53 protein-coding genes, 3 tRNA genes and 1 pseudogene (2 of these 57 cut by a window edge) are annotated in these 55,580 nt (G+C 71.2%); 23 read left to right on the top strand and 34 right to left on the bottom strand.

Translation table 11 applies throughout. The features are described from left to right. The 3 genes in view from GJ743_RS17825 to tilS are tightly spaced (at most 57 nt apart) and all read right to left on the bottom strand, a layout consistent with a single transcriptional unit that may run on beyond the window. On the bottom strand, nt 1-1,568 hold the 5' portion of the coding sequence (locus GJ743_RS17825) for an MFS transporter (RefSeq protein ID WP_155053231.1). 115 nt of this gene lie to the left of the window's left edge; only the first 1,568 of its 1,683 coding nucleotides appear in the window; its start codon is at nt 1,566-1,568; its stop codon lies off the left edge, out of view. 31 nt (nt 1,569-1,599) lie between these two features. Continuing rightward, the gene (gene hpt, locus GJ743_RS17820; protein ID WP_155053230.1) at nt 1,600-2,151 is read right to left on the bottom strand and encodes a hypoxanthine phosphoribosyltransferase; all 552 of its coding nucleotides are present in this window, start codon (nt 2,149-2,151) and stop codon (nt 1,600-1,602) included. A 57-nt stretch (nt 2,152-2,208) separates the two neighbouring features. Beyond that, on the bottom strand, nt 2,209-3,264 hold the full coding sequence (tilS, locus tag GJ743_RS17815) for a tRNA lysidine(34) synthetase TilS (RefSeq protein ID WP_155053229.1): 1,056 nt from the start codon (nt 3,262-3,264) through the stop codon (nt 2,209-2,211). Between the two features lie 110 nt (nt 3,265-3,374). Here tilS and ppa point away from each other — a divergent pair, with 110 nt between their 5' ends. Then, nucleotides 3,375-3,860 carry an inorganic diphosphatase gene (ppa, locus tag GJ743_RS17810; RefSeq protein ID WP_155053228.1) on the top strand — a complete coding sequence of 162 codons (486 nt, stop codon included), beginning with the start codon at nt 3,375-3,377 and terminating at the stop codon, nt 3,858-3,860. A gap of 102 nt (nt 3,861-3,962) precedes the next feature. Here ppa and GJ743_RS17805 read toward each other — a convergent pair whose 3' ends face one another. After that, nucleotides 3,963-5,261, bottom strand: coding sequence for a M23 family metallopeptidase (locus GJ743_RS17805; RefSeq protein ID WP_155053227.1), 1,299 nt, complete (start codon nt 5,259-5,261; stop codon nt 3,963-3,965). A 243-nt stretch (nt 5,262-5,504) separates the two neighbouring features. On the opposite strand from GJ743_RS17805, the gene GJ743_RS17800 reads away from it, so the two are divergent. The 3 genes from GJ743_RS17800 (at nt 5,505) to GJ743_RS17790 (ending at nt 5,834) form a co-directional block, all read left to right on the top strand. Continuing rightward, nucleotides 5,505-5,577: transfer RNA gene (locus tag GJ743_RS17800), tRNA-Glu, on the top strand. Between the two features lie 38 nt (nt 5,578-5,615). Beyond that, a tRNA-Asp gene (locus GJ743_RS17795) sits at nt 5,616-5,689 on the top strand. Nucleotides 5,690-5,761: 72 nt separating this feature from the next. Then, nucleotides 5,762-5,834: transfer RNA gene (locus GJ743_RS17790), tRNA-Phe, on the top strand. 90 nt (nt 5,835-5,924) lie between these two features. On the opposite strand, the gene GJ743_RS17785 is transcribed toward GJ743_RS17790, so the two are convergent. Then, nucleotides 5,925-6,785: a tyrosine-type recombinase/integrase gene (locus tag GJ743_RS17785; RefSeq protein ID WP_196217052.1), complete on the bottom strand. Its 861-nt coding sequence runs from the start codon at nt 6,783-6,785 to the stop codon at nt 5,925-5,927. Nucleotides 6,786-7,084: 299 nt separating this feature from the next. Here GJ743_RS17785 and GJ743_RS17780 point away from each other — a divergent pair, with 299 nt between their 5' ends. After that, a complete protein-coding gene (locus GJ743_RS17780) occupies nt 7,085-7,567 on the top strand; it encodes a hypothetical protein (protein ID WP_196217051.1) in 483 nt (160 codons plus the stop codon). 456 nt (nt 7,568-8,023) lie between these two features. Here GJ743_RS17780 and GJ743_RS17775 read toward each other — a convergent pair whose 3' ends face one another. From GJ743_RS17775 to GJ743_RS17765, 3 genes are all read right to left on the bottom strand, one after another. Continuing rightward, on the bottom strand, nt 8,024-8,887 hold the full coding sequence (locus GJ743_RS17775; protein ID WP_230386894.1) for a Fic family protein: 864 nt from the start codon (nt 8,885-8,887) through the stop codon (nt 8,024-8,026). A gap of 3 nt (nt 8,888-8,890) precedes the next feature. Further along, nucleotides 8,891-9,931, bottom strand: a complete 1,041-nt coding sequence (locus GJ743_RS17770) for a hypothetical protein (RefSeq protein WP_155053224.1) — start codon at nt 9,929-9,931, stop codon at nt 8,891-8,893. A gap of 253 nt (nt 9,932-10,184) precedes the next feature. Beyond that, nucleotides 10,185-10,643: a hypothetical protein gene (locus GJ743_RS17765; protein ID WP_155053223.1), complete on the bottom strand. Its 459-nt coding sequence runs from the start codon at nt 10,641-10,643 to the stop codon at nt 10,185-10,187. A gap of 187 nt (nt 10,644-10,830) precedes the next feature. Between GJ743_RS17765 and GJ743_RS17760 the strand changes: the two genes are divergently transcribed. The 4 genes from GJ743_RS17760 (at nt 10,831) to GJ743_RS17745 (ending at nt 13,608) form a co-directional block, all read left to right on the top strand. Next, complete coding sequence (locus GJ743_RS17760) at nt 10,831-11,364, top strand: DUF2510 domain-containing protein (RefSeq protein ID WP_155053222.1); 534 nt, start codon at nt 10,831-10,833, stop codon at nt 11,362-11,364. Nucleotides 11,365-11,498: 134 nt separating this feature from the next. Further along, the gene (locus GJ743_RS17755) at nt 11,499-12,050 is read left to right on the top strand and encodes an RNA polymerase sigma factor (protein ID WP_155053221.1); all 552 of its coding nucleotides are present in this window, start codon (nt 11,499-11,501) and stop codon (nt 12,048-12,050) included. Then, entirely contained in the window at nt 12,050-12,550 is a 501-nt protein-coding gene (locus GJ743_RS17750) for a hypothetical protein (RefSeq protein ID WP_155053220.1), read from the top strand. The genes GJ743_RS17755 and GJ743_RS17750 overlap by 1 nt, the downstream gene beginning before the upstream one ends. Nucleotides 12,551-13,269: 719 nt before the next feature. After that, nucleotides 13,270-13,608 (top strand): PAS domain-containing protein, encoded by a 339-nt coding sequence (locus GJ743_RS17745; RefSeq protein ID WP_155053219.1) that lies wholly within the window; start codon nt 13,270-13,272, stop codon nt 13,606-13,608. Nucleotides 13,609-13,694: 86 nt separating this feature from the next. Here the strand turns inward: GJ743_RS17745 and GJ743_RS17740 are convergent, their stop codons facing one another. After that, entirely contained in the window at nt 13,695-14,051 is a 357-nt protein-coding gene (locus GJ743_RS17740) for a hypothetical protein (protein ID WP_155053218.1), read from the bottom strand. A gap of 170 nt (nt 14,052-14,221) precedes the next feature. Then, nucleotides 14,222-14,902 carry a TIGR00266 family protein gene (locus GJ743_RS17735; protein ID WP_155053217.1) on the bottom strand — a complete coding sequence of 227 codons (681 nt, stop codon included), beginning with the start codon at nt 14,900-14,902 and terminating at the stop codon, nt 14,222-14,224. A 122-nt stretch (nt 14,903-15,024) separates the two neighbouring features. Here GJ743_RS17735 and GJ743_RS17730 point away from each other — a divergent pair, with 122 nt between their 5' ends. Further along, on the top strand, nt 15,025-15,846 hold the full coding sequence (locus tag GJ743_RS17730; protein WP_155053216.1) for a CPBP family intramembrane glutamic endopeptidase: 822 nt from the start codon (nt 15,025-15,027) through the stop codon (nt 15,844-15,846). Between the two features lie 25 nt (nt 15,847-15,871). Then, on the top strand, nt 15,872-16,810 hold the full coding sequence (locus GJ743_RS17725) for a CPBP family intramembrane glutamic endopeptidase (RefSeq protein WP_155053215.1): 939 nt from the start codon (nt 15,872-15,874) through the stop codon (nt 16,808-16,810). Between the two features lie 78 nt (nt 16,811-16,888). Here the strand turns inward: GJ743_RS17725 and GJ743_RS17720 are convergent, their stop codons facing one another. The 5 genes from GJ743_RS17720 to GJ743_RS17700 form a co-directional block, all read right to left on the bottom strand. Next, nucleotides 16,889-18,598 carry a SulP family inorganic anion transporter gene (locus GJ743_RS17720; protein ID WP_230386893.1) on the bottom strand — a complete coding sequence of 570 codons (1,710 nt, stop codon included), beginning with the start codon at nt 18,596-18,598 and terminating at the stop codon, nt 16,889-16,891. Between the two features lie 30 nt (nt 18,599-18,628). Continuing rightward, complete coding sequence (locus GJ743_RS17715; protein WP_328289321.1) at nt 18,629-20,029, bottom strand: DUF1254 domain-containing protein; 1,401 nt, start codon at nt 20,027-20,029, stop codon at nt 18,629-18,631. A gap of 152 nt (nt 20,030-20,181) precedes the next feature. Further along, complete coding sequence (locus GJ743_RS17710; RefSeq protein WP_155053214.1) at nt 20,182-20,430, bottom strand: YHS domain-containing protein; 249 nt, start codon at nt 20,428-20,430, stop codon at nt 20,182-20,184. 27 nt (nt 20,431-20,457) lie between these two features. Further along, the gene (locus GJ743_RS17705; protein ID WP_155053213.1) at nt 20,458-22,785 is read right to left on the bottom strand and encodes a heavy metal translocating P-type ATPase; all 2,328 of its coding nucleotides are present in this window, start codon (nt 22,783-22,785) and stop codon (nt 20,458-20,460) included. A 29-nt stretch (nt 22,786-22,814) separates the two neighbouring features. Beyond that, nucleotides 22,815-23,816, bottom strand: a complete 1,002-nt coding sequence (locus GJ743_RS17700) for a heavy-metal-associated domain-containing protein (RefSeq protein ID WP_230386892.1) — start codon at nt 23,814-23,816, stop codon at nt 22,815-22,817. A gap of 146 nt (nt 23,817-23,962) precedes the next feature. Here GJ743_RS17700 and GJ743_RS17695 point away from each other — a divergent pair, with 146 nt between their 5' ends. Together GJ743_RS17695 and GJ743_RS17690 are read left to right on the top strand one after the other, a co-directional pair. After that, a complete protein-coding gene (locus GJ743_RS17695) occupies nt 23,963-25,132 on the top strand; it encodes an FAD-dependent oxidoreductase (RefSeq protein ID WP_196217050.1) in 1,170 nt (389 codons plus the stop codon). 176 nt (nt 25,133-25,308) lie between these two features. Then, nucleotides 25,309-27,528 carry a heavy metal translocating P-type ATPase gene (locus GJ743_RS17690; protein WP_155053249.1) on the top strand — a complete coding sequence of 740 codons (2,220 nt, stop codon included), beginning with the start codon at nt 25,309-25,311 and terminating at the stop codon, nt 27,526-27,528. A 56-nt stretch (nt 27,529-27,584) separates the two neighbouring features. On the opposite strand, the gene GJ743_RS17685 is transcribed toward GJ743_RS17690, so the two are convergent. Beyond that, on the bottom strand, nt 27,585-29,027 hold the full coding sequence (locus GJ743_RS17685) for an MFS transporter (RefSeq protein WP_155053211.1): 1,443 nt from the start codon (nt 29,025-29,027) through the stop codon (nt 27,585-27,587). 181 nt (nt 29,028-29,208) lie between these two features. On the opposite strand from GJ743_RS17685, the gene GJ743_RS17680 reads away from it, so the two are divergent. After that, nucleotides 29,209-29,820 carry a YggT family protein gene (locus tag GJ743_RS17680; RefSeq protein WP_196217049.1) on the top strand — a complete coding sequence of 204 codons (612 nt, stop codon included), beginning with the start codon at nt 29,209-29,211 and terminating at the stop codon, nt 29,818-29,820. A gap of 37 nt (nt 29,821-29,857) precedes the next feature. On the opposite strand, the gene GJ743_RS17675 is transcribed toward GJ743_RS17680, so the two are convergent. From GJ743_RS17675 to GJ743_RS17660, 4 genes are all read right to left on the bottom strand, one after another. Next, the gene (locus GJ743_RS17675; protein WP_155053209.1) at nt 29,858-31,150 is read right to left on the bottom strand and encodes an ATP-binding protein; all 1,293 of its coding nucleotides are present in this window, start codon (nt 31,148-31,150) and stop codon (nt 29,858-29,860) included. 100 nt (nt 31,151-31,250) lie between these two features. Beyond that, entirely contained in the window at nt 31,251-31,562 is a 312-nt protein-coding gene (locus tag GJ743_RS17670) for a hypothetical protein (protein WP_155053208.1), read from the bottom strand. Between the two features lie 10 nt (nt 31,563-31,572). Beyond that, nucleotides 31,573-31,995 (bottom strand): phage baseplate assembly protein V, encoded by a 423-nt coding sequence (locus tag GJ743_RS17665; protein WP_328289320.1) that lies wholly within the window; start codon nt 31,993-31,995, stop codon nt 31,573-31,575. Nucleotides 31,996-32,027: 32 nt separating this feature from the next. After that, the gene (locus GJ743_RS17660; RefSeq protein ID WP_155053206.1) at nt 32,028-32,846 is read right to left on the bottom strand and encodes a hypothetical protein; all 819 of its coding nucleotides are present in this window, start codon (nt 32,844-32,846) and stop codon (nt 32,028-32,030) included. Between the two features lie 156 nt (nt 32,847-33,002). On the opposite strand from GJ743_RS17660, the gene GJ743_RS17655 reads away from it, so the two are divergent. Continuing rightward, a complete protein-coding gene (locus GJ743_RS17655) occupies nt 33,003-33,524 on the top strand; it encodes an AAA family ATPase (protein ID WP_155053205.1) in 522 nt (173 codons plus the stop codon). Here the strand turns inward: GJ743_RS17655 and GJ743_RS17650 are convergent. Further along, nucleotides 33,511-34,479: a helix-turn-helix transcriptional regulator gene (locus GJ743_RS17650; RefSeq protein WP_155053204.1), complete on the bottom strand. Its 969-nt coding sequence runs from the start codon at nt 34,477-34,479 to the stop codon at nt 33,511-33,513. The genes GJ743_RS17655 and GJ743_RS17650 overlap by 14 nt on opposite strands. Nucleotides 34,480-34,706: 227 nt before the next feature. Between GJ743_RS17650 and GJ743_RS17645 the strand changes: the two genes are divergently transcribed. Further along, the gene (locus tag GJ743_RS17645; RefSeq protein WP_230386890.1) at nt 34,707-35,087 is read left to right on the top strand and encodes a DUF7882 family protein; all 381 of its coding nucleotides are present in this window, start codon (nt 34,707-34,709) and stop codon (nt 35,085-35,087) included. Nucleotides 35,088-35,100: 13 nt separating this feature from the next. Here GJ743_RS17645 and GJ743_RS17640 read toward each other — a convergent pair whose 3' ends face one another. Continuing rightward, on the bottom strand, nt 35,101-36,144 hold the full coding sequence (locus GJ743_RS17640) for an alcohol dehydrogenase catalytic domain-containing protein (RefSeq protein WP_328289319.1): 1,044 nt from the start codon (nt 36,142-36,144) through the stop codon (nt 35,101-35,103). Nucleotides 36,145-36,337: 193 nt separating this feature from the next. Between GJ743_RS17640 and GJ743_RS17635 the strand changes: the two genes are divergently transcribed. Both GJ743_RS17635 and GJ743_RS17630 read left to right on the top strand, forming a co-directional pair. After that, entirely contained in the window at nt 36,338-37,327 is a 990-nt protein-coding gene (locus GJ743_RS17635; protein ID WP_155053203.1) for a DMT family transporter, read from the top strand. A 10-nt stretch (nt 37,328-37,337) separates the two neighbouring features. After that, nucleotides 37,338-38,036: an alpha/beta fold hydrolase gene (locus tag GJ743_RS17630; RefSeq protein WP_155053202.1), complete on the top strand. Its 699-nt coding sequence runs from the start codon at nt 37,338-37,340 to the stop codon at nt 38,034-38,036. Between the two features lie 14 nt (nt 38,037-38,050). On the opposite strand, the gene GJ743_RS17625 is transcribed toward GJ743_RS17630, so the two are convergent. Next, the gene (locus GJ743_RS17625) at nt 38,051-38,446 is read right to left on the bottom strand and encodes a hypothetical protein (protein WP_155053201.1); all 396 of its coding nucleotides are present in this window, start codon (nt 38,444-38,446) and stop codon (nt 38,051-38,053) included. A 155-nt stretch (nt 38,447-38,601) separates the two neighbouring features. Between GJ743_RS17625 and GJ743_RS20300 the strand changes: the two genes are divergently transcribed. Further along, on the top strand, nt 38,602-40,239 hold the full coding sequence (locus GJ743_RS20300) for a LuxR C-terminal-related transcriptional regulator (protein ID WP_196217048.1): 1,638 nt from the start codon (nt 38,602-38,604) through the stop codon (nt 40,237-40,239). Between the two features lie 62 nt (nt 40,240-40,301). Here GJ743_RS20300 and GJ743_RS17615 read toward each other — a convergent pair whose 3' ends face one another. The 3 genes and pseudogenes from GJ743_RS17615 to pip all read right to left on the bottom strand — a co-directional run. Next, nucleotides 40,302-41,051, bottom strand: coding sequence for an alpha/beta hydrolase (locus GJ743_RS17615; RefSeq protein WP_155053199.1), 750 nt, complete (start codon nt 41,049-41,051; stop codon nt 40,302-40,304). Then, nucleotides 41,051-41,929, bottom strand: a complete 879-nt coding sequence (ypfJ, locus tag GJ743_RS17610) for a KPN_02809 family neutral zinc metallopeptidase (RefSeq protein WP_155053198.1) — start codon at nt 41,927-41,929, stop codon at nt 41,051-41,053. Before ypfJ ends, GJ743_RS17615 begins: the two co-directional genes overlap by 1 nt. Before the next feature lie 486 nt (nt 41,930-42,415). Next, nucleotides 42,416-43,375 (bottom strand): annotated as a pseudogene (gene pip / locus GJ743_RS17605) (prolyl aminopeptidase); the annotation flags it as partial. Between the two features lie 121 nt (nt 43,376-43,496). Between pip and GJ743_RS17600 the strand changes: the two are divergent. From GJ743_RS17600 to GJ743_RS17590, 3 genes are all read left to right on the top strand, one after another. Then, nucleotides 43,497-43,991, top strand: a complete 495-nt coding sequence (locus GJ743_RS17600; protein ID WP_155053197.1) for a DUF427 domain-containing protein — start codon at nt 43,497-43,499, stop codon at nt 43,989-43,991. Nucleotides 43,992-44,015: 24 nt separating this feature from the next. Continuing rightward, nucleotides 44,016-45,032 (top strand): malate dehydrogenase, encoded by a 1,017-nt coding sequence (locus tag GJ743_RS17595; protein WP_155053196.1) that lies wholly within the window; start codon nt 44,016-44,018, stop codon nt 45,030-45,032. A 92-nt stretch (nt 45,033-45,124) separates the two neighbouring features. Beyond that, nucleotides 45,125-45,331: an HPP family protein gene (locus tag GJ743_RS17590; protein WP_155053195.1), complete on the top strand. Its 207-nt coding sequence runs from the start codon at nt 45,125-45,127 to the stop codon at nt 45,329-45,331. A 61-nt stretch (nt 45,332-45,392) separates the two neighbouring features. On the opposite strand, the gene GJ743_RS17585 is transcribed toward GJ743_RS17590, so the two are convergent. From GJ743_RS17585 to recQ, 4 genes are all read right to left on the bottom strand, one after another. Further along, the gene (locus GJ743_RS17585) at nt 45,393-47,519 is read right to left on the bottom strand and encodes an acyl-CoA dehydrogenase family protein (protein ID WP_155053194.1); all 2,127 of its coding nucleotides are present in this window, start codon (nt 47,517-47,519) and stop codon (nt 45,393-45,395) included. 179 nt (nt 47,520-47,698) lie between these two features. Then, a complete protein-coding gene (locus tag GJ743_RS17580; protein ID WP_155053193.1) occupies nt 47,699-48,133 on the bottom strand; it encodes a hypothetical protein in 435 nt (144 codons plus the stop codon). A 64-nt stretch (nt 48,134-48,197) separates the two neighbouring features. Continuing rightward, nucleotides 48,198-48,602: a hypothetical protein gene (locus tag GJ743_RS17575; RefSeq protein ID WP_155053192.1), complete on the bottom strand. Its 405-nt coding sequence runs from the start codon at nt 48,600-48,602 to the stop codon at nt 48,198-48,200. Nucleotides 48,603-48,786: 184 nt separating this feature from the next. Next, a complete protein-coding gene (gene recQ, locus GJ743_RS17570; RefSeq protein ID WP_155053247.1) occupies nt 48,787-50,658 on the bottom strand; it encodes a DNA helicase RecQ in 1,872 nt (623 codons plus the stop codon). Nucleotides 50,659-50,951: 293 nt separating this feature from the next. Here recQ and GJ743_RS17565 point away from each other — a divergent pair, with 293 nt between their 5' ends. Next, complete coding sequence (locus GJ743_RS17565) at nt 50,952-51,650, top strand: SDR family NAD(P)-dependent oxidoreductase (RefSeq protein ID WP_155053191.1); 699 nt, start codon at nt 50,952-50,954, stop codon at nt 51,648-51,650. Nucleotides 51,651-51,686: 36 nt separating this feature from the next. Here the strand turns inward: GJ743_RS17565 and GJ743_RS17560 are convergent, their stop codons facing one another. The 4 genes from GJ743_RS17560 to GJ743_RS17545 form a co-directional block, all read right to left on the bottom strand. Continuing rightward, a complete protein-coding gene (locus tag GJ743_RS17560) occupies nt 51,687-52,418 on the bottom strand; it encodes a copper resistance CopC family protein (RefSeq protein WP_155053190.1) in 732 nt (243 codons plus the stop codon). Between the two features lie 5 nt (nt 52,419-52,423). After that, entirely contained in the window at nt 52,424-53,161 is a 738-nt protein-coding gene (locus GJ743_RS17555; protein ID WP_155053189.1) for a YcnI family protein, read from the bottom strand. A 97-nt stretch (nt 53,162-53,258) separates the two neighbouring features. Further along, entirely contained in the window at nt 53,259-53,876 is a 618-nt protein-coding gene (locus GJ743_RS17550) for a hypothetical protein (RefSeq protein WP_155053188.1), read from the bottom strand. Between the two features lie 81 nt (nt 53,877-53,957). Continuing rightward, nucleotides 53,958-55,580: the 3' portion of a bifunctional metallophosphatase/5'-nucleotidase gene (locus tag GJ743_RS17545; RefSeq protein WP_155053187.1), read on the bottom strand. It continues 381 nt past the right edge of the window; the window shows 1,623 of its 2,004 coding nt (coding positions 382-2,004); its start codon lies beyond the right edge, outside the window; its stop codon occupies nt 53,958-53,960.

The raw sequence follows: 55,580 nt of genomic DNA, 5'->3' as shown, positions 1-55,580 counted from the left end.
TCGGACGTCAGCGCCTGGAGCCGGAGGTCGCTCCTGGCCACCACGGTCGCCATCCGCCCGGTCGGCCGCATGAGCGCGATCTCCCCGAAGCCCTCGCCCGGGCCGAGGTCGGCGACGACGCGTCCGTCACGGACCACGTCGACCTCGCCGGACTCGATGACGTAGTACCGGTCGCCGACGTCGCCCTGGGCGAACACCACGGCCCCGGATGGCACGGACACGGGCTCGAGCCCTCGCGCGAGCCGCTCGACGGAGGGCAGGGGCAGCATGCAGAGCATGTCGACGCGGCGCAGCAGCCCGATCTCCCGATCGAGGGCGGCCACGACGCGGTCGAGCCGGCGAAGCCGCCACCACGAGGCCGCCGCGAGCACCGGGCAGAGGAGCCCGATCGCCACGAGCGCGGGCTGGATGCCGAACCATCCGATCAGCGCCGACGCGACGACGCCGCCGATGCCGACGAAGATCGCGACCGTGCTCTCGAGCACGCCGAACACGCGCGCGAGCACCTCGTCGGGCGCGATCCGGCCGATGAGAGTGAACCCTGTGATGTCGATGAGGGCGTTGCCGACGCCCACGAACGACAGCAGCACGAGGGCGACGGCCTGCTCGGGGAAGACGCCGACGAGCGCGATCGGGAGGCCCCAGAGCGCCACGCCGACGGCGAACCAGGCGCCGAGTCGACCCGTGCCGATGAGCAGCGAGGCCCCCAGCGAGCCGAGCACCGCCCCGACGCCGACCGAGGTCATGAGCGCGCCGACCCCGGGCTCGCCGGTGCCGATGAGCTCGATCGCGACGACCACCGAGAGCACGGTCAGCGCCCCGCGCGTGAGGGACTGCGCCGCCGCGAGGCCGAGGATCAGGACGAGGTCCCGATCGCGTCCGGCCGCGCGCAGGCCCTCGACGGCCTCCCGGCCGATGTTCGGCCGCTCGGGCGCCGACGGGCGCGGCGGGGCGTCGTAGCGCAGTCCGACGAGCAGCGCGGCGGCCGCGAACGACGCACCGGCCGCCACGGCGAACACGACGTCGACGCCGGTGAACTGGAGCAGCACCGCGGCCAGCAGCGGCCCGGCGACGGTCGCCGCCGAGTCGAGCAGTCCGCGCACCATGTTGGCGCTCGCGAGCTCGTAGCCCGTGCGGCAGAGCGACGGCAGGAGCGCGGAGTGCGCCGGACGGTACAGCGTCGCCGCGATCGTCGACACCACGGCGAGCGCGTAGATGAGCGCCGCGGGCCCCGCGACCGCGACGACCACGCCCGCGCCCGCCGTCGCGACGCCGCGCACGACCGACACGAGGATGAGGACCCGTTCCCTGCGCCCGCGATCGGCGATCGGCGAGAGCAGCGGTGCGAGGAGCGCGGACGGCAGCATGCGCAGCAGCCCGACGAGCCCGACGGCCGCAGCACCGCCGTCGCGGTACGCGACGATCCCGAGCGCGACCGTGAACGCCCACTCCGCCGTCCACGCGCCGAGGAAGCTGAGCTGCGCGCGGCGCAGGTCGTGGTTCCACCAGTTGCTGGCGAACGCGGCGCCCGCGTCCCGCAGCTTCGTCCGGCGCCCGTGTTCAGCCATGGACGACTCCGTCGGCGGACCGGTCGGTGCCTCAGCTGTAGACGTGGGGCGCGAGGATCGCGACGTCCCGCAGGTTGCGGTACCGCTCGGCGAAGTCGAGCCCGTAGCCGACGACGAACTGGTTCGGGATGTCGAAGCCGAGGTACTTCACGTCGATCTCGACCTTCGCGGCATCCGGCTTGCGCAGCAGCGCGCAGATCTCGATCGAGGCGGCACCGCGCGAGGCGAGGTTGCCGAGCAGCCAGCTGAGGGTGAGTCCCGAGTCGATGATGTCCTCGACGATGAGCACGTCGCGGCCCGACAGGTCGGTGTCGAGGTCCTTCAGGATCTTCACGACACCGGACGACTCGGTGCCCATGCCGTACGACGAGACCGCCATCCAGTCCATGGTCACGTGCGGCCTCAGTTCGCGCGCGAGGTCGGCCATCACCATGACCGCGCCCTTGAGGACGCCGACGAGCAGCAGGTCGCGCCCCTCGTAGTCGGCCTCGATGCGACGGGCGAGCTCGGCGAGCTTGTCGCGGATCTGCTGCTCGGTCACGAGCACTTCCGTCAGGTCGGCGTCGATCTCGCGCGAATCCATCCCGAGCTCCTCCTGCGTGCGTCTGGGCGAACGGATGCCACGAGCCTACGCCGCGGCTCAGTGGTCGTGCGGCAGCACCTCGGTCGAGCCCGTCGTGGAGAGCACGACGTGCGCGCCGGCGCGGGTGGCGCGGATGCCGCGGGGCAGGTCGATCGGCCCCTGCCCGTGCCAGTCGGTGACGAGCCGGGCGACCTCGAGGGTCTGGGAACGGCTCAGCGAGACGCCGAACTCGCTGTCGACGACGTGCCGGATGATCCGCTGCCGCAGCGCGGCGGGGTTCGCGGCGAGCGCGGCCGCCGAGATCGCGATGCCCGCCTCGGCGGGCTCGCAGATCTCCTCGATGAACTCCTCGATCTGGTCGGCGAACGCCTGCTCGTCTTCCCGCAGCTGCTCGGCGGTGCGCGCGAGCGCCTCGGCGACCCCGGGGCCGAGCTCGGCCTCGAGCACGGGCAGCACGCGTTCGCGCACGCGCACGCGTGCGTACGCGGGGTCGAGGTTGTGCGGGTCGTCCCACGGCTCGAGGCCCGCGTCGAGGCACGCCTGCCGGGTGGTCGCGCGGCGGATGCCGAGGAGCGGCCGCGCATAGCGCCCCGAGCGGGCGGCCATGCCGCCGAGGCTCGCCGACCCCGACCCGCGCGCGAGCCCGAGCAGCACCGTCTCGGCCTGGTCGTCGAGCGTGTGGCCGAGGAGCACCACCTCGGCCCCGGTCGCGCGTGCGGCGGCGTCGAGCGCGGCGTACCGGGCGGCGCGTGCGGCGCCCTCGGGACCGGCGCCACCCGGTGCGGCGCCTGCGTCGACCCGCTCGACGAGCACCGGGTCGAGCCCGAGGTCGCGAGCGACGGATGCCGCGGCATCCGCCTGCTCGGACGAACCCGGCTGCAGCCCGTGGTCGACGACGATCGCGCCGGCGCGCCATCCGCCCTTCGGCGCCTCGAACGCCGCGGCCGCGGCCAGTGCGAGCGAATCGGGACCGCCCGAGAGCGCGACGAGGAGCAGCGGTGGTCGAGTCGCCGCCCGCGGCGTATCGAGACCGCGCGAGACGAGCACCCCGCGCACCGCGCGTCGCACGTCGGCGATCGGCGGCGTCAGGCGGGGACGGCGCTCGGAGGGCATCACGTAACCTTATTCCGTCGCAAGCGGCGCCCATCGGGCGCGCGTCGACGCCGGAGCCGTCACGGCCCGCGAGACCTTCCAGACTCCACCATCCGAAACGAGGAGAGCACATGGGCGAGTACGCCGCCGTCATCGAGATCCCCAAGGGGAGCCGCAACAAGTACGAGGTCGACCACGAGACCGGTCGGGTCTTCCTCGACCGCGTGCTCTACACGAACTTCGTGTACCCGACCGACTACGGCTTCTTCGAGAACACGCTCGGCGACGACGGCGACCCGCTGGACGTGCTCGTGCTCACCCAGTACCCGCTCTTCCCGGGCGTGGGCGTGAAGGTGCGCCCGGTGGGCGTCTTCAACATGGTCGATGACGGCGGCGGCGACGCCAAGGTCCTCGCGGTGCCCGCCGGCGACCCGCGCTGGGACTACATCCAGGACGTCGACGACATCCCCGAGTACACGCGCAAGGAGATCGAGCACTTCTTCGAGCACTACAAGGACCTCGAGCCCGGCAAGTGGGTCAAGACCGAGGGCTGGGCGAACGCCGCCGAGGCCGAGGCGCTCATCGCGAAGGCGATCGAGGCCTACCCGGGTCACTGATTCCGAGCGGATGCCGCGGCATCCGCCTGCGCGCATCGAGGGGGCGAGCCTGACGGCTCGCCCCCTCCTCGCGTCTCCGCCCTCGGCGGACGGTCGCCCGGCTCAGCCGAGGTAGATGCCGCGCGCCGCCATGAACGGAACCGGGTCGATGCGGCTCCAGCCGCTGTACACCTCGAAGTGCAGGTGGCAGCCGGTGGACGCACCCGTGGTGCCGCTCGAGGCGATCACCTGGCCGGAACTCACCCGCGCCCCGTAGCCGACGAACAGCCCGCCCGGGCGGATGTGGGCGTAGCCGGTGGAGATGCCGCCGCCGTGGTCGATCTTGATGAAGTTGCCGTAGCTGCCCGACCATCCCGCGTAGACGACCGTTCCGGCGTTCGCCGCGTAGATCGGTGCCGAGCACCCGGTCGCGAGGTCGGTCGCGTAGTGGAAGGAGTTCGAGCAGTAGCCGCCGCTGCAGATCACCTGGCGCGGGCCGTAGCTGCCCGAGATCCAGCCGTAGGCGGGCTTGGACCAGCCGGAGGACACCGTCTGGCCGCCACCACCACCGCCGCCACCGCCGCCGCCTCCCGCGGCCGCTGCGGCTGCCGCTGCGGCTGCTGCAGCCGCCGCCGCCGCCGCGGCGGCTGCGGCGCGCCGCCGGCGCTCCTCCTCTTCCTTCCGCTTCCGCTCGCCCTCCTGGTAGGCGGCAGCGGTCTTCGCCTCCTTGTCCTTGAGGAACTTGAGCTGCTGGTCGAGCTCGATCTTCTTCTCCTCGGACTCGGCGAGGGCCTGCTCGGCTGCGGCCTGCGCGGCCTGCGCGGCGGCGAGCGCCTGCTCGGCCGCGACGCGGAGCTTCTCGCGCTCGGCACGCGCCACCTCGGCCTGGTCGGCGAGCGACTGGGCCGTGTTGCCGGCCTCCTTCGCCTGCTCGTAGATGTCGGCGGTGCGCTCGACGAGCTTCTCCATCGAGCCGAGCTTGGCGAGCAGCTCGTCGGTGCGCGCGGCGTCGCCCGCATCGAACATCAGGCTGACGCCCAGGTCGGACCCACCGGTCCGGTAGAGCTGCGCGGCGAGCTGCCCGGCGTTCTTCTCGGCGGCCTCGGCCTCGGCCTTCGCCTCGTCGGCCTGCGCCTGGATCTCATCGGCGCGCCGCACGGCGTCGTCGTACTCCTGCTGCGCGACGAGGAGTTCCTCCGTGCGGCGCTGCGCCTCGGCGCGGGCCGCCTCGACGTTCGCCTCGAGGTCGGCGATCAGCCCGATGATCTCGTCGACCGCCTGCGCCGCGGCCTTCGTGTTCGCCTTCGCCTTCTGCACTTCCTCCCACGTGGGGTAGTCGGCGGCGGTCGCGGCGATCGGGTTCGCCACCACGCCCGCGGCGGCCGCGAACACGATCACGAGGGCGCCCGCGAGCGCACGCATGCGCGGCCCCCAGGGGGCTCGACGTCCTGCGGTTCGCGACATGACTCCCCATCCGCACGGGCCGTCCGGACCGCGCTCGCGTACCCGCCGGGCGGGCAGTGGCCCTGTCACACTAGGTTCGGATCGACCGCGGATCGGGCATTTCCGCCGCGCGTGGCGTGTCTTGCCCGCCTCGTTTTGGAATCTGGGCGAGGTATGCGTATGCTTTCTTCTCGGCGGTCGAGCCCCCGGGCGAGACCTTCCGGCCCCATCGTTTAGCGGCCTAGGACACCGCCCTTTCACGGCGGCAGCACGGGTTCGAATCCCGTTGGGGTCACCCAGCGATGGGTTTACAATTGAACAGCTTCTTTACGAGGCCCTGTGGCGCAGTTGGTTAGCGTGCCGCCCTGTCACGGCGGAGGTCGCGGGTTCAAGTCCCGTCAGGGTCGCTCAGGCGACAAGCCCTTTCCCTTTCGAGAGAAGGGGCTTTCTCCTTATCATCGAGGTGTTCCACACCCCGAGGCTCTGTAGCTCAGTTGGTAGAGCGTTCGACTGAAAATCGAAAGGTCACCGGATCGATGCCGGTCGGAGCCACAAGTGAAACCCCCGGGCGACCGGGGGTTTCGTCGTTTCACGAGGCGATTGAGCCAGGGCCTGCGGTGAGCGTGTGCCATTGTTGTGCCATTAACGTCGGGCCGGGGCATCCTCGTGTGCCATGCCAGAGTCGCCGCTGGGCTTGAGACCGTCGGCTCTGATGGCCTCGTTGAGTGCGGCGCCGGCGCGCAGCGCGACTCCCTCGCGGGCGCGTGAGTAGCGCTCGGTGACCTGGAGGCTCGAGTGACCGAGCGTGGCTTGCACGTCGGGTGCAGTCGCGCCGGCGTCGAAGAGGATCGTTGCGAACGTGTGGCGCAGGTCGTGGATGCGGAGGTCGGGTTTGCCGATCGCGACCCGCAGCTCATCCCAGTCGACGGCTCGGCGCACGTTGTGGCTCGTGAGGCGTCCGCCGTCGGCCCCGTCGAAGAGCAGGTCGCTCGCTCGCTTCCCGCGTGCTGCAGCCTCGGCATACGGACGCAGCGCGTCGATCAGCGGGACGTCCCGCGACTTGTGACTCTTCGGCGATTGCTCGATGAGCTCGCCACGCATGCCCGGGCTCAGCGACCGACTGACACGGATGACACCGCGGCTGAAGTCGACGTCGCCGACCCGAAGAGCGGTGGCCTCCCCCGCTCGCATGCCGGTGTACACCAGCGCCGCGAGGTAGCGGCGGTAGACGCCATCGGGCACCAACTCGAGCATGATGCGGATCTGGTCGAAGGTCAGCGCTCGTGAGACCGGCGAAATCGACTCGCGCATGCTCGGCCGCTTCACCTCGCGCGCCGGGTTGTAGTCGATGAACCGAGAGCGGCGGGCACCGTCGAGCAGCCGTGAGAGCATCGCAAGAGCATCGTTCTTGGCGGATGCCCCGCCCGACCACGCGACCATCGCCGACTCGATCATCGGCGAGGTGATGTCCTCGAGCCGATGGCGGCCGAGGCTCGGCTTCACGCGAATTCGCCAGGCGACGCCGTAGCTGCGGGCCGTAGCCGGTCGGATGGAGGCCTCGATCGCCGGCCAGTACTTCTGGCCGCTGCGCGGGAGTCGCTGCGTGACCTGGATACCGGCATCGCACCGAGGAGGCGGTCGGAAGCGGACGTGAGCCGATGAGGAACGTGTCCTGCGCGATCCCTGCCGCGACCGGATCGTGAGGGGCCCATCGGGACACGGCGACGACCCCTTCACCATTTCCTCGGAGATCACTTCCGCGTGTTTGGATAGATGTCGGTGCCGCCCGATAGCTTTCCCGCATGACCGGGACCGAGATACTTCAGACATCGCTAGCTGTGCTCTCGTTGCCCACACTCGCGGCCGCCGCTGCATGGCTCGGGCGTCGATTCAGCAAAGAATCTCGCCTCCTCATCCGTGTAGAACGGCTGGCAGCCATCTTCCCTAACCTTCCCGAGGGCAAGACTCGAGACGAGTTCGCGAAGCGGGTTTCTGAGGCAGGCGCTGAACTCAATGCGCGGCTTGATCCGATCTTCAGGCAAGAGCGTCGTCGAAAGCGAAGAGTAATTGTTGGCGTCGTGGTGGCGACCGGGTTCACCGTTCTCGTTTTCCCAGGTCTAGAGATGATCAACTCAGGGTGGAGCACTGCCGTAAGCGTCGCGATCGGAGGCGTTGCGGTTGGTGCCTTCTTCCTGATCGAGCGTGACACTCATCGACAGCGCGAGGCCATCAAGGCCGAACAAGACCGCGAGCTCGCCGGCGAGCAACTCGCACCCGTGCTCTGACGGCGGCGACACCGGCCTCGATGAGATACGGCAGCGGCGCAGGGATGCGCTAACCGGCCTTGCGGATGCTCGCGGAGGTTCGGCCGGAACACGCGACAGCTCAGGCGAGTCCTTCCTGTCCATCGAGTTCCATCCTTGCTTGGAAAACGGAACGAAAGTCAGGGCGATTCATCCTGCTCGCCACGCAAGGTACGTGCGACCGCCCGGCAAGTCTGCAGACGCTACGGGCGAGCCGATACGAGCCGGCCCGACGATGGGCGTACGCTCGCCGGTATTGAGCTCGTGCTCGGCCTCGCACTCGCCGTCGCCGTCGCCGTCGTGCTCATCGTGCACGCGCTCGCGCTCGACCTCGGAGCTGCATGCGCAAAGGAAGAATCGTCCCCGTCACCGAAGTGACGGGGGTTGTGGCGAGAGCCGGCGCTCGTGGTCGCCCTGGCCGGCCTCAAACCCGTCGAGCTACCGCGCGCAATCGGCCATCAGCCGCATCAGCGCTGTGGCGTCGTCGGTCATGAACAACTCGTCGAGCGCGAGGTTCTGCTCGTAGAGCCGGCTGTACGGGATCGAGACGGCGTCGAAGCCGTGGCTCATGAGCTCGCCGGAGGCCATGAGTTTCGCGGTGCGCTTGTTACCGTCGAAATAGAGCTGGTGGCGGATCGCCGACGCGGCGTACACCAGCGCTCGCACACGCGGGTCGGGCTCGCCATCCAAGTAGTCAAGGAGGTCCGTGTACGCCTGGCGCAGCAGTTCGCCGCCCTCGCCGTGATCACGGCCGCCGACGATGCCGCCCGTCGAGAGCTGCACCGAGCCACCACCGGTGGCTGACCCCTCGCCACGGAACTGGCCAGCGTCGAGCGCCTCGTGGACCGCGAGCTTCGAATGCAGCCGATCGGACACCCTCTTCGACAGCGAGAAATTTCTTCGCTCGATGAAGAGATCAAGCTCGTTGAAGCCCTCGTTCAGCGCGAGGATCTGGTCCTGATCATCGAGGGGCTTACCGTGGACAGTCACACCTTCAAGGAGCGTGCGCACCTCGGGCAGCGTGAAGGTGTTGCCCTCGAGTCGAGCTGCGTCCCAGATGAAGTCGGTCATGCGGCTGCGAAACCGCGCGCGGGCACGCTCGACGTCGCCGCCATCACCGATCACGGAGAGGTCGACGCTGTCGATTTCCCAGGTGATGCCGGTCAGTCGCCGCTGCTCTTCGCGGATCGCCGCGGTTACCAGAGCGGGCCGAAGACGCGCAGAGCCGCTCACGGGGAACTGACGCCCTGGCGGTTGGCGATACTCGTCGGCACCGACACCCCAACTCCCGCTCGTGCCCATTACTCACCACCCCCGTGCCAGGTCAAGGGCGGCGGTACCGAGTTCGCCACCGACGCCGAGGCTGTCAATGACGGCCTGAACCGGGGATACGAGGGGGGCGCCCACGAGTTCACCTGTCCCGATGAGTTGGTGGGGCGCCAGCGGTGCGATGATCACGGTGGCGGCTCGCACGGTGCTGACCTTCCGATGCGTCTCGGTGAGGAATTGGCCGAACTGCTTCGGCAGCGACGTCCAAATGACGGCGGGAAGGGCTTTTCCGCGCGGCGAAGCGACCTCTAGATCGAAGACCGAGACAGGATGGACGGCGCCGAGCGCCTCTAGTGCCGGCCAACCGGAGAACGCCCACTGGTGGCGGAACCTCGGGGCCGCATCCGCGGCATTGCGGTAGAGCTCGGACGCGGCCATCGCGGCCGACATGAGCCGATCTAGGTCGTTGCGGCCGCTCAGCATTAGCGCGCCGGGGGCGTGCTGGGGCGCCGCGAGATGGGCAGCTTCCACGGCGACGGCCAGAGGTTCCCTTACGCGAAGCCCATCGACCGGTGCGTGTCGCTTCCGACCCGTCATCGTGCTGGTCGTCCCAGCATCCGCGTATCGCTGCAGGCGCTCCGACCACTTGGGCAGCGCAGCCAACTCAGCGTCGAGGTCGATCCCAAGCACTGAGAAGAGTCGCTCCCGGTCATCATTGGTGACGTCGAGGTCCCCGAGCATCTGCCGCGCCGCCGCTGCAGCGGCCGGTTCGTAGGCAGCGCGCAGCACCACATCGATGTCGTAGCCACACGCGAGCGCGAGCTCGCGGAGCGTTTCTAGGCGAGCCCTGCTCTGGTCATCCCGAATCGACCACTCGGTGTTCCGGGAGATGCCTGCTCGTTGGGCGAGCTCGTACCGTGGCAGGGGTGGCGACTCAAGCAGCGTGGCCAGTGTAAGCGCCATGATCGGTGTCCTTTCTATAGGACATCGTATCAGCCATGTCCTGTACATCAGACAGAGACCGGTCGCGTCCTTGATACAGGACGTGGCGCCAGCAGTGTCCTGTATGGCGGACATGCGCTGACCGCGTCCTTTGTTTAGGACATGGGGCAATGTTCCTAGCGACCGTCGACCCGATGAGTCGATGCACTGAACCACTCCGTGCGGGCTCAGCGAGGTGGCTCTGATTGCTGGCGCTAAATGGCGGCCTTCGCATCGCATGCTGAGGCGCGGGCCCGCGCGTACGGCGCCGGCGCTGCCCGGGATGCCGGCAAGGGCGCCATCCCCTGACCTGACTAGCTTGCCTCGCGTCTCTGAGCACGCACGATCCCTATGCGAGCCGTCGCGACCGATAGTTCGCCCGATCCTGCTTTACGGATCGGAAGAACTGATTCGACGTAGGCAACCACAGCAGGATCACCGCGACGAGCTCTACGAGACCGGTCGCCACGAAGACGGGGTCTGGCGCCGAAACGAACTGCGCGATGACACCCAAGCCGAACAGCACGGTTATCCACATCCGAGCCCAATTCGCCCCGCGCAGCACCCTGACCGCGAAGAACACTGAGAGCAGCACGCCTGCACTGTTCAGCGCGAGCCCTGTGACTGCGGTGGTCATGGCGCCCTCAGGAGTGACCTCGAGTTGCACCCCGTTGTGCTCGAACGGCCCGACCGAGTCCGCGACGTAGGCGTCCCAGTCGAAGAAGAGCAGCGTGGTAGCCAGGAGAAGGAAACCGAAGGCCGCCAGCCCCAACTCAAGGTAGGCGGCAACTCGAACGGGCATCGGCACGGCCCGAGTGAATTGGAAACGCGGGGCTGGCAGAGGGCGCACCAGTTCCCGACCGAATGTCGCCTTCCCGAGTCCTGGCATGCGCAAGAGCGTAGTCGGACCTGAGCGCTCGCGGCCGCAAGCATGATCACGCAGCGGGAAGGCGGCGCGGACGGAGTTCGGCGTGCGACAAGGTACGGTTCAGGGCATGGCATCTGGGGTCGATCGCGACAATCTCGAGCCCAGCGCGAATGCAGCGGGTTGGTATGAGGACCCCGAAGCGCCCGACCTGGAGCGCTGGTGGGACGGCAACGAATGGTCTGATACGGAGTTCCGACCCAAGCCCGAGGACTCCGAGCTTGTGGCGTACTTGAAGAGCTACCGGGACCTCGATCCGACGTCTCCCACGAACTACTTGGCGGTGTCGGCGCTGGTCCAGGCGACGATCGCCCTCGCGGCGGCGGCAGCGTGCTTGGCCATCGCGATTGCCCTGCCCGCCGCGCTGGCGACGCTCGTCGGCTCGACGCTCTTGATCGCGACGGCAGGGATCGTTGTCCTGGTTGGAGTCTGGTCCACCGGTCTTGGGATCATCGCCTTCCGCAATGCGCGCCGGAACCAGGACCGGCGTCTGCGGCATGCCGTGGGCGCGATCGTCATCGCGGCGGCCGCAGTCCTGGGTGCGGTCACACTGCTGATCGTGCAGGCACCCGCCTGGTGGGCAGACTCCGGCCTCGCCACGTGAAGGCGGTCCGGACGCGAGACGACGCGGGGACCTCGGGTAGCTACTCGACGCGACCAGGATCCCCCAGTGGGTGCGAGTTTGAGACGGTTCCCGTTGGCCGGACATCCTTCAGTAGGTGATCCGACGGGAGTGGCATGGCTGACGATGCGGAGCTGTTGAGGCGGGCGGGCGAGGGCGACACGCGCGCGCTTTCGGCGCTGTACGAGCAGTACTGCCGAGTGGTGTTCGCGCGCGCCTTCCTCGAGACGGGTTCGCGTGCCGACGCGGAAGAGCTCATGCAGGACGTGTTCCTGCTGCTGTGGAAGAAGCGCCGGAAGATCCAGGTCGCGGGCACCTCGGCGCTGCCCTGGCTGCTGGTGTGCACCCGGCACCTGTCCGCCAACCGCCGCCGACACAATTACCGGCGCAGGACCCAGAGCCTGCCCACCGACCTGCAGAGCGGAACGGACTCCGAACCCGAGGCCAACGCGGTTCGCGCCCAGCTCATGGCGCGCATTGATGCGTCGGTCGCCCGCCTCGAGCCGATCGACCAAGAGATCCTGCGCCTGTGCGCGGTTGACGGCCTCACCTACCAAGATGCCGCCGATGCGCTCGGCATCAGCCACGGCTCCGTCCGCAATCGGCTCGGCCGGGCGCGGGCGCTGCTACGAGCGGATGCCGCGGCCTACACGGAAGGGGGAAGCTGATGCGATCCATCGAACCGACCGAACAGGACTACGCCGCACTCGAGCGAACGCTGCTCGCACGCGCAGCGGCAGAGGATCGGCGACGCACACTCCAGCGGCGGGTGACGATCATCGGAGCGATCGGGCTGGTGGGTGTCGCCGGGATGGGAGCCGCCTGGGCTGTGCTGGCGAACCCCGTGCTCAGAGACAACGCCGCCTACTGTTACAGCGAACCAGATCCGAACTCCGCGTTCGTCACTGCCGGGGCACCTGCCGCCGAAGCACCCGATGGCACCATCCGACTGCAGGAAGCGGACGCGCTCGACATGTGCGCGGCCGTGTGGCGGATCGGCGCCGTCGGCCCACACGCCACCCAACCGCCCGTCGACGGGATCGAGTACGAGATCCCACCGCTCGAGGCATGTCTGCGCTTGGACGGCGTGACCGCGGTGTTCCCGAACGAGCAGCGCGAAGCTCACGAGCCGTTCTGCCGGCGACTCGGCCTCGCCCCGAACGACTGAAGAGGAGTCAGCACGTGGATGATCCCGCTGCAGCGTCGCTCGAGTCTCAACCACGAGTGCCGGTCCCGGTCGACCTCACCGCCTACCTGCCGGACCCCGCCGACGAACCCAGCTGCTGACGCGTCACGCGCCCGACAACCGTTCCGCCGGCGACGCTCGAGTGACCGTCTACAGGGCCATCAATCGCGCCGCGCCCGCCGGCTGGGTGCGGGATCCCTCGGCCGTTCGAGGGCAACAAGGAGCGACAATGGAGCACAGCCATTTGGCGCCAACAATCACACGGAGATCGCACGAGCTGACTCTCGCCTCGAGCTGATTCTGTGCCATTAACGTGCCATTAGGTGCGCGAAAACGAACTGAAACCAACTGTGACCGTTTCGAAGAATCCCTGATCAAAGCGATATCTCACCAACAAGAACTGAGTGAAAACCGCCCAGGCTCACTGAAAATCGAAAGGTCACCGGATCGATGCCGGTCGGAGCCACATCGAAATGAAGACCCCCGGTTCGCCGGGGGTTTTCGCGTTTGCAGGAGATGCGTCCTGGATGGCCGGCCGCCAGAACCACTTCGTCCCGCGGGATGGGCGGGCGTCCGGCGAGGTCGCACTCCCGCCCCGATCCGAGCAGGCCGAAGGTCTCGCGCGGCGCGCGAGCGCCGGTGGTAGCGTCTGGCGCGCACGCACGTCCGCGTCGCCGGGCCGCGCTCTCCGAGGAGGCACGATGCGCATCACCGACCTCGAGCCGTTCAAGAACGTCCCGTTCTACCTGTGGGTGAAGGACGAGACAGGCACCTACCTCTGGGGCAGCGAGCGGATGGATCGCTTCGCGGGAGGTTCGGTGCAGGGTAGGACCGACGCCGACTTCGGTCCGGCCGCGGAATCACCGGAAACGGCAGCGACCCTGCAGGCGAACGATTGGCACGTACTCGACAGCGGCGAGCCGTTGTACACGCACGAGCAGATCGAGGGCGCTGGTGACGTGAGCGTGTGCAAGTGGCCCGGCGAGCTCGACGGCGAGCGAGTCACCTTCGGGATCTCGTTCGCGGTCCCCCGCGACTGAGCGATCGGCGTCTGCGGATCCCGCGGCGAGCCGCTCACAGCGACGGGGCCCGGCGCAGCGCGCCGGGCCCCGTCGGAAGGCGGATGTCAGTCGAAGAACTCGTTCGCCCTGCGGGTCCACAGCAGGCCGAGACCGATCAGGGCGATGATGCCCTGGATGAGCGGTCCCCAGAACCCGTTCCCGAAGGTGAACACGCCGTAGACGGCGATCGCCGCGTTCAGCACGAAGACGACGGTCATGATGATGCGCGACGTGTTGCTGCCGCGGAACAGCCCGAGGCTGACGGCGATGGTGACGGCTCCGATCACGATGGTCAGCCACGCGGGCAAGGAGCCGAAGCCGTCGCCGAAGAGGTGGATGATGCCGCTGATGATCGCGATCGCACCGTTGAGCCATGCGAGCACGGCGACGAGCGTGACGCCGCCGGGACGTTGACCTGCCATTGTTGCGCTCCTTTGCGAGGGATTGCCGCGATGGGCACCGCGGCTGCGCCACATGTTAGGGCGATGCACAGCCCGCGCGGCGGCGCGGCGCGGCGCGCCACGCCGCGGAGGTCGTGGGGCGCTGGCCGGCCGAGACCTCGGCGCCACGCTGATTCAGATCGGCGATGAGCCTACGAGTTGGAGGAGCGCTGCGGGTTGACCCGCTTGATCCACTCGATCAGGTCGAAGCTCGAGCGCGTCTGGAGCCACACCCGGCCGGGGCCGGTGAAGTCGGTGACGAGGCCTTCGCCGCCGAGGATCGTCGACTTCCAGCTGCCCGCCTTCCGAACCGCATACTGGACGGTCTCGTCGAAGGCGACGACGTGTCCGGTGTCGAGCGTCATCGTCTCGCCTGCGGCGAGGACCGCAGGCACGATCGCTCCGTAGGTCGAGAGCAGCAGGTCGCCCGTTCCGGTGCAGCGAAGCAGGATCAGCCCCTCCCCGCTGAAGAACGACTTGCCGCCGCCCCACTTCGAGTCGACGTCGATCGTCGGGTCGGATGCGGCCCAGGAGCCCGACTGGACGAGCAGCGCGGTCCCCCCGTCCAGCGCGACCTTCGTCATGTCGCCGGGCAGGGTGGCGGCGACGCCGACCTGGCCGCCGCTGCCCGAGTGGAAGTCGTTGACGAAGAAGCTCTCGCCGCCGAGGCTGCGCCGCAGGCCCTTGAGGAAGCCGCCCTGCGTCGACGTCTCGATCTGGACGTCCCCGCGGGTCATCGCCATGGCCCCGGCCTCGACCCGCACGGACCCGCCCGGCGGCAGCGTCACGGTGCCCATCGCGAAGGCCGGTCCTGAAGAGATATCCACGTCCATGCGTTCCCCCGAATGCTCGTCACGTTCGCCTGCGCCACACCCTACTGGTACCGGACTCTGCCGTCCGCTACCGTGGCCGGTAATCGGGCTGCCCGGCGGTTCTGACGGAAGGATTCCCCCGCATGTTCTTCTGGTCGATGGTCGTGCTGTCCGCGGCATCCGGGATCTTCGCGATCATCTGGTACGCCCGCCACGACCGACCGGTGTGGCGGAGCATGGGCATCACCATCACCAGGTGGACGCCGCTCGACATCCCCGTCGGCCTCGTCATCCCGTTCGTCGCGATCACGCTGGTGTTCCTCGCCGAGCGCCTGCTCGGCGCGATCGAGGTCTCGGGCGCCGACACGGATTGGTCCTCGATCGGCGGCGTGCTCGGCGAGATCGCCGGGTTCGCGCTCTTCGAGGAGATCATGTTCCGCGTGCTGCTGCTCAGCGGCGCGATCATCCTGCTGCGAAAGGTGCCCGCGGGGCGGTGGATCGCGATCGCGGCGACCGCGCTGCTCTTCGGTGCCGTCCACCTCACCAACGAGAACGCGACGCTCATCGGCGCCTTCGGCACCGCGCTCGGCGGCGTCATCTACGGCGTCGCGTTCGTGGCCACCCGATCGATCTGGCTGCCGCTGTTCCTGCACATCTCGTGGAACCTCAGCCAGGCACTGTGGGGTTTCCCGGTCAGCGGCAACACGCAATGGCCCGGATGGCTCACCTCCGAGTCGATCGGCAACGAACTCCTCAACGGCGGCGCCTACGGGCCCGAGGGCGGCATCCCCGGCATGCTCTCCCGCGTCCTCATCGTCGCGCTCGTCCTCGTCTACGTGAAGCTGATCTGGCGAGACGGCAGTGCCGCCACGCTCGTCTACGCACCCGACCCCGAGAAGCGCGATCGCATCCCCGTCGCGGGAGACGAGCACGCGACCGCACCGTCGCCGTCCCAGACCCCCTGAAGCGTCGCAACGACAAGGAGCCCCGATGTCGATCCGTACCCTCGCCTTCGTCCAGGACGCTGCCGCAGGCAAGCGCGTCACGCGATGGTGGCTCGCCTACCTCCTCGTCCTCTTCGTCGGGATCTTCGTCATCCAAGCCATATCGGCCGCAGCCCTGAGCAGGCAGTGGCCGGTCGACGAGGGCTCCGCCGCCGCACAACTGCACGAGGCCATCGGATTCGCGGCGCTGCTCGGCGCCATCTTGCTCTGGGTCTGGCTGTTCGAACGTCGCAACCCCAAGACCCTGGGTCTTCGCCGACCGGGCAGGGGTCTCGTCGTCATGCTGATCGGCATCGTCGGTGGCATCCTGCTCCAGTCGATCCCGATCGGCTTCCTGCTGCTCACCGGCAACCTCGAACCGGTCGACGGGCCCACCGGCGGCGCCTCAGGTGGCGGCGCGATCCCGCTCCTCGTGCTCATCGTGGTGTTCGTCACCGTGCAGGCCGGCACGGAGGAAGTGGCGACCCGCGGATTCCTGCTCCAGAACTCCGCGTACCAGCTCCCCGGCTGGCTCGCGGTGCTCCTTCCCGCCCTGCTCTTCACAGTGGTGCACTTCGCGTTCGACCCGCTGCCGTTCGCGACGATCCTCCTCTGGGCCCTGTTCGCGTCGTTCGTCGTGCTCCGGCTCGGCTCGCTGTGGCTCGTGATCGGCATCCACACCGGCTGGAACTTCGCGATGGGCAACCTGTACGGCATCTCCGTCAGCGGCCTCCCGGCGCACTCGAACTCGTTCACCTACCTCGCCCCGACCCCCGGCGCGCCCGACTGGCTCACCGGAGGCGAGTTCGGCACCGAAGCGGGCGTGCCCGCGGTGCTCGTGCTGGCACTGTCCACCCTGATCGCGTTCCTCGCGTTCCGCACCGCGCAGAAGCAGCGGGGACGCGGCGAAGGCCAGACCGAGACCGCGCCTGCCCGCTCGCACTGACGGCGGCGGCAGTCGTCGTCAGTTCATGCGGGTGCAGCGGACTTCGCACCCGCCGATCGTGACGACATCCCGAATGCGTCAGTCGCTCGCGGCGACGCCAGCCACCGCGGCCCGGTTGGTGTCGTACACGGCGACGCCGTCGAGCAGGCCGAACCCGTCGAGCAGACGTCGGACGTACGGATGGACGCGGCTGTACGCGAGCGTGACGTCGTGCTCGCCGAGCCAGCGTTGCACGCCCCGAAGCGACTCGGCGCCCGTGACATCCAGGTCGGTGATCGCCTCGCAGTCGAGGACGAGATGGCGCACGGGGGTCGCAGCATGCTCGACCGCGGCCTTCGCGGCATCCGAGAACGACGACGCGTTGGCGAAGAACAGGGGGGCTCCGAGGCGGACGACAACCACGCCGGGCGCGGTCACCGCCCCCGCCGGTGCGGGGTCGAGCAGCGAGTCCGTCGGGTGGTCGTCCTCGGCGAGGACGTCGAGCGAGGGGCGCGCGGCCCGGCGCGCGAGGTTCACCAGCGCGAGCACGAACGCGACGAGGATGCCGGGGATCGCCCCGACGAACAGGGTGACGGCGAAGCACACGATGGCGATCGCGAACTCGAACCGGGCGGAGCGCCAGAGCCCGGCGAACTCCCGCAGGCCGAGCAGGGGAACGACCGCGACCGCGACGACCGCGCCGATCGCCGGCGACGGGATGTCGGCCAGCAACGCCGTGCCGAACACCAGCAGCAGCAGGGTGCCGACCGCCGCCACCACCGCGGGAAGCTGCGTCCGCGAACCGGCGAGGTCCATCGCCGCGGTCCGGGACGCGGATGCCCCGACGACGTACCCGCCGGTCGCGCCGGCGGCGAGATTGCCGAGGCCGAACGCAAGCAGGTCGCGGTTCGGCCCGTCGCGGTAGCCGTGCCGCTCCGCGTAGGCGCGCGCCACGAGCAGCCCCTCGGCGATCGTGACCAGCACGAGCGCGAGCGCCGAGGGCACCAGCGCGACCCAGGTCGTCCAGTCGAGCACCGGCCACGTCAGGGTCGGCGGGCCTGCGGGCACCTCGCCGAGCACGTCGACGCCGGCTCCGTCGAGATCGAGCAGCACCACGGCGATCGTCGACGTGACGAGCACGACGAGCGCCCACGGCACGAGGCGCGCCACCCGGCGGCCGACCACCAGGATGAGGATCGACACGACCGCGATCCCGACCGACCAGGCATCCGTCTCAACGAGGTTCGCGCCGAGCTCGGCGAGCTTCTCGACGAACTCCTTGCTCGAGTCGATCGAGACCCCCAGCATCTTCGCGACCTGGCTGACCAGGATGTCCAGCGCCAGTCCGGCGATGAACCCGACGAGCACCGGCTTCGACAGGAAGCTCGCCAGGAACCCGAGCTTGAACACCGCGCACAGGATGAACACGACGGCGCAGATGATCGCCTGCGCGAGCGCCATCGTCGCGTAGTCCGCGTCGCCCGCGAGCGCGAGTCCGCCGATCGATGACGCGACCAGGGCGGATGCCGCGGCATCCGGTGACGCGACCAGCTGGCGCGACGACGCGACCAGGGCGAACACGATCGCCGGGACCACCAACGCGTAGAGCCCGGCCGTCGGCGGCAGGCCCGCGATCTGCGCGTACCCGATGTTCAACGGCACCGCGATCGCGAGCAGCGTCACCCCCGCGCCGACCTCACCGGCGACGTTGCGACGCGTCAGGCCGGCGAAGGGCCGAGACATCCGTCGCCGTCGCCCACTGACCTGCGCCTGACCCTCGGGCGTCGTCGCGTGCGAGTCCTCCCCCATGCGAACTCCTCCCCTCCGCCGCCGTGCGGCTCAGGCGCGGACGATGGCGGGCGGGTTCCAGGATCCGTCGAGGATCGCGTCGTCGGGCCAGTACGCGCGGAGGTAGAGCGTGAACTCGTCATCGGGCGCGGGCAGCCAGTTCGCGAGCGTCGCCGGGTCGGCGGGCGCGGCGCCACCGACGGTGATGGTGAGCGAGCCGTCGGCGTCGAATGTCAGGTCCTGGTTCTTCGTGCCGAGCGAGTACCGGTCCAGGTCGTTCGGGTGGAAGAAGTGGTGACGGTTGTAGACCGTGAGCGACCAGAATCCGCGCACGGGAGGGAGCTGGTCCGCGTCGAACCTGACCCTGTACCCGTGGGCCCCGTGCAGGCGCCGCCCATCGGCGTCGAGGTCCTGGTAGAAGTACGAGGTCTCATTCGGCGTGTTGACGAAGATGTTCGACTTCCCGACCGCGGTGCGCAGGAGGTACTCGGTGCCGAATCGCGCCCCCGAACGTTGCGTGGTCCAGTTGTGGTCGACGGGGATGCCGTAGTTGCGGAACTCGAACAGCTCCTTCACCGTCACGTCGGCGTCGAGCGCGGCCTGCCCGAGCGCCGCCGCGATCTCGGGATCGCGGGCTGCACCCTCGAGCACCGTCCGGAACCAGGCGTAGAGCGATTCCTCGCCCGGGAGGGGCGGGATCTCGTCGAGCACAGCCGGGAACACGTCGAAGAACGTGTTCGGATCGACCCACTGGGTCTCCTCCTGGTCGCCGGTCGCATCGGCGTTGCCGAAGGTCGGCACGTTCGCCCAGTCGGTCACCTTCATCGTGCCGTCGAACTTCTCGAGCGGATAGACGCTGATCCGGTTGACCACCGGCGCGACCGCGGCCCGGTCCTCCGCCGTGTCGTCGAGGAACACCCGCGGGATGACGATCCCGATCCGCGTGTCGTACCGGAACACACCTGCGATCCCCTCGGGGACCTCGCCGTCCCAATCCTCATGGGCGAGGAGGTAGTGCCCGGGCTTCGTGCCGTACATCTTGCCGAGCTCGACGAACGAATCGGTGCGCTGGTTCACGATCTGGTAGACCCAGAACCGGTCGCCGAAGTCGGGCACCTGCACGACCGCCGGTCCGCGCTCGGCGTCGAGCGCACCGAAGCCGTACACGACGTCCTGGTTCGGGCAGGCGACCACGCGCTCCTCCGGGCGGATGTAGTCGTGCAGCATGCCGATGTGGTTCGGCGGCCCCGCGGGGACGATCCCCACCAGCAGACCCGGCTCAGGAACCTGCTCCATGATGCTCAGTCGGTTGTGCATGTTGACGAGGGGCCAACCCCAGAGGTAGGCGGCCCTCCCGACCTCGGCCGCGTACGCCGTCGTGATCCTCTGTCCAGCCTGCTCCGCCACGAATCCCCCATCCGCCAGGCCGCCCGCGACCTCGCGAGCCGTCACCCCTTCCGGAGTCTATGGTCCGGTCGACGAGGATGACCACCTCGCTGCGCGTCCTTCGATGGGGGATTGCCCGGATGGTTCGTGTACCGTCCTCTCGGCACGGCGCCGAAGACCGCCGGGACCGGCCGAACGGCCGGCCCGACGGGCCTCGGTCAGGCGACCGCGTACTTCGCCGGCTCGGCGTCGAAGATCGGGCCGCAGGCGGCGCAGCAGAACCAGTAGCGCTGGCCCTCGTGGTCGCGGAACAGGCCGGCCTGCTCCGCATCGGCCTTCACGACCGTGCTCCCGGGCATGACCGGGCACTCGGCCAGGTCATCGCCATCGCGGAGCAGGTCGGTCGCCTCGGCCGGCTTGACGGCGTGGCCGCGGGCGTCGCCGGTGCTGCAACAGTGTGCACTCATGGGTGGTGTCCTTTCAGGTCGCGTGGATCACGCGGTTTCGAGTTCCCGCGCCGGTGCGGTCGCGGTGGTGGTGGCGCGCGGGGCGCCGGTGGTCCGCGAGCGGAAGGTCCGCAGGCGGAGGCTGTTGCTGACGACGAAGACGCTGGAGAACGCCATCGCCGCGCCGGCGAGCATCGGGTTGAGCAACCCCAGCGCGGCGAGCGGGATCGCGGCCACGTTGTAGGCGAAGGCCCAGAACAGGTTCGTCTTGATCGTCCCGAGGGTGCGGCGCGACAGCCGGATGGCGTCGCCGACGGCTCGGAGGTCGCCGCGGACCAGCGTGATGTCCGCGGCCTCGATCGCCGCGTCGGTGCCGGTGCCCATGGCCAGGCCGAGGTCGGCCTGCGCGAGGGCCGCGGCATCGTTGACGCCGTCGCCGACCATCGCGACGACCTTGCCCGATGCCTGCAGGTCGCGGACCACCGCGACCTTGTCGGCCGGCAGGACGTCGGCGATGACCTCGTCGATCCCGACCTCGTCGGCGACGTGCCGCGCGACCGTGGCGTTGTCGCCGGTCAGCAGCACCGGCGTGAGGCCGAGGCGGCGCAGCTCCGCGATCGCGTCGCGGCTGGAGTCCTTGACGCGATCGGCGACGACGAGCACGCCGCGCGCGACGCCGTCCCAGGCGACCAGCACCGCCGTCTGCCCCGCGGACTCCGCCTCGGCCTTCGCCTCGCGGAGTTCCTCGGGGACCTCGACGGCCCAATCGGCGAGCAGCGACTCGCGGCCGACCACCGTCAGGTGCCCGTCGACGATCCCATGGACGCCGCGGCCCTCGTGGTTCTCGAACGACTCGACGGTTGCGAGCTCGCCGACCCGGGCCGTGGCGCCGGCGGCGATCGCCTGCGCGATGGGGTGCTCCGACGCATCCTCGAGGGCTCCCGCGATGCGGAGCACGTCGACCTCGGTCTCGCCTGCCGCCGCGTGCACGGCGAGCAGGGTCATCCGCCCGGTCGTCACGGTGCCGGTCTTGTCGAGCACCACGGTGTCGACCTTCCGGGTCGACTCGAGCACCTCGGGCCCCTTGATCAGGATGCCGAGCTGCGCACCGCGACCCGTGCCGACGAGCAGCGCCGTCGGAGTGGCGAGGCCGAGCGCGCAGGGGCACGCGATGATCAGCACCGCCACGGCCGCGGTGAACGCGGCGGCCGCGGGGAATCCGGCGCCGAGCCAGACGCCGAGCGTTGCGGCGGTCAGGGCGAGCACGATCGGGACGAACACCCCGGAGATCCGGTCGGCCAGGCGCTGGACCTGTGCCTTGCCGGACTGGGCGTCCTCGACGAGCTTCGCCATCTGCGCGAGCTGGGTGTCGGAGCCCACGCGCGTGGCGCGCACGACGAGTCGGCCCCCGGCGTTGACGGTCGCTCCGACCACCGGGTCGCCCACGGTCACCTCGATCGGCACCGACTCCCCGGTGAGCATCGACTGGTCGACGGCGCTGCGGCCGTCGACGATCACGCCGTCGGTCGCGATCTTCTCGCCCGGGCGCACGACGAACTCGTCGCCGACGCTGAGGCGCTCGATCGGGATCCTCTCCTCGCAGCCGTCCTTCACCACTGCGACGTCCTTCGCTCCGAGCTGGAGCAGGGCGCGCAGGGCGGCGCCGGCGGTGCGCTTGGACCGCTTCTCGAAGTACCGGCCGGCGAGGACGAACATGGTCACGCCGGCGGCGACCTCGAGGTAGATGTTCGCGGCGCCGTCGGTCGGCGCCACGGTCAGCTCGAACGGGTGGGTCATGCCGGGCGTGCCCGCGGTGCCGAAGAACAGGGCGTACACCGACCACAGCAGCGCCGCGGACGTGCCCACCGAGACCAGCGTGTCCATCGTCGCGGCGCCGTGTCGCAGGTTCACCGCGGCCGCCCGGTGGAACGGCCAGGCCGCCCAGACGATGACGGGGCCGGCGAGGGCCAGCGACAGCCACTGCCAGTACGGGACCTGCAGGAGCGGGATCATCGCCATCAGGATGACGGGGACGGAGAGCACGACCGACCCGATCAGCCGGTGCCGGAGCGTGCGCAGCTCGCCGTCCTCGGCCTCGTCGGCACCGTCGGCGTCGGCGCGCTCCGCAGTCGGCGGCGTCGGGGCTTCGGCGGTGTAGCCGGTCTTCCGGATCTCCGCGATCACGGCGTCGGTGGTGAAGCCGGGCGGGACCTCGACGCGGGCCTTCTCTGTGGCGTAGTTGACGGTCGCGCTGACGCCGTCGAGCTTGTTGAGCTTGCGTTCGATCCGCATCGCGCAGGATGCGCAGGTCATTCCGCCGATGTCGAGTTCGATCACGTCGGTCGACGGTGGCGCCTGCTGGGTGCTGTCGTTCATCTGTGATTCCTTTCGTCGGTCACGTCGTCTCAGTGACCGTCGGCGTGCTCGCCGCCGTCGCCGTCGCCGTCGCCGTGTGCAGCCGACTCCGCAGCGGCGAGCGCAGCGTCGACGGCGAAGGCGGCGGTGTGCACCTGCCCGTCGACCTTGAAGTCGACGTACAGCAGGTAGTCGCCCTCGGTGGGCGGGGTGGCGGCGAAGCGGATGTCGGGACCGAGGTCGGATGCCCCGGCGGTCTCGGCCTCGTCGAGGGGGTGAGCGTGGAGGTACCCGAGATCGCCCGCCCGGAGCATGACCAGATGTCCTGCAGCTCCGAGGTAGGGCTCGATCGTGGTCACGGGGCGTCCGTCCCGTCGCACGGTGAACTCGAGCTCTGCCTCCGCACCGGCGGCGAGGTCGCCCGTGAGCTCGACCGTGAACGGTCCGGCCTCGGCGACCCGGGAGCCCGGCGCGGGCGCGTCGGTCGGGGCAACGAGGCCGTTCACGCTCGCAGTGGTCGTGAGCGTGAGCGTCTCGTCGTGTCCGGTCGGACGGAAGTCCGCGAAGAGACGGTACGTTCCCGCGGCCTCCCATTCCCAGGGGATGCTCCAGTGCCCGTCGTCCTCGAGCTCGGGGTGCACGTGGCGGAACTGCGCCCCGTCGGAGCGCACCACGATCAGGTGCAGGGGCCGTTCGTGGGTCTCGTCGAAGTCCGTCAGCGCGTCGCCCTCCGAGTCGAGGATGCGGAAGTGCAGTGACTCGGCGCTGCCCGCCTCTGCGGGCGCGTGCAGGTCGGCCAGGCGGTATCCGTCGGCCTCGATCGACAGGCCGGGGACCTCGTGCGGCATGGGCTCCGCCTCCCCCTCGGGCGCATCGTGCGCCCCGCCATGCGACTGCGCCTGGTCCTCGCTCTGCTCCGCCCATGCGGCGACGCGGTCGGGCGGCACGATCAGGGGGCCTGCGGCGATCGCGAGGCCGAAGACGCCCGCGACGCCCGCGCCGAAGAGTCCGAGACGGAGGGCGGGACTCACCTCACCGCGGCTGCGCGACATAGCCGGCCTCCTGAACGGCATCGATCACGGCCCGGTGGCCCAGGGGATATACGCTCATCGCCCATCCTTTCGATACGGGGTAGGGGTATTGAGGCATGCTGGACAACCATATACCCCACCCGGGTATTCCGCACACGGAGGTGGACATGTCTTCAGAACACGCAGTGATCGTCGGGGCCGGCGCCGCCGGCTGGTCCGCAGCAGACACGCTGGTCCGGTCGGGCTGGCCGGGCCGGGTGACGATCGTCGACCCCGCGGGGGCGACGAACCGCACGCTCGTGAACAAGGGCGTGCTCACCGGGCTCCTGACCCGGGAGCAGCTGAGCCGACCGGTCCCGACGGGAACCGACCTGCTGCAGGACGAGGTCGAGGCGATCGAGGAGGACGGGACGGTGCAGCTGCGCTCCGGCGGCCGGCTCGCACCCGACGCCGTCGTGATCGCGTCCGGCAGCGTGCCGCGCCCGGCGTCGTTCGAAGCGGATGCCGGCACTCCGCGCTCGCGGATCCTGCCCCTCCACTCGGCTGACGACGCGGAACGAGTCCGACGCCTCCTCCCGCAGGGCGGAGGACGCGTCGTGATCCTCGGCGCCGGCCTCGTCGGCTCGGAGACCGCGTCGCTGCTCGCCGACGCCGGCGTCGGCGTGACGCTCGTCGCCCGGTCGTCGCTGCCCCTCCGCGACCAGCTCGGCCCGGCCGTCGCATCCGAACTGCTCAGGCGCCATCGCGACCGCATCCGGGTCCGCACCGGGCGCAGCGTCGCGCGCGCCACGACGCGGTCGAGCTCGGCCGTCATCGAACTCTCCGACGGCGAGACCCTCGAGGCCGACGCCGCCATCGTGGCGCACGGCACGCTCGCGCATCGCCCGGCATCCGGCTCCGACCAGGGCGCGATCACCGTCGACGCCCGACTGCGGACCGGGCTCCGCGGGGTCTACGCCGCCGGCAGCGTCGCCTCGATCCTCGCGCGCGGCACCGCCATCCGCGTCGACCACTGGGATGATGCGGCAGCCCAGGGGGCCCACGCCGCCCGCTCGATCCTGCACGACCTCCTCGGCGGGGCGGATCCCGGCGACTACGGATTCGACTCGGGGTTCTCCAGCCGGATCCACGGTTCGATGCTCACCGCCTGGGGCGTGGCCACCGATCGAACGGAGTGGTCGCGACACGTCGAAGGGGCGGCCGTGGGCGTCGGGCGCCACCTCGGACGCGTCACCGCGGTCGCGGGCCTCGACGCCCCGCTCGTCGTGCGCGATCTCGCGACGTCGGCGAGCCGAGACCTGCGCGACCCGATGTCGCTGTACCCCACAGGGGTATAATCTCTCGTGCTGGCGCCGACGAACGGCGATCCGCCGTTCGCCTGGCGATGCGGAAGGGCGAGACGATGGACGAGCGCGCGCGGAATCACCCGAAGTCGACGACTCCGGCCGGGCACGAACACGACGAGCACGGCGGCCACGCCCACCACCACGAGGCGGATGCCGCGAGTCCCGCGATGCAGATGCACGGGTCGCACGGCGATCACGACGCACACGGCGAGCGCGACGACTCCGAGCACGCAGGGCATGCCGGCCACGCCGGCCACGCCGAGCACGACGCACACGCCGGCCATGCCGGTCACGCCGAGCACGACGCGCACGCCGAGCACGCCGGACACAACGCGCACGCCGGACACGGCGGCCACGCCGGCCACGGCGACCACGTCGGGCAGTTCCGCAGGCTGTTCTGGATCAACCTCGTGCTCGCCGTCCCCGTCGTCGGCTTCTCCGCGATGTTCGCCATGATCATCGGCTACGACCTGCCGGAGCAGGCCTGGGTCGGGTGGATCTCGCCGGTGCTCGGCACCGTCATGTACGTCTGGGGCGGACGTCCCTTCCTCACGGGCGCGGTCAGCGAGCTCCGGGCGCTGAAGCCGGGCATGATGCTCCTCATCGGGCTCGCCATCACGGTGGCGTTCATCGCGAGCTGGGGCGCGACCCTCGGGCTGCTCGACCACGAGCTGGACTTCTGGTGGGAGCTCGCCCTCCTCATCGTGATCATGCTCCTCGGGCACTGGCTCGAGATGCGCTCGCTCGCCCAGACGACCTCCGCGCTCGACTCGCTCGCCGCACTGCTGCCCGACGAGGCCGAGCGCGTCGAGGGCGACGCGACCGTCACGGTCGACCCCTCCGAACTCCGGGTCGGCGACGTCGTCGTCGTCCGCCCCGGCGGACGCGTGCCCGCCGACGGCGTGGTCGTCGCGGGTTCGGCGAGCATGGATGAATCCATGATCACCGGCGAGTCGAAGACCGTCCGCCGGAGCGACGGCGACCATGTCGTCGCCGGCACGGTCGCCACCGACTCGGGGATCCGGATCGAGATCTCCGCCGTCGGCGAGGACACGGCGCTCGCCGGCATCCGCCGTCTCGTCGAGGACGCGCAGAACTCGTCCTCGCGCGCCCAGCGGATCGCGGACCGGGCCGCCGCCTGGCTGTTCTGGTTCGCGCTCGGCGCAGCCGTGATCACGGCGACCATCTGGAGCCTGCTCGGCCTGCCCGATGAAGCGGTGGTCCGCACGATCACCGTCCTCGTGATCGCGTGTCCGCACGCGCTGGGCCTCGCGATCCCGCTCGTCGTCTCCATCGCCACGGAGCGTGCCGCGCGCGGCGGCGTGCTGATCAAGGACCGGCTCGCGCTCGAGAGCATGCGCACCGTGACGAGCGTCCTCTTCGACAAGACCGGCACCCTCACCAAGGGGCAGCCGGCGGTCATCGCGATCGAGCCGGCCGCGGGCCGCGACCCCGAGCAGGTGCTCTCGCTGGCGGCCTCCGCCGAGATGGATTCCGAGCACCCGCTCGCCCGCGCCATCGTCGGCTCCGCGACCGAGCGCGGCCTCGATCCGGCCATCGCGACCGACTTCGAATCCGCTCCGGCCGTGGGCGTCACCGCGCGCGTCGACGGCGACACGATCCGCGTCGGCGGGCCGCACCTGCTCGCCGAGGAGGGCGTCGACGAGCTCGCCGTCGCCGACGAGTGGCGCGCCGACGGCGCGATCATCCTGCACGTGGTCGAGAACGGGTCGGTGATCGGCGCCCTGAAGCTCGCGGACGCGATCCGCGACGAGTCCCGCGACGCGGTCGACGCGCTGCACGAGCTGAGCCTGGAGGTCGTCATGATCACCGGCGATGCCGACGCGGTCGCCCGGTCCGTGGCATCCGAGCTCGGCATCGATCGGTACTTCGCCGGCGTGCGACCCGAGGACAAGTCCGCGAAGGTCCAGGAGCTGCAGCGCGAGGGCCGGAAAGTCGCGATGGTCGGAGACGGCGTGAACGATGCTCCCGCGCTCGCGCAGGCCGACGTCGGCATCGCGATCGGTGCCGGTACGGATGTCGCGATCGCCTCGGCCGGCGTCATCCTCGCCAGCGACGACCCGCGTTCGGTGCTCTCGGTGATCGAGCTCTCGCGGGCGAGCTACCGCAAGATGAAGCAGAACCTGTGGTGGGCGGCCGGGTACAACCTCATCTCGGTGCCGCTCGCCGCCGGCGTGCTCGCCCCGATCGGGTTCGTGCTGCCGATGTCGGTCGGCGCCATCCTGATGTCGCTCTCGACCATCATCGTCGCCGGCAACGCGCAGCTGCTCCGCCGCCTCGACCTCCGCCCCGAGGCGAGCGCCCGCGAGCTCCTCGGCGAGCGCGCGACCCGCGTCGCCGACGAGCCGGTCCACGCGCACCACTGAACGCGACGGAGGCGCGGGCCCAACGGCCCGCGCCTCCCCCGCTCCCGGTTCGGAGGTCAGGCGTCCACCGGGACCTGCTCGTCGCTCGCGGACTCGGCCTCGCCCGCCCGCTTCGCCGCGCGAAGCGTGACGGCGGCGATGAGCCCGCCGACGACCGCGATGGCCGCGGCCCCGATGAAGGCGGCCGAGTACCCCGCCGTCAGCGCCACGGGACCGGTGCCGGTCCCGACCACGGCCGAGCTGAGCGCGGTCACGGCGGCGAGGCCCACCGCGGAGCCGATCTGGTAGCTCGTGTTCACGAGCCCCGACGCGACACCGGTCTCCTCGGGCCGGGCCACGCCGATCGCGGTGCCGAGCGACGGGATGAACGCGAGCGCCATGCCGAACGCGGCGACCAGCGACGCGGGGAGCACGTCCGCCACGTAGTTGCCGTCGGGCCGGACGAACCCGAGCCACACGAGCCCGGCGGCGAGGAACGCGAACCCGACGATGATGAGCGTCTTCGAGCCGAAACGCGCCAGCAGGCGCGGTGCGACCATCGTCATGCCGAGCACGATGAGCACGGTCATCGGCAGGAGTGCCGCGCCGGCCGCGAAGGAGCCCGCGCCGAGGACCTGCTGCAGGTAGAGGTTCAGGAAGAACCACATCGGCACCCACGCGGCGCCGAGCAGCAGCTGCGCGGTGTTCGCGGCGCCGAGCTGCGGCGTGCGGAAGATCCCGAGGCGCAGCAGCGGCTGCCGGGAGGCGCGCTGGACGATGAAGAACAGGCCGAGCAGGACCACGCCGGCCGCCAGCGCGACGAGCACCTCGAGCGAGGCCCAGCCGGCCTCGGGGGCGCGGACGATGCCGTAGACCAGGGCGGCGAGACCGGCCGTGCCGGTCACGGCGCCGAGCACGTCGACGGAACCGCGTTGCCCGGTGACGCGCGGGAGCGCGCCCGGGGCGAGGAACATGACCGCGAGGGCGATCGGCACGGTGATGTAGAACACCCAGGGCCAGCTCGCGTACTCGGTGAGCACGCCGCCGAGGAAGACGCCGGCGGTGCCGCCGATCGGAGCCGCGGCGCCGTAGACCGCGAACGCCTTCGGCAGCTGCGGCGTTCCACCGAACAGCGCCATCAGCAGGCTCAACGCCGCCGGGGCGATCAGTGCGGCACCGGCACCCTGCACGGCACGCCCGGTGATCTCGAGGCCGACGCCGTTCGCGGCACCCGCGAGCACCGAGCCGAGCGCGAGGATGCCCCATCCGGCCAGGAACACCCGGCGCGCGCCGAACAGGTCGGAGAGCCGGCCGCCGAGCAGGAGCAGGCCGCCGAACGCGACCACGTAGGCGTTGAACACCCAGGACAGGGACTCCGGCGTGAAGCCGAGCTCGGCCTGCATCTCCGGGAGGGCCACGCCGATGATCGACGTGTCCATGATGACGACGAATTGGGCGGCGGCGATGAGCGCGAGCCCGAGCCATCGGCGCCGTGCCGTGGCCGCTGGTGGTTGGGACATGATCGTTTCTCCTTCCGGGGTCACGTACCCCTCTGGGGTATCTAACCACATACCCCCATGGGGTATTTCCGACTGCGTCGTCGACGCATGGTCGGGACCCACGTCCCTTGCGTCGGGCGCGCCCAGCACGATTGGCTGGGCGGGTCGCCTCGCGACGCGCGAGGGGGGAAGGGGGAGCCCGATGAGCCGCACCGACACCGCCGCAGAGACCGATTGGAAGCCGCCCTGGTACCTGCGGCTGCTGAAGATCGCGACATGGATCCTCTACGTCTGGGTGCTCATCGGCGTCATCGCGCTCTCGCTGCGCGTGTTCCTGCTCCTCTTCGCCGCGAATCCCGATGCCGGATTCGCGGCGTTCGTGTATCGCGTCTCCGACGCGTACCTGCATCCCTTCCGCGACATCTTCCCGACGCGCGACCTCTCCGACGGCGGGTACCTCGATGTCTCGGCGCTCTTCGCGATCATCATCTACGCCCTGATCGCGGGCGGCATCGGCGCCGGCGTCGCCGCGATCAGCCGGCGGATCGAGCGGTCCGAGCGGCAGCACCGCGAGGAGATGGACCGGATGGCCCGAGCCCACCTGGCGGAGCAGGCGCAGCGCGCGCAGCTCGCGGAGCAGGCGCAGCGCGCGCAGGGCGTCGGCACGACGCCGTCGGGCGCGCAGGCCATCGTCGGCGGATACCCTCACGGGCAGGTCCCGACCGGCGGTGCGGGCTATCCGCCGCCCGGCGCGACGCCCGGCTCACCGCCGAACGGCCCCGCGACGCCGCCGGGTTCGGTGCCGCCGTACTGAGCGCGACGCCGGCCGCACCGACCGCAGGATCCCTCGCCTACACGCGCGCGAGCGCCTCGATGTCCTCGAGGAACGCCGCCGTCGTCTCCGCCGAGACCGTCGTGCGCGTGCCGGCGATCGCCTCGAGGTAGTCCTCGGTCGTCGGCCCGGGGCGTTCGGCCGCGGCATCCGCCCCACCCGAGAGCGCGGCCTCGAACGCGCGCTGCGACGCGCTGCGCGCGGCGAACTCGATGTCGGCGGGCGAGAACCCGGCCGTGCGCTCGACGAGCACGCCGAGGTCGACGTCGTCGGCCACCGTCTCCGGCACGTAGCGCTGCCAGATCGCCGTGCGGGCCGTCTCGTCGGGCAGGCCGATCGGGATGACGTAGTCGAAGCGGCCGTGCCGGAGGAAGGCACTGTCGAGCGCGCGGATGAAGTTCGTGGCGCACACGAGCAGCCGGCCGGGCTGCTCGCGGAAGGCCGGGATGATCTTCAGCAGCTCGTTCGTGACGCCCTGCAGCGGCGAGGGCGGTTCGCCCGAGCGTTGCGCCGCGATCTCCTCGACCTCGTCGATGAACACGACCGCGTGCTCGAGCTCGGCGATCTTGGTGAAGGTCTCGCGAAGCGCCCCGGCCAGCCCGCCCGGATCGGCCGCGAGCCGCGACGGGAACACCTCGACGAACGACCACTCCAGGCGTGAGGCGATGGCCTTCGCAAAGGTCGTCTTGCCCGTGCCGGGCGGTCCGAACAGCACCACCGCGCGCGGCGGCACCACGCCGAAGCGCTCGGCGAGGTCGGGCTCGGCGAGCGGCATCACGAGACGCTGCTCGAGGATCTCCTTCTCGCGCCGCATGCCGGCGACGCCCTCCCACAGGTCGCGCGGCAGGATGCGACCGCCGAGCTCGGCGAGCGAGCTGAGCTCCTCGCGCTGCACCGGGATGCGCCGCTCGTAGTAGCGGAGATGCTGCCGGAGTTCGAAGCCCTGGCGGCGGAACGCATCGACCCGCGTCTCCTCCGCCTCGGGCACGAGCGCCGACAGCTTGCCGAGGCCGTGCGGCTCCATCTTCTTCTCGAGGGCGGCGAGCAGCGCCGTGCCGATCCCGCGCCCGCGCCACTCCGGCGTCGTCGCGAGGAAGACGATCCAGCCCTGGTTGTGGGCCGCCCGGCCCACGACCGCACCGACGACCTCCTCGCCGTGCACGGCGACCAGCGCGTCGTCCTTCTCGCACGAGGCGAGCACCTCGCTCAGCCCGTAGACGGGCTCGATCGGCGAGTCCGTCGCGTGCTCCCAGAGATGGAGGATGCCGTCGAGGTCATCCCGATGGAACTCCCGAATCCGCCATCCGGTCATCCGCCGCCCCTCCCGCCGATGCGTCGCCGGCGTCGTCGCCGTCCCGCCAGCGTACGGCGACGCCGCTCGGCGGCGGAATCCGGTGACGCCGCGGGTCCGATCACCCGACCCGGACCCGATCGCCACGGACGACCACCGACAGGTCGGCGCCCGACGGGTCGCCGACGAGACGGTCGGATGCCCGGATGACCGGCACGCCGCCGATGCTCACCCGGCGCGAGCCGCCGGTGGCGTGCGCGGTGACGCATCCGCCGGGGCCCTCGCCGCGGCATCCGCTCACCGCCCATCGGGTCGCGACCGTGACCGCTGCAAGACCTTCCACTCGCACGCGCGCCTCCGCTCCGAGCGGCGCGGCGATTCCGCCGTGCGGGCAGCGCACCGTCGTCCCGGCGTCGATGATCGGATCGGTCACGGGCGCCGCCTCAGGTGACCGTCAGGCCGCCGCGGTTGACGTCGACGGACGGGCCGGAGAGCGTGATGATCGCCCCTCGACCGGTGTCGATGGCGATCCCGCTCTCGGAGAGCGTGACGACGGCGCCGGTCGACGTGGTGATGCGGAGGTCGCCGGGTCGGAGTCCGTGTGCGTCCGCCGGGTCGAACCATCCGCCCACCCAGATCGGGAAGGCCGGATCGCCGCCCTCGAACTCCACCCACACGTGCGCGCCGACGGATGGGATCCAGGCGAGGCCGCCGGCACCTGTCGCCGCCGGCAGGCACGGCAGCGCCCACGCCGTCTCGGCCTCGCCGAGGACCGCCGGCACGGCGACTTGGATCCGCCCCATCACCTGCGGATCGGTCGCGTCGACGCAGGTGCCCCGGTACTTCCCCCAGTAGGGCCCGCCCACTCGGTCCCCCGCCTCCGCCGGCCGAGCCGCCGTCATCCCGGCCGCACGATCAGCGGATCGGCCTCGAGCGGCGGGACCTGCTCCTCGATGGCGTCGTTCACCGCCTGCTCGATGTCCATGGAGTCGTTGACCCGGCCGACGAGCCGCTTCGCGACGGCGGCGGCGAACGCCTGGGCGTCGAACGGCGGTGAGCTCGGCGAGAGCTTCTGCAGGTACTGCCGGATGATGCTCACTTGGCCCTTGGTGATGTCGCCGATATCGCCCGAGCGGAACTTCTGCAGGAGCAGCAGGTCGGCCGGGTTGCTGATCTTCACCCAGCGGCCCGAGTCGGAGAGCGCGTACAGCGCGTTGTCGCCGGGGTCGGTCGGGTTCACGATGCGGAAGGTCATGTCGTCGTCCCTTTCATCGTCGGGCCTCGGACGCCCGAGGGTGTCCACCCCGGCCAGCGTCTCCGAGCCCCACTTCATCGACCATCCGCGATAGCTCGGCTGGTCGTAGTCGGCGAACGTGATCGTCCCGATCGCGGTGCCGAAGTTGTCCACGCGGGAGGAGGCCATGAGCAGGGTGTGGTTCCCGCCGCCGATGTCGATGGCGGTGTGCCCGCACTCGACGCCGTCGATGAACACGCCGGCCCAGTAGTGGATCGCCCCGCGGGGCGCCGTCCGCCAGTCGGGATGGAGCGTCCCGGAGTTCGAACCCGCCTCCAGGGCGGTTCCGAACGACCGGCCGAAACCGCCCGCCCAGAACACCAGCGCGGCGCACCACCCCGCCCACGACGAATCAACCTGCCCGACGTCCTTCGTCGGGTGATCCCGCGCGAACCGGATCGCCTGATCGACGGTGTTCGGCATGCCTTCCCCCGACTGCCGTGGCGCGGAATGCCCCGGTCCCCCGAACCGGCTTCCGCTCCGCCCGGCGCGATGCTACTCCGGTGTCGACAGCGCGGCAATCGCACGCCGCCTGGCGATACGATCCGTTCACGAGGGGCGACGGGGCGAGGGGGCACGATGACCCGCTGGTACGTGATCACGGGCGGCCCGAGTTCGGGCAAGACGACCACGGTCGACCTGCTGCGGCAGCGCGGCTACCGCACCACGATCGAGGAGAGCCGGCACTACATCGACCTCCAGCGGCTCGGCGGGCACTCGGTCGAGGAGACCAGGTCCCGGCAGGAGGACTTCCAGCGGAACGTGCTCGCCCTGCAACTGGCGCAGGAGGCCGAGCTGGACCCCGAGGAGGTCGTCTTCCTCGACCGGGCGATCCCCGACTCGCTCGCCTACTACCGGCTGCTCGGCCTCGAGCCCGACCCCGCCCTGCTCGAGGCGCTCGTGCACGTGCGCTACCGCAAGGTCTTCGTGATGGACCTGCTGCCGCTCCACCGCGACTACGCCAGGACCGAGGATGCCACGGACCAGCGCCGCATCCACGACCTCCTGATGGAGGTCTACCTGTCGCTGCCGATGCCCGTCGTCAGCGTCCCGGTGCTGCCCGCGGAGGACCGCGTCGAGTTCATCCTCACGCGGCTGTAGCGCCGATGCGGTGGCGCGCCCCGACGGTCTCGGAGGGCAGCTCCCCGAACGCACGGGCGTACGTCTCGGCGAATCGCGACAGGTGCACGAACCCCCAGCGGTGCGCGACGGCGGCGATGCCCTGCTCGGGCGGCGCGAAGCGCAGTTCGTCGCGCACACCGGCGAGCCGGATGCCGCGGAGGTGCTCGGACGGCGACTGCCCGAGCTCGGCCGCGAACGCGGTGTGCAGGCCGCGCGCCGAGATGTGCACGGCCTCGGCGACGCCCTGCACCGTGATCGGCTCGGACGCGTAGGCGTGCATGTGGTCGAGCGCGGCGCGGACGATCGCGGAGCGCGGGCCGAGCGGCATCCGTCGACCGTCGAGGTCGAGCTTGACGACCTGGAATGCGTAGAGGTAGGCGACCGCGAGCCGGTTGAACGCCGCCGCCGCGACGACCGGCTCGGCGAACGCGTCGGGCGCGTCCAGCATGGCCGAGCGCACGCGATGCGCGATGCGCTCGAAGTGCCGGCCGAGGTCGGCGCTGCGCGGCGCGACGTCGATGAAGGCGGTCTCGATCTCGGCATCGCCGGTGATCGCGCGGGCGACCGCGGCGACGCCGCCCCGGTCGAGCATGATCGCCCGGGCGGCGACCGTCTCCCAGCGGGCGGCGAGGCTCTCGGGCGACTGCAGGTACGGCAGGGAGGTGTCCACGGGCGTGCGTCCGTGCCGTAGTTCGAAGCCGCGGCCCTTGGCCGAGATGACCACGAGGTCGTCGGAGCCGGCGACGGTCGCCGCGGGCGCGGAGAACGCGTACTCGATGACCGTGAACGACGGCGCGGCGTCGAACCGCAGGCGGACCCGGAATTCGGCGGGATCGGCGCGCCCGAAGGCGAGACGGGGCACCATCGGCTCGAATGCGCGACAGGCCGCTTCCGGGTCGCGCGTGTCGAACGCCGACCGGGTGAGTCCGGCCATGGAACTCCCTTATACCCGGCGTGGGGGATGCCGGGTTCGGCAAGTGTACGTGGCCGCACGCCGAACGCCTATCCGGATTCGGAAGAGCGCAGGGGAACGCGCTCGATGCCCCGGTCCGTGCGCGTACGGTTCGAAGTGTGGGCGGTGCTTGATCCAGCGGAGGGGGACCGCGAAGAACAGCACCGCCCGCGAACCTCGCCCGCACCGTCGGAAGGAGTCCGGCCGAGATGGGTTCACTCGTCTACGACAGCCGCATGTCGATCCCCATGGACGACCGCACGCTCGCGCACCTCCAGGTCGTGATCCTCGCCAAGCTCCGGCGTCGGGAGTCGTTCGGCTTCAGCGGGACGGTCGACGGGCGCGAGGTCAGCCTCTGGCTCGGCCCGTCGGTGGCGCTGGAATTCCGCTACGCCGACCGTCGCCGACCCCCGATGAACCGGGCGTGGCTCGAACTGCTGGCGGATGTCGCGGCCTCGCGCGACGGGCTCGTGATCGCGCCCGAACCGGAGGCGACCGAGGTGCCCGCCCCGCGGCCGATCCCGCGCACGCCGGCGCGGCCGAGGACGCCGGCGCGGCCGCGACCGGCCCCGCTGCCCGACGTCGCCTGACCGGAGTCCGCCGCTACAGCTCGACGACCGTCATGCCCGACCCCGCTCCCCCTGCGCGGCCCATGGCCGCCAGGGCCTCGGGCACGGCGTCGAGGGTGATCGTGCGGCCGACGAGCTCGATCGGGCGGAACGCCTCCGATGCGACTGCGCCCAGCATGTCCGGGTACTCGTGCGCGGCCATGCCGTGGCTGCCGAGGATCTCGAGCTCACCGTCGATGACCGCGTCCATCGGCATGGCGGCGGTCGCGTCGTCGGCGAGCATGAGCCCGATCTGCACGTGCCGACCGCGCTTCTTCAGGCTCCGGACCGAGGCGAACGACGTCGCGGGGCTGCCGAACGCGTCGACCGACAGGTCGACCCCGCCACCGCTCGCCTCGCGCACCCGTTCGGCTGCACCGTCGCCGCCCCGGATCGGGGTCGCGCCGAGCTCGGCCGCTGCGGCGAGCGCGGCGTCGGAGACGTCCACGCCGTAGACCAGGACGCCGGCCGCGACGGCGATCATGATCGCGGAGAGGCCGACGCCGCCGCATCCGTGCACCGCCACCTGCTCGCCGGGGTGCAGGCGCCCGCGCGTGATGATCGCGCGGTAGGCGGTCGCGAACCGGCAGCCGAGCGATGCCGCCTCGACGAACCCGAGCGAGTCCGGCAGGCGGATGAGGTTCAGCGCGGCCTCGTCGACGACGACGTACTCGGCGAACGACCCCCAGTGCGTGAAGCCGGGCTGGCGCTGCGCGTCGCACACCTGCTCGTTGCCCGCGAGGCACTCGGCGCAGCGGCCGCATGCGCAGATGAACGGCGCGGTCACGCGGTCGCCGACGGCCCAGCCCGAGTCGTCCGCCACCTCGGAGCCGAGTTCGGCGATCTCGCCCGCGAACTCGTGCCCCGGCACGTGCGGCAGGGCGATCCCGGCGTCGTGGCCCATCCAGCCGTGCCAGTCGCTGCGGCACAGCCCGGTCGCGCGCACGCGCACGACGGCGCCGCGCGGCGGGCAGGCCGGGCGGTCGACCTCGACGAGCTCGGGTTCGTCGCCGAATCCGCGGTACATGACGGCGCGCACAGGTCCTCCTCCGGATGGTGGCCGCCCGCCGGCGTTTGCGGCACCGTGCGCCGGGTCGCGCGCCCCCTCGGCGATGACGTGACGGATGCCGCGGCGAGGCGACCCACGGAATCCTATCGGGAGGGACGGCTCGGGAGGCCCCCGCACGATCCCAGACTTCCCTGACGCTTCGGATTGTGTAACAATCTTCGCCATGCGCTCCGTCCTGCTCGTCCTCGCCGCCGCGGTCTGCTTCGGCACGACCGGCACCGCGCAGGCGCTCGGGCCCGACGCGGATCCGCTCTCCGTCGGCGCGGCGCGCATCCTCATCGGCGGAGGCGCCCTCGCCGCGGTGGCGCTCGCCCTGCACGTCGCCGGACGCCGGAGCGGCGCGACCGGGACATCCGTCGCCTCAGCGTCCGGCGGCCGCGCGCCGCGCGGGCCCGCGTGGGTCGCGGTCGCCGTCGGCGCGGCGGGCGTGCTCGCCTACCAGCCCGCGTTCTTCGCGGGGACCGCGACGAACGGCGTTGCGGTCGGCACGGTCGTCGCACTCGGCTCGGCCCCGGTCCTCACGGGCCTCCTCGACTGGGCGCTGCGACGTCGGTTCCCCGGCCGGACCTGGATCGTCGCGACCGCGCTCGCGACGATCGGCGTCGCGGTGCTCGCGTCGGCGAGCGGCGCCGGCCCGAGCGCCGTCGATCCCCTCGGGGTCGCGGCATCCGTCGGCGCCGGCGCCTCGTACGCCGTCTACACGCTCGCGGGCAAGTCGCTGCTCGACCGCGGATGGACGTCGGCGGCGAGCATGGGCGCGATGTTCGGCGTCGCCGCGGCGGCGAGCCTCCCGGTGCTGCTCGCGACCGACACCGGATGGCTCGCGACGCCCGAGGGGCTCGCGATGGCGCTCTGGCTCGGTCTCGTGACGACGACGGCGGCGTACCTCCTCTTCGGCGCAGGCCTGAAGCGACTCACGCCAGCGACCGTGTCGACGCTGACCCTCGCCGAGCCGCTCACGGCGACCCTCCTCGGGGTGCTCCTGCTGCAGGAACGCCTGCCCGCGACGGCCGTCCTCGGCCTCGCCGTGCTGGCGTCCGGCATCGTGCTCCTCGCCGCGTCGAGCAGTCGACGGATGCCGCGGCGCGCCGTTCCGCGGACCGACGCCGTCCGGCCTCCGAGCGTCCCCGTCGACGTCGGAGGCACCCCGTAGCGTTCAGGGCATGGACGTCATCCTCATCCCCGGTTTCTGGCTCGATGCGAGTTCGTGGAGCGAGGTGACCCCGGCCCTCGACGAGGGCGGTCACCGCGTCCACGCCGTCACCCTCCCGGGGCTCGAGGGGCCCGACGCGACCCGAGCCGGCATCGGGCTCGCCGACCACGTCGCGGCGGTGACCCGCCTGGTCGACGGGCTCGACGGGCGGGTCGTGCTCGTCGGCCACTCGGGCGGCGGCACGGTCGCGCAGGCCGTCGCCGACGCGCGACCCGATCGCATCGCCCGGGTCGTCTACGTCGACGCGGCGCCCATGGGCGACGGCGACGCCATCAACACCGAACTGCCGGTCGTCGGCGACGAGATCCCGTTGCCCGAGTGGTCGCTGTTCGGCGAGGGCATGCTCGCCGGCCTCGACGACGACCTGCGCCGACGGTTCCGCGAGCGGGCGATCCCCGAGCCGGCCGCGGTCGCGACCGACCCGCTGCGCCTCACCGACGAGCGCCGACTCGACGTGCCGACGACCGTCATCACGTGCGAGTACCCCAGCTCGCAGATCCAGGAGTGGATCGCGGGCGGCGCGCCGTTCGTGCGCGAGCTCGCCTCGATGCGGCAGGTCGACTACGTCGACCTGCCGACGGGGCACTGGCCCCAGTTCACACGACCGGCCGAACTCGGCCGGGCGATCGCCCAGGCGATCGCCCGCTGAGCGAGGCTCGACCGTCAGGCGCGCGTCCCGGCTTCCACGCCCCGCGTGAAGCCTGCGAGGTGCGTGGGGTACGTCTCGAGCTCCAGACCGAACTCAAGGTCGTACGTCAGCATCGCATCGGGCGGGGTACCGCACGCGATGCGCTGCGCGCCGTCGACCTCCAGTTCGTCCCAGGCCGCGGAGAGGTGATCCGCGATCACCGCCATATGGGTCGCCATCGAGTCGGCGTCGGGATGCACCTGCACGATGAACACCCGCTGCCTCGATTCGTCGAGGAAGAAGTGGAACGCGCTGAGCTGTGGTTCCCGTTCCTCGACCAGTTCGGCGATCTCGCGGACGCGCCTGCGAGCGGCGTCGAGCAGGCCCGGCTTGACCTGATAGCTCGCGATGTAGATGAACGGCTCGTTCATGGTTTCTCATCCCTCCGGTGCAACGGCCCGCCGATTCGGGCTCGATGCGACCCTCGCGCGAGGGTGCGTTCACGTCATCGGCAGTTGGGGCCATTCGGCGCACGGTGCTGTGGGTAGACCTACCCACTGCGGCCGCGGGATGCCAGACTGAGCGCGTGGAGGGCACCTCGGTGTCTCGAGCACGTGCATTGCACTCGCAGGCACGCTGGCCTGACGCGTGCGAGCTGTTCCTCATCGCCGACCACGAGGCCCCACTGGCCGTCGAGGACCTCGACCTGCTCGGCGAGGCGGCGCAGATGTGCGGACGCCATGACGACGCCGTGATGGCGTTGGAGCGTGGATTCACCATCCGGGCCGCCGCCGGTGAGCTCGACCGCGCGGCGGCCGCGGCGTTCTGGTTGTTCACCGAGTTCCTGTATGGCGGTGAGATGGCCCGGGCGAGCGGATGGGTCGCCCGGGTGCGGAATCTGACGGACGAACTGTACGCCGGCGAACCGGGCTGGCTCCGAGTGCTCGACGCCTACCGCGGACTGGCCGAGGAGCGGTACGTCGAGGCGCGGATGCTCTTGACCGAGGCTGTCACGCAGGGGAAGGAGGGGCACGACGTCGACCTCGTGACGTACGGGACGATGCTCACCGGTCGATCCCTGCTGAAGGAGGGCCAGATCGTCGCCGGGCTCGACGCGCTCGACGAAGCGATGCTGCGAGTCACCTCAGGCCAGACGTCGCCGCGAGCGACCAGCAACCTCTACTGCAGCGGGATCGGTACCTGCGAGGAGGAGGCGCTCGACCTCGCCCGCGCCGGCGAGTGGGCACTGTCCCTCGAAAGATGGATGGCCGAGCTTCCACCGTCGCCGCCGGGCGTGTTCCTCGACAACTGCCGGGTGTACCGCGCCGTTCTCCTTCGTCGTCGCGGTGAGGTCCGCCGAGCACTTGCCGAACTGGACGAAGCCGCTCGCGATCTCGCTGATGGCAACGGCGTCCGAGTCGCAGGCCATGCGTGGTACGAGCTGGGCGAGACGCACCGCCTGCTCGGCGACGACGATGCCGCGGAGTCGGCGTACCGGCGCGCTGTCGCACTCGGGAAGAACGTCCAACCCGGCCTCGCGCTGCTCCGGCTCCGGCAGGGTGACTCGACCCGGGCCGAGGCCGGAATTCGCAGAGCCCTGGCCGAGGCGATGCGTATTCCGGACCGAGCACACCTGCTCCCTGCTGGCGTCGAAGTCCTGCTCGCCGCGGGAGCCACGGACGACGCTCGGATCTGGGCCGCCGAACTCGAAGACGTCGCCGAATCGATGGGTTCCTCGGCGATCCGCGCGGAGCGCGACCTGACGCTCGGAGTACTGGCCCTGTCGGACGACGACCCGGCCGCAGCGCTGCGACTCCTGCGGCGGGCCTCCGAGACGTGGCGTGCCCTCGCCGCCCCCTACGACGTCGCGCGCACGGGCGTGCTCATCGCGCGCGCCTGCCGGGCGCTGGACGACGAAGAGGGTGCGGCGCTCGAGCTCGAAATGGCGGCGAACCTGTTCGCGAGTCTCGGAGCGGTCAACGAACTCGGCCTCGCCCGACACCTGCTCGGGGAGCCCGACGAGCCGACGCATGGTCTCTCGGCGCGGGAACTCGAGGTGCTCACCCTGGTCGTGCAGGGTCTGACCAATCGCGCGATCGCCGAGAAGCTCTTCCTGAGCGAGCGCACCGTGCACCGTCATCTCGCCAACGTCTTCCACAAACTCGGCGTCGGCTCCCGCACGGAGGCGGCGACCTACGCGCTCCAGCACCGTTTCATCGGATGACGCGACGGTCTCGCCGACGGCCCGCAGTTCGTACGCGATCTCGCGTCGATGCACGACGTCGACTACGTCGACCTGCCGAGGAAGTCGGCGACAGCGCTCGAGATCTCGTCGCGCACGGTCTCGCGGTCCGCGGTCGCGACGCCGTCTCCGGCCTGCGGACCGTAGTCGCCGAAGGCGGCGTGGTTCGCTCCCTCGATGAGTGCCGTCGAGGCGTCGGCCGGCAGCAGGTGGGCGGCGCTCGCGACCTTCTCGGGCGTGCTCAGCCCGTCGAACTCGCCGACGAGCGAGAGCACTTCGAGGTCGGTGCCCGACAGGTCGCTCGCGCAGTAGCTGCCGAAGAGCACCATGCCGACGACGTCGGTGGTCTCGCCGTTCACTGCGGCCTCTGCGAGCTGGCACGAGCGCACCCCGCCGAGCGAGTGGCCGCCGACGAGCCACCGCGAGACATCCGGTGCCTCGGCGGTGAACGCCTCGAGGGGTCGCGTGTCGAAGAATGCGAGGTTGAGCGTCGGGTGAGTGACCACGATCGTGATCCCGGTCTCCTCGACGATGCCGCTGAGCTTGTAGAGGTACGCGCTCGGCTCGACCCTGGCCCCCGGGATGAACACGAGCCCGAGATCGGCGCCGCCACCGGCCGGCTCGATAAGGAACCCGTCATCGGTGGAGCTGATCGCCAGGTCGGGCGAACGCCACGCGTCGAGCGACGGCTCGCGTTCGCCCGCGTACACGGTGTGCGCCCAGACGAGGAAGACGACCACCGCGATGGCGACGGCACCGAGCACGCCCAGCCCGATGGCACCTGCGCGACGCATCAGAGCTGGGATCCGTCGACCTGGAACGTGTTGCAGGCGCCGACGCCCTCGTCGTAGCCGGTCGCGAACCAGCGCACGCGCTGCTCGCTCGTGCCGTGCGAGAACGTGTGCGGCGTGACCTGCCCCTGGGTCGCCTCCTGGATCCGGTCGTCACCGACTGCCGCGGCCGCGTCGATGGCCTGCTGGTACTCGTCGCGGGTGATGGGCTGGAGGAACGTCTCGCCGTTCGCGTCCTCGGTCGTCGCTGCGGCGCCCGCCCACGCGCCGGCGAAGCAGTCGGCCTGCAGCTCGACACGGACGGCGTTCGAGGTCGGGCCGGTCTGCCCGTCGCGCGTGGAGTCGAGCACGCCGGCGATGTTCTGGATGTGGTGGCCGTACTCGTGCGCGACGACGTACATCTCGGCGAGCGGGCCGCCCTCCGCCCCGAACTGCTGCTCCAGCTGGTCGTAGAACGTGGTGTCGATGTAGATCGTCTGGTCGGGCGGGCAGTAGAACGGCCCGGTCGCCGACGACGCGTTGCCGCATCCGGTCGCGACGGCGTCACTGAAGAGGATGAAGCCCTGCGGCCGCACGTAGTCGACGCCGATGCTCGACGACACCTCCGACCAATACGCATCGAGCGAGGCATCCGCCCCCTTCATGCGGCAGTCGATCTGCTCGTTGGCGTCCTGGCCGGACTGGCATTGCTCGAGCGTGGACTCCTCGCTCGTCGTGCCGCCGCCGGAGCCGCCGAGGAGCCCGGTCAGGTCGACGCCGAGGAACGAGCCGACCAGCACGAGTGCCAGGACGCCGAGCCCGCCGCCGACGGCGATGCCGGTGTTCCGTCCGCGGCGCGAGGTCCGTCCGCTGCCGATGTCGGCCTTCGGGTTGAACGTCATGGCACGAAACTACCGCGCCTGGTCGTCGGAGCCATCCGCCTTTCGTTCGTCTTCGTCGGGGGCTACGCTCGTGTGCCGGATCCGAGGTCAGTCGTCCTCGTCGTCCGCGTCGTCGTCGTCATCGTCCTCGTCGTCCGAGTCCTCGTCGTCCTCGTCGTCCGAGTCCTCGTCGTCCTCGTCGTCCGAGTCCTCGTCCTCGTCCTCGTCCTCGTCATCATCATCGTCGTCGTGCGACTCGTCGTCGTCATCGTCGTCCGACTCGTCGTCGTCATCGTCATCGTCATCGTCCGAGTCGCCATCATCCGGGCTGCCGTCGTCGTCTTCGACGTCCTCGTCGGAGTGCTCGCCGTCCACGTCGTCCGCGTCGTCCCCCGAGGGCTCGGGTTCAGGCTCGGACTCCGCCTCGGGCTCCTCACGTCCCTCTTCGTCGACGTCGTCATCCGCGCCGCCGGCATCATCCGCTCCGAGGAAGCCCTGCGTGGCGGCGGCGTCGGCCGCGAAGCGGTCCGTCGCGCCGATGAGCGCGTCGAGGATCCCCGGCTCGTCGAACGCGTGGCCGGCGTCGTCGATGATCCGGAAGTCGGCCTCGGGCCAGGCGCGGTGCAGGTCCCACGCCGTCATCACGGGCGTGCACATGTCGTAGCGGCCCTGGATGATGACGGCCGGGATGTCGCGCAGCCGGTGCGCGTCGCGAATGAGCTGGCCCTCCTCCCACCATCCGCCGTGCCGGAAGTAGTGGTTCTCGATGCGCGCGAATGCGGTGGCGTATTCGGGCGAGGTGAACCGCGCGATGGTGTCGGCCTGCGGCAGCAGCGTGATGGTCGACGACTCCCACCGCGACCAGGCGATCGCGGCCGGCTGGTGCACGGCCGGGTCGGGGTCGGTCAGCAGGCGGTGGTAGGCGTCGATGAGGTGGACGCGCTCGCCGATCGGCACGGGCGCGAGGAAGTCCTCCCAGAGGTCGGGGAAGATCGCGGACGCCCCGCCCTCGTAGAACCAGTCGAGCTCCTGGCGTCGCAGCGTGAAGATGCCACGCAGGATGATCTCGGTCACGCGCTCGGGGTGGGTCTCGGCGTAGGCGAGCGCGAGGGCGCTGCCCCACGACCCGCCGAGCACCTGCCAGCGATCGATGCCGAGGTGCGCGCGCAACCGCTCCATGTCGGCGATGAGGTGCCAGGTCGTGTTGGCCGACAGCACCGCGCCGGGTTCCGAGGCGTGCGGGATCGACAGGCCGCACCCGCGCTGGTCGAACAGCACGATCCGGTACTTCGCCGGGTCGAACAGGCGGCGGTGCGCCGGGTTCGTGCCGCCGCCGGGCCCGCCGTGGAGGAACACCACCGGCTTGCCGTCGCGGTTGCCCGAGACCTCCCAGTAGATGTGCTGACCGTCGCCGACGTCGAGCATGCCGGTCTCGAGCGGCTCGATCTCCGGATACAGTTCCCTCATCGTTCCCCCTTGTCCGCTCACGCTAGCGAACGAGCGGATGCCGCGCGCGCGGCGCGCCGCCGCGGCATCCGTGCTCGCAGGGTGTCGGTGCCTTCCCAGCGTCGCGGCCTAGCGTGCGCTCATGCGTCCGATCCCAGACCCGGTCGGCCCCGGCCAGGAGTCCGTGTGGGACTACCCGCGCCCGCCGCGTGCCGAGCCCCTCGACGCGCGCGTCGTGATCGAGTTCGGCGGCGAGCGTGTCGTCGACACCCGTGATGTCGTGCGGGTCCTCGAGACGAGTCATCCGCCGGTCTACTACCTGCCGATCGACGCGTTCGCCTCGGGCGCGCTGGTGCCGACCGCGGGGGCATCGTTCTGCGAGTTCAAGGGCGCGGCGAGGTACTTCGACGTGGTCGGCGGCGGCCGGATGGCGCACCGCGCCGCGTGGAACTACCCGTCGCCCTCGCCCGGCTTCGAAGGACTTCGCGACCGCGTCGCCGTGTACGCCGGGCCGATGGACGCCTGCACCGTCGACGGCGAGCGCGTGCTCCCCCAGCCCGGCGGCTTCTACGGCGGCTGGATCACCTCGATCGTCGCGGGTCCCGTGAAGGGCGCGCCGGGCACCATGGGCTGGTGACGCCCGCGGCGTAGGCTCGTGCCCATGAGCCGCAGCAGACCGGTCACGATCACCATCACCGGCGCCGGGGGGCAGATCGGCTACGCGCTGCTGTTCCGCATCGCCTCGGGCGCACTGCTCGGCCCCGACACCGCCGTGCGCCTGAACCTCCTCGAGATCCCGCAGGGCCTGCGCGCGGCGGAGGGCGCGGCGCTCGAGCTGCAGGACTCCGCGTTCCCGCTCCTCGCGCACGTGGAGGTGACGGCCGACCCGGCCGTCGCGTTCGAGGGCGCGAACGCCGCCCTCCTCGTCGGCGCCAGGCCGCGCACGGCGGGCATGGAGCGCGGCGACTTGCTCGAGGCGAACGGCGGCATCTTCGGCCCGCAGGGACGGGCGATCAACGACCACGCGGCCGACGACGTCCGCGTCGTGGTCGTCGGCAACCCGGCGAACACGAACGCCCTCATCGCCGCGTCGCACGCCCCGGACGTACCGAACGAGCGCTTCACGGCGCTCACGCGCCTCGACCACAACCGCGCGCTCGGGCAGCTCGCCGCCGCCGTGTCCACCCCGGTCGGCGGCATCCGGGGGGTCACCATCTGGGGCAACCACTCGGCGACGCAGTTCCCGGACGTCGCGCACGCGACCGCCGACGGCGACCCCGTGCCCGCCCTGCTCGCGGCCCGCCTGGGCGGAACGGATGCCGCCCACGAGTGGCTCGCCGACCACTTCATCCCGCGCGTGGCCCGGCGCGGGGCCGAGATCATCGAGGTGCGAGGTTCGTCGTCGGTCGCGTCGGCGGCGTCCGCGACGATCGACCACATGCGCAACTGGATGCTCGGCACCGGCGAACGCGGGCGCACGAGCGCGGCGATCTGGTCGAACGGCGAGTACGGCGTCGCCGAGGGCGTGATCTCGTCGTTCCCGGTCGTGGCGGAGGGCGGCGCGTGGTCGGTGGTCGAGGGCCTCGGCGTCGACGCGTTCGCGCGCGAGCGGATCGACGCGTCCGTCGCGGAGCTCGTCGACGAGCGCGAGGCCGTGCGGGCGCTCGGCCTGATCTGACGGCGACGGATGCCGCGGCCCGCCGCGAGGCATCCGTCGCCCTCTGCTCGAGCGATCGCGGCCGTCGCGACGTCACCGCCTACGCTGGCAGCATGCCCGCACGCGAACCGCTCTCACCCGCACGTCGACGCCAGCTGATCGTCGGCCTCGTCGTCGGGCTCATCATCGGACTCGTCGTGAGCCTCTGGACCGGGTTCTGGCTGTGGCTCGCCGCGGGACTCGCGGTCGGACTCGCCGCCGGGGCCATCATGAAGCCGCCCGGGGACGACGAGGGCTCGCAGCGCTCCACGCGCCGCTGACGCCGCCGCACACGACGACGGGCCGGGCGCTGCGCGCCCGGCCCGTCCGCGTTCCACCCGCCTACCGCTTGTGCTTCTCGGTCTTCTCCGGCGTCGGGAGCGTGCCCGCCGCGCGCTGGGCCGCATAGTGCGCTCGCGCCTCGTCCTGACGCGCCTGCTCGGCGCCCGACGCGATCGAGGCCCGCAGGTGCTCGGGCGCGAAGCCGAAGGCGTCGACGAGGTCGAGCGCGTACGGGCGGAGGCGCTCGACGAGACGGTCGATGTACGCGGTCACGGCCTGCGCACGCTGCGGCGAGAGGCGGCCGTGGATGAGGTACCACGAGAGGTGCTTCTCGAGGAGGCCGAGGCCGAAGAGGTCGCGGAGCCAGGTGAGGACCTGCTTCGTACCCGCGTCCTCGGTGCGGGCGATGCCGCGCGTGAACGCCTCCCACTGGAGCAGCTCGCCGTGGGCGCGGGCCGCCTCGATGAGCTCGTTCTGGTTGCGGTTGAAGAGCGCCGCCTGCTCGGCCTTCGACAGCTTGCGGGCGTCGCGGAGGCGACCCGCGATCTCGCTGATCATGGCCTCGACCCGGTCGGTGAGGAGCTCCCGCTGCGTCTCCTCGTCGCGGAGCTCGTGGACCGAACGCGCCGTCGAGCCGAAGTCGGCGACGGTCTGCGCGAGGCGACGCAGGCCCGTCCCGTGGTAGGCGCGGTCGGCCGCCTGTGCGACGACGTAGCGCGCCATCGCACCGGCATCCGCCTTCGCGAACTGCTTCGAGAAGTCGGTGAGCAGGCGCTTGGCGACCAACTGGAGGAGGACGTTGTTGTCGCCCTCGAACGTGACGTAGATGTCGAGGTCCTGGCGGAGCCCGACCAGGCGGTTCTCGGCGAGGAAGCCGGCGCCGCCGCAGGCCTCGCGGGCCTCCTGCAGCGTCTCCAGCGCGTGCCAGGTCGACAGCGGCTTCAGCGCCGCCGCGATGGTCTCGAGGTCCTGGCGGTCGTCGTCGGTGTCGGCCTCGCCCGAGAACACGGCGTCGAACTTGACGAGGAACTCGTCGTGCGCGAAGACCTGCGCGTACGTCGTCGCGAGCTTCGGCAGCAGGCGGCGCTGGTGGCGCTGGTAGTCGAGCAGCACCTCCTCGTCGGTGTCGCTGCCGGCGTTGAACTGGCGGCGCTGCGTGCCGTAGGTGATCGCGATCGCGAGCCCCATCGCGCTCCCGAGCGTCGCCGCGCCGTCGAGAGAGACGCGCCCCTGCACGAGCGTGCCGAGCATGGTGAAGAACCGGCGACCGGGGCTCGAGATCGGGCTCGAGTAGGTGCCATCGGCGGCCACGGAACCGTAGCGGTCGAGCAGGTCCTCGCGCGGCACGCGGACGTCGGTGAAGTGGAGGCGCCCGTTGTCGATGCCGTTGAGGCCGCCCTTCAGGCCGTCGTCCTCACCACCGATGCCGGGGAGGAACGCGCCGGTCTCGTCACGCAGCGGCACGTAGAACGCGTGCACGCCGTGGTTGACGCCCTTGGTGATGAGCTGGGCGAACACGACCGCGGCGATGCCGTGCAGCGCCGCGTTGCCGAGGTAGTCCTTCCAGGCGCCGCGGAACGGCGTGTCCAGGACGAACTCCTCGTTCTCGGGGTCGTAGGTCGCGGTGGTGCCGATGGCGGCGACGTCGGAGCCGTGGCCGGTCTCGGTCATGGCGAAGGCACCGGGCACCTCGAGGCTCATGATGCCGGGAAGGTACTTCTCGTGGTGCTTCTCGGTGCCGAGGTGCAGCACCGCCGCACCGAAGAGCCCCCACTGCACGCCCGACTTGATCTGCAGGCTGGGGTCGGCGAGCACGAGCTCCTCGAAGGCGGCGATGTTGCCGCCGTGGTCGTCCTCGCCGCCGAGTCCCTTCGGGAACGCCTTGTGCACGGCACCCGACTCGACGAGCAGCTTCAGCTGGCCGAGGACGCGTTCGCGGTGCTCGGCCATGGACTGCCCGTCGATGCGCTGGTACTCGGGCTGCGCCGCACGCTTGCGCGCGGCGAGTCGGGCCTCGGGCCAGGTGCCGAGGAGCTGGCGCGCGAGCGCATCGACGTCGACGACGGGCGCAGCGCTCGCGTCGATCGGGGTGTTCGCGGGAGTGACCGCCGCCGCGCGCTCCGGGGTGCCGGGGCGCTCGGCCGTGGGCGCAGGAGTGGCGTCGGTTCGGGATGCCGTGTCGACCATCGTCGGTTCGTCCTTCGTACGCGGGATAGGGCTTCTCTCACGGTACGGCGGACGCCGGGGCGCACCGAGAACTGCGTTCGTCGCCTACAAACGCCGGATCGCGGCATCCGAGCCCGGTTGGGGAACCCTACAAACCGACCGTCGTTCGCTCTTGGAACATCGACAAGGTTCCGCCCGGATCACGGCTCCGAGGGCTGATCGGGCGCCAGCCCGCGGAAGAAGCGGGTCGATTCGCCCGACCACAGCAGGAGGAGGATCGCGACCGCGATGAGGGCGCTCACGATCTCGTTGACGGCACTCGTCGGATTGAGGATCGCAGCACTCACCGAGGCGATGATGGAGAACACCTCGATGACCGTGATCGCGATGCGCGCCACGGAGTTGCCGCGCATGAGCCCGAACGCGACGATGGCGGCGATCGCGCCGAGGACGAGCGAGACCGAGCCCATGATCGCCCACGTCGAGCGCGTCGCGGCGTCGTCGCCCCCGATCGTCGCGAGCGTCAGCAGGAAGAAGCCCGCCACCAGGTCGAGCGCGGCGTTCACCCAGACGAGCGCGCCGACGACCGTCACCGCCGCAGGTCGGCGGACCCCCTCGATGCCCTGTCCACTCATGCGTCCTCCTCGTTTCGTCGTTCGGTCGTCACGGTCGTCGTCACGGTCGTCGTCACGGTCCTCGTCAGCGCGTGAAGAAGGCGCTCGCCTTCGGCGTCCAGAGCAGGATCACGACCACGGCGGAGATCGCCAGGCCGATCCACTCGCCGACGGGGATGCCGAGGTACGCGACCGCGAGGAACAGCGACCCGATGATCGAGATGACCTGGAGCACCGTCACGATCAGGCGAGCGGGTTGGCTGCCGCGCAGCAGGCCGCCCGCGAGCACCGCGGTGATCAGGCCGACGATGATCGACGCGATCGCGGCCGTGATGAGCTGCCCGGTCCCTCCGAAGCCGTCGACGACCTCGGGCACCGCGAGGAGGAAGAAGAGGACCACGCCGGAGATCATGTCGATCGCCCCGGCGATGAACGCCAGGACCCCGATGATCGTGATCGTGACCGGCCGGCTTCCCTGTGCTGTGGACATGCGCTCCCCCGAATCCGCGCCGCCGCCGTGACGGCTCCTGGCCCTGATGCTAGCGACGGCGGCGCTGCGAGCGCGAGGGTCGCGCCGCACGTGTCGTGAACGGGGCGGATGCCGCGGCTCGCGCTCTCCCGGTGCGACGGCGCTCGCGCGACCGCCCGCCCGAGGCGGATCGACGGCGCGCGGCTCAGCCTGCGTGCTCGGCCACGACCCGCACGAGGGCCTCGCCGTAGGCGTCGAGCTTCTTCGCGCCGATGCCCGTGATGCCGTCGAGGTCGGCGATGCCGGTGGGTCGGCGCACCGCGACCGCGCGGAGGGTGGCGTCGCCGAAGACGATGTAGGCGGGAACCCCCTGCTCACGGGCCTCGGAGGCGCGCCAGGCGCGCAGCGCCTCGAACAGCTCCGCATCGCGCGGCTCGAGCTCGGCCGCGGCCGGGGCCGCTGCCCGGCCCGAGCGCGAGGCACGCACCGCACGCTCGGGTTCGGTGCGGAACGAGACCTGTCGCGCGCCCGAGAGGACGGCGGCCGAGGCATCCGTCAGCGTCAGCACGCCGTACTCGCCGACCGTCTGCAGGAGGCCCTGCGCGAGCAGCTGGCGCACGACCCCCCGCCACTGCGCCTCGGAGAGGTCGTCGCCGATTCCCCACGTCGCGAGCGAGTCGTGGCCGTACTGCTCGACGCGTGCCGTGCGCTTGCCACGCAGGATGTCGACGAGGTGCCCGGCGCCGTACCGTTGCCCTCGTTCGCGCTGGAGGCGGACGATCGTGGACATGAGCTTCTGCGCGGCGACCGTGCCATCCCACGAGGCCGGAGGCTCGAGGCAGGTGTCGCAGTTGCCGCACGGCGCGCTCTGCTCGCCGAAGTACGCGAGGAGGTTCTGGCGACGGCACTGCACGGTCTCGCAGAGCGCGAGCATCGCGTCGAGGTGCGACGCGAGCCGGCGTCGGTGCGCGAGGTCGCCGGGGCTCTCGTCGATCATCCGGCGCTGCTGCACGACGTCCTGCAGTCCGTACGCGAGCCAGGTCGTCGACGGCAGGCCGTCGCGTCCCGCGCGGCCGGTCTCCTGGTAGTAGCCCTCGACCGACTTCGGCAGGTCGACGTGGGCGACGAACCGGACGTCGGGCTTGTCGATGCCCATGCCGAAGGCGATCGTGGCGACGACGACCACGCCGTCTTCGCGGAGGAAGCGCTCCTGCGTCCGGCGGCGCGTCTCGGCGTCGAGCCCGGCGTGGTACGGCATCGCATCGACGCCGTTCGCGGCGAGGAACGCGGCGAACTTCTCGGTGCTCGCGCGCGAGAGCGCGTAGACGATGCCGGCCACCGGGTGACCGTCGGCGTCGCGACCCTCGGTGCGGACGAAGTCGAGCAGCTGCCGTCGCACGTCGAGCTTCGGCGCGATGCGGTACTGGATGTTCGGCCGGTCGAAGCTCGAGACGAAATGACGTGCCTCGCCGAGCGAGAGCCGCGTCGTGATCTCGCGATGGGTCGCCTCGGTCGCGGTGGCGGTGAGCGCGATGCGCGGCACGTCGGGCCAGCGCTCGGCGAGCTCGGCGAGGGCCAGGTAGTCGGGGCGGAAGTCGTGCCCCCACTGCGCGACGCAGTGCGCCTCGTCGATCGCGAAGAGCGCGATCGTGCCGCGCTCGAGGAAGCGCTTCGTCTGCTCCGACCCGAGCCGCTCGGGCGCGACGTACAGCAGGTCGAGCTCGCCCGCGAGGTAGGCGCGCTCGACCGTGGCCCGTTCTGCGGGCGACTGGGACGAGTTGAGGTAGCCCGCACGCACGCCGTTGCGCACGAGCGCGTCGACCTGGTCGTGCATGAGCGCGAGGAGCGGCGAGACGACGACGCCGGTGCCCTCGCGCAGCAACGCCGGCACCTGGTAGCAGAGGCTCTTGCCGCCGCCCGTGGGCATGAGCACCACTGCGTCGCCGCCGGCCGCGACGTGCTCGATGATCGCGGCCTGCTCACCGCGGAACCCGTCGTAGCCGTAGACCGTGCGGAGGGCCTCGAGCGCCGTGCCGAAACGTGCCGGCGCGGCGGCCACGGCTCCGGCCGGCGGCATCCGCTCACCGTCGCCGGGACGACCGACCGCATCGACGGGAGGCGGGGGCGCCCACTCGTCGTCGGGCGGCGCGAGCTCGTCCGGGTCCCACGGGACCTCGTCGGCCCACGGGGGCGCGCCGGCGGGTTCGGGGTGCTCGCTCCAGGTCACCCGTCGACCCTACCCGGCGGTACGGACAGCCTCGGCGGCCATCGCACTCCGGGCCGCGCACGACTCACGGGGAGGACGGGTCGGGCGTGCGAGTCTCCTGTGAACCGTCGGCGCCGCCGCAGTCGCCACCTAGGCTCGCGTCCATGACCCGCATCGAGCAGGCGCGCATCCTCGTGGTCGGGGCCACCGGGGTGCTCGGAACGCTGATCGCCGAGCGCCTCGCCGAGCGGGGAGCTCGACTCGTGCTCCACGGCCGCGACGCGTCGCGGCTCGACGGGCGGGCGGGCGACGCGACGGTCGCGATCGACCTCACCGACGTAGACGCTCCCGAGGCGATTGTCGAGCGCGCCGTCGCGGCGCTCGGGGGACTCGACGCGATCGTCGTCGCCGCGGGGGTCGTCGGGTTCGACGGCGTGGCCGAGACGTCCGGGCAGGATCTCGAGACCATGTTCACCGTGAACGCCCTCGCCCCGATGCGCATCATCTCGGTGGCCCTGCCGAGCCTGCTGCAGTCGGCGGCCGAGGGGAACGAGCCGATGGTGCTCACGATCTCGGGCATCGTCTCGGAGCTCCCCACCGCCGGTCTCGCGAGCTACTCGGCCTCGAAGGCCGCGCTCGCGGCGTACGTCGCGGCCGCCGGCCGCGAACTCCGGCGCAGCGGCATCCGCCTGGTCGACGCCCGCCCCGGCCACACCGAGACCGGGCTCGCGGAGCGCCCGCTCTTCGGAACCCCGCCCCGCTTCCCGCGGGGGCACGACCCCGCAGCGGTCGCCGACCGGCTCGTGCGCGCGATCGAGGAGGGCGCGACCGCGCTGCCGCCCGACGCGTTCGCGGGCGCCTGAAACGGCGCCGACGCGCGTCGAACGGCAGCGCAGGCGTCAGCCGCGGGGCTCCGGCCCGTCGGAGGGGTCCGGCGCTTCGTCGGGGTCAGGCCCGTGCGAGGCCTCCGGCCCGTCGTCGGGATCAGGTCCGTCGGCAGGGTCCGTCGAGCCGCCCTGCGGCGAGTCACCGTCGGCCACGGCACCGCGCGACGTGCGGCGGACGAACAGGAACGCGACCGCGGCGGCGACGGCGACCGCCAGCACGCCGACTCCGATCCACACGAGGTCCTGAGCGACGCCGTTCGCGGAGGCATCGGCGTCTCCCCCCTCGTCGGAGTCGTCGGCCGCGGCCGTGGCGTCGGCGCACGGCGACTCGTCGGCTCCCTCGGCGATGGGCTCACCCTCGGCGGGTTCCCAATCGAAGTCGAAGTCGCCCGAGATCGGATGTCCGTCGGCCGAGACGACCCGCCAGACGACGGTGTACTCGCCCGGTTCGCCGAGTTCGGCCGCGACGCTCGCGACCGGCCCGTCGACGGTGGCGCACTGCGTGGCGTAGTGCCGGCCGTCGGGGCCGACGACGTCCATGGCCGCGGCGCCCTCCGCATCGAGCAGCGCGTCGTTGGTCTCGAGCCAGACGGTGCCCGGCTGCTCGGTGACCGCTTCCTCGCCGTCGGGCGAGATCGCGACCACCGTGTTGTGGGCGAACGCGGGCACGGCGGGCCCGGCCACCGCGGCCAGGGCGGCGAACGCCGCCCCGGCCACGGCGAGCTGGATGCTCCGGCGCGACATGAGCGTCAGGCCTTCTTCCCACGGCGCGCGAGGATCGCGACGGTGAGGCCGGCCGCCCCCACGGCGAGGCCGGCGATGCCGAGCACCCGGCCGACGACGTCCACAGAGCCCTGCGTGGCCGCGGTCTCCTCGGCCTCGTGCGCGTCGGCGTGCTCGTCCGACGCCTCCTCGGCGTCGGCGTCGCCGTGGCCGTGCGCGTCGTCCGTCGCCCCGGCGACCTCGATCGCCGGGGCGGGCATCTCGGGCTCCGCGCCGTCGGCGGCCGACTCACTCCAGTCGTTCTCCCCCTCGGCGCACGACTGCAGCACGGGGAACTCGAGGCGCTCGCCCGCGGCGTCCTCGGGCAGCAGGACCTGGACCTGGAAGGTCTCGCGGTAGCCGTCGGGCTGCGGCGTCGCGGCCGTGTACACGACCTGGCCGACGCGCTCGGCGACGACGTCGCCGTGCGCACCCTCGACCGGCTCGTCGAGCTCGACCATGACCTTCTCGACCTCCCAGCCGGGCTTCAGGGTCGGGGTCACCGACAGGATCGACTCGGGGATCTCGACGGTGTACGACGTGGTCGGCGAGCCGTCGCAGCCGTGCCCGGAGGCGAATTCGAGCACGGCGTACGAGCCGGCCGCGGTCGAACTCGGGGTCACGGAAACGTGGGCCTGCGCAGCGACGGGCGCGGCGAGGGCGAGCAGGGTGCCGGCGCCGAGGGCGGTTGCGGCGGCAGCGGTGGTGCGGGTGATGGATCGCATCGGTGTCTTCTTCTCCAACGGGGTGCGCGGACGCGCTGCCGTGATCGTCGGCAGTGGTTCGGCGCGTCGGCGCGAACGGATTCGGGGTCGTGACCGCTCAGGCGGCCGCGAGCGCGGTGGGTGGACCCCGATGCCGGAGTGAGGAGAGGACGAGGATGCCGAGACGGGGCGGGCCGTCGCGGCGGGAGACCGGCGGCCGAGCGTCGCCCCGCGCGGGCCGCGGCGCCCCGGCGACGGCGGCGACGAGCAGGCGGATGCCGCGCGCGAGCGCGCCGCCCACGGCGGCGACGGCGGCCGCCGACCGGCCGAGCACTGCGAGGAACGCGACGGTGAGCGCGGCGGCCGCCACGTGCGCCACGGGCATGGCCGCGTGGCCGTGGTCGACGGCGACGAACGCGTCGAGCGGGATGGTGGCGCCCGCGTGCAGTGCGTGCGAGTCCACGGTTGCCACGGCGCCGCCGGCTCCGGCCGTGCCGACCGAGTAGAGCAGGTGCAGGGCGGCCTGGGCGACGAGTGCGGCGACGGAGGCGCGCAGCAGCGGCATCCGCCCGCCGATGAGGAGCATCGCGACCGGGACCGAGAAGGCGAACGACAGGGCGAGCGCGACCGGGCCGGGCGGCGTGCCGCCGCCCACGGTGTGCGCGAGGGATGCGGCGAACACCGCGAACGCGGCGATGGCCGCGCCGCGCGCCGCGCGTGCACCCCGGGAAGTCACGCGAACAGCCTAACCGGCCCGGGGACGCCGGAACGGCCCCGGGCGATGCCCGGGGCCGTTCCCTGGTCGAGGCGACTCAGCTCACAGCGGGAGCGTGAACGAGCTCGACGTGCCGGTCGGCGTCGTGATGACGAAGCGCGAGTCCGCGGTCGCTGCCGCGGGGATCGCGAACGTCACCGACGCGCGGCCGATCTCGTCGAAGGTCGCCGGGTCCGGGAAGGACGGGTCGACCGCGACCGTCGTGATGTCGCCGCCCTCGAACGAGACCGTGACGGTGCCCGCCTTCGGCTCGGTCGTGCTGAAGTCGAGCGACGAGAGGGCGACCGTGGCCTGACCGCCCGCGACGCTCACGACGTCGACGCCGACCGCGCGCTGGGCGTAGTCGGGCGACACGGTGTCGAACGTCTCGAAGTAGTCGACCATGGCCTCGAGGTCGATCTTGCCGCTGTCGGCCTTGTTCACGCCGTCGCGGAAGGTGACGAAGTTGTCGCCGCCCGAGGCGAGGAACGAGTTGACGCCGACCGAGTACGTCGCCGCCGGGTTGAGCGCCATGCCGTCGAGGAAGATCTCGGTGATGTGGGAGCCCTGTGCGGCGGTCGGGTCGTACGTGTACGCGAGCCCCTCGTTGACGCCGAGCTTGAGGAACGGACGTGACGCGCCGGCAGGCTGCCACTGCTCCTCGAGGACGCCCTTGATCTGCGCACCGGTGAGGTCGAGCGTGACGAGCGTGTTCGCGAAGGACTGCACGTTCGCGGCCTCGCGGTAGGTCGTCTCGCCGGCGTTGATGTCGGCGCGGAGCCCGCCCGGGTTCATGAACGTGATGTCCACCTCGCGCGTCCCATCGGCTTCGAGGGCCCACAGCTGCACATCCGCCACGAGGTTGCCGAGCGTCGACTCGCCGCCGCGGTTCTCGACCAGCGCGGGCGCGCCGTTGACGATGCCCGGACGCTGCGCCCGGTTGAACGCCGCCGACGCGTCGCCGATCACCACGTTGCCGAGCTCGTTCGCGATCGCGGTGGCCTCGCTGACGATCGGCACGATCTCGGGGTCGGGCTCGTACAGCCATGCCGTCACGTTGTTGTTCGCGTCGAACGCGGTCGCCATCGTGTAGAGCGTGTTCTCCATCTTGGTGATGGACTTCGTCGCGCGGTCGTAGCTGATCTCCATGTTGCTGAACCGCTCGCCGTACTGGCCGCTCGAGATGACGGGGCGACCGTCGATCACGTGGTTGTACGGCAGGTGCGTGTGGCCCGAGACGATCGCGTCGATGTTGTCGTTCGCGTTCAGGACGATGTCGCCGAACCGACTGTTCGGGTCGGTCGCCGACTCGACGCTCGTCGTGGCGGCGCCCTCGTGCACGAGCATGATGACGATGTCGGCCTCGCCGTTGCCCTTCTTGCCGTCGCTGAGCTCGTCGGCGACGCGGTTCGCCGCGTCGACGGGGCTGCCGACCGTGATGTCCTCGATGCCCGACGGGCTCACGAGCGACGGGAGTTCGTCGGTGACCGCGCCGACGAAGCCGATGGTGACGCCCTGGAACTTCGCGAGCCAGTACTCGGGAAGCGCGACCTCGCCGGTGGCCTTGTCGTAGATGTTCGCGCCGAGGTACTCGAAGTCGGCGAGCGGCATCACGCGGTCGGTGAGGTCGGAGAAGCCCTTGTCGAACTCGTGGTTGCCCACGGAGCTGACGTCGAGGCCCGCGGC

It is taken from the genome of Agromyces bracchium (genome assembly GCF_009709675.1).
Classification (GTDB): Bacteria; Actinomycetota; Actinomycetes; order Actinomycetales; family Microbacteriaceae; genus Agromyces; species Agromyces bracchium.
This window is presented reverse-complemented; position numbering and strand designations above follow the sequence as displayed.

Coding starts and splice junctions, on each gene's coding strand:
- GJ743_RS17615 (WP_155053199.1), bottom strand. CDS start 41,051: ATGCGTCGCGCAGGTGCCATCGGGCTGGGCGTGCTCGGTGCCGTCGCC.
- GJ743_RS17565 (WP_155053191.1), top strand. CDS start 50,952: ATGACCCGCATCGAGCAGGCGCGCATCCTCGTGGTCGGGGCCACCGGG.
- GJ743_RS17710 (WP_155053214.1), bottom strand. CDS start 20,430: ATGAGTGCACACTGTTGCAGCACCGGCGACGCCCGCGGCCACGCCGTC.
- GJ743_RS17690 (WP_155053249.1), top strand. CDS start 25,309: ATGCAGATGCACGGGTCGCACGGCGATCACGACGCACACGGCGAGCGC.
- GJ743_RS17585 (WP_155053194.1), bottom strand. CDS start 47,519: ATGGTCGACACGGCATCCCGAACCGACGCCACTCCTGCGCCCACGGCC.
- GJ743_RS17680 (WP_196217049.1), top strand. CDS start 29,209: ATGAGCCGCACCGACACCGCCGCAGAGACCGATTGGAAGCCGCCCTGG.
- GJ743_RS17650 (WP_155053204.1), bottom strand. CDS start 34,479: ATGGCCGGACTCACCCGGTCGGCGTTCGACACGCGCGACCCGGAAGCG.
- GJ743_RS17760 (WP_155053222.1), top strand. CDS start 10,831: ATGGCATCTGGGGTCGATCGCGACAATCTCGAGCCCAGCGCGAATGCA.
- GJ743_RS17740 (WP_155053218.1), bottom strand. CDS start 14,051: ATGGCAGGTCAACGTCCCGGCGGCGTCACGCTCGTCGCCGTGCTCGCA.
- GJ743_RS17635 (WP_155053203.1), top strand. CDS start 36,338: ATGCGCTCCGTCCTGCTCGTCCTCGCCGCCGCGGTCTGCTTCGGCACG.
- GJ743_RS17730 (WP_155053216.1), top strand. CDS start 15,025: ATGTTCTTCTGGTCGATGGTCGTGCTGTCCGCGGCATCCGGGATCTTC.
- tilS (WP_155053229.1), bottom strand. CDS start 3,264: ATGCCCTCCGAGCGCCGTCCCCGCCTGACGCCGCCGATCGCCGACGTG.
- GJ743_RS17685 (WP_155053211.1), bottom strand. CDS start 29,027: ATGTCCCAACCACCAGCGGCCACGGCACGGCGCCGATGGCTCGGGCTC.
- GJ743_RS17725 (WP_155053215.1), top strand. CDS start 15,872: ATGTCGATCCGTACCCTCGCCTTCGTCCAGGACGCTGCCGCAGGCAAG.
- GJ743_RS17675 (WP_155053209.1), bottom strand. CDS start 31,150: ATGACCGGATGGCGGATTCGGGAGTTCCATCGGGATGACCTCGACGGC.
- GJ743_RS17560 (WP_155053190.1), bottom strand. CDS start 52,418: ATGTCGCGCCGGAGCATCCAGCTCGCCGTGGCCGGGGCGGCGTTCGCC.
- GJ743_RS17655 (WP_155053205.1), top strand. CDS start 33,003: ATGACCCGCTGGTACGTGATCACGGGCGGCCCGAGTTCGGGCAAGACG.
- GJ743_RS17700 (WP_230386892.1), bottom strand. CDS start 23,816: ATGTCGCGCAGCCGCGGTGAGGTGAGTCCCGCCCTCCGTCTCGGACTC.
- hpt (WP_155053230.1), bottom strand. CDS start 2,151: ATGGATTCGCGCGAGATCGACGCCGACCTGACGGAAGTGCTCGTGACC.
- GJ743_RS17695 (WP_196217050.1), top strand. CDS start 23,963: ATGTCTTCAGAACACGCAGTGATCGTCGGGGCCGGCGCCGCCGGCTGG.
- GJ743_RS17705 (WP_155053213.1), bottom strand. CDS start 22,785: ATGAACGACAGCACCCAGCAGGCGCCACCGTCGACCGACGTGATCGAA.
- recQ (WP_155053247.1), bottom strand. CDS start 50,658: ATGCCGCCGGCCGGAGCCGTGGCCGCCGCGCCGGCACGTTTCGGCACG.
- GJ743_RS17580 (WP_155053193.1), bottom strand. CDS start 48,133: ATGAGTGGACAGGGCATCGAGGGGGTCCGCCGACCTGCGGCGGTGACG.
- GJ743_RS17805 (WP_155053227.1), bottom strand. CDS start 5,261: ATGCGTGCGCTCGCGGGCGCCCTCGTGATCGTGTTCGCGGCCGCCGCG.
- GJ743_RS17755 (WP_155053221.1), top strand. CDS start 11,499: ATGGCTGACGATGCGGAGCTGTTGAGGCGGGCGGGCGAGGGCGACACG.
- ypfJ (WP_155053198.1), bottom strand. CDS start 41,929: ATGACGTTCAACCCGAAGGCCGACATCGGCAGCGGACGGACCTCGCGC.
- GJ743_RS17775 (WP_230386894.1), bottom strand. CDS start 8,887: ATGGGCACGAGCGGGAGTTGGGGTGTCGGTGCCGACGAGTATCGCCAA.
- GJ743_RS17600 (WP_155053197.1), top strand. CDS start 43,497: ATGCGTCCGATCCCAGACCCGGTCGGCCCCGGCCAGGAGTCCGTGTGG.
- GJ743_RS17595 (WP_155053196.1), top strand. CDS start 44,016: ATGAGCCGCAGCAGACCGGTCACGATCACCATCACCGGCGCCGGGGGG.
- GJ743_RS17745 (WP_155053219.1), top strand. CDS start 13,270: ATGCGCATCACCGACCTCGAGCCGTTCAAGAACGTCCCGTTCTACCTG.
- GJ743_RS17625 (WP_155053201.1), bottom strand. CDS start 38,446: ATGAACGAGCCGTTCATCTACATCGCGAGCTATCAGGTCAAGCCGGGC.
- GJ743_RS17735 (WP_155053217.1), bottom strand. CDS start 14,902: ATGGACGTGGATATCTCTTCAGGACCGGCCTTCGCGATGGGCACCGTG.
- ppa (WP_155053228.1), top strand. CDS start 3,375: ATGGGCGAGTACGCCGCCGTCATCGAGATCCCCAAGGGGAGCCGCAAC.
- GJ743_RS17770 (WP_155053224.1), bottom strand. CDS start 9,931: ATGTCCGCCATACAGGACACTGCTGGCGCCACGTCCTGTATCAAGGAC.
- GJ743_RS17720 (WP_230386893.1), bottom strand. CDS start 18,598: ATGGGGGAGGACTCGCACGCGACGACGCCCGAGGGTCAGGCGCAGGTC.
- GJ743_RS17575 (WP_155053192.1), bottom strand. CDS start 48,602: ATGTCCACAGCACAGGGAAGCCGGCCGGTCACGATCACGATCATCGGG.
- GJ743_RS17780 (WP_196217051.1), top strand. CDS start 7,085: ATGACCGGGACCGAGATACTTCAGACATCGCTAGCTGTGCTCTCGTTG.
- GJ743_RS17590 (WP_155053195.1), top strand. CDS start 45,125: ATGCCCGCACGCGAACCGCTCTCACCCGCACGTCGACGCCAGCTGATC.
- GJ743_RS17660 (WP_155053206.1), bottom strand. CDS start 32,846: ATGCCGAACACCGTCGATCAGGCGATCCGGTTCGCGCGGGATCACCCG.
- GJ743_RS17750 (WP_155053220.1), top strand. CDS start 12,050: ATGCGATCCATCGAACCGACCGAACAGGACTACGCCGCACTCGAGCGA.
- GJ743_RS17645 (WP_230386890.1), top strand. CDS start 34,707: ATGGGTTCACTCGTCTACGACAGCCGCATGTCGATCCCCATGGACGAC.
- GJ743_RS17630 (WP_155053202.1), top strand. CDS start 37,338: ATGGACGTCATCCTCATCCCCGGTTTCTGGCTCGATGCGAGTTCGTGG.
- GJ743_RS17555 (WP_155053189.1), bottom strand. CDS start 53,161: ATGCGATCCATCACCCGCACCACCGCTGCCGCCGCAACCGCCCTCGGC.